Annotated in this window: 68 protein-coding genes (1 of these 68 cut by a window edge); 14 read left to right on the forward strand and 54 right to left on the reverse strand. The window is 45.5% G+C overall.

The genetic code is table 11. The features are described from left to right. From QZ371_RS08280 to QZ371_RS08445, 34 genes are all read right to left on the reverse strand, one after another. On the reverse strand, positions 1–511 hold a 511-nt coding region (locus QZ371_RS08280; protein WP_295211631.1), incomplete at its 3' end, for a hypothetical protein. Between the two features lie 14 nt (positions 512–525). Then, positions 526–894 carry a hypothetical protein gene (locus tag QZ371_RS08285; protein ID WP_022288104.1) on the reverse strand — a complete coding sequence of 123 codons (369 nt, stop codon included), beginning with the start codon at positions 892–894 and terminating at the stop codon, positions 526–528. A 12-nt stretch (positions 895–906) separates the two neighbouring features. Continuing rightward, a complete protein-coding gene (locus tag QZ371_RS08290) occupies positions 907–3,423 on the reverse strand; it encodes a hypothetical protein (RefSeq protein WP_295211632.1) in 2,517 nt (838 codons plus the stop codon). A gap of 2 nt (positions 3,424–3,425) precedes the next feature. Next, positions 3,426–3,998 (reverse strand): Gp15 family bacteriophage protein, encoded by a 573-nt coding sequence (locus QZ371_RS08295; protein WP_295211633.1) that lies wholly within the window; start codon positions 3,996–3,998, stop codon positions 3,426–3,428. Further along, positions 3,995–4,516: a hypothetical protein gene (locus QZ371_RS08300; RefSeq protein WP_295211634.1), complete on the reverse strand. Its 522-nt coding sequence runs from the start codon at positions 4,514–4,516 to the stop codon at positions 3,995–3,997. The genes QZ371_RS08295 and QZ371_RS08300 overlap by 4 nt, the downstream gene beginning before the upstream one ends. Positions 4,517–4,596: 80 nt before the next feature. Then, a complete protein-coding gene (locus tag QZ371_RS08305) occupies positions 4,597–5,112 on the reverse strand; it encodes a hypothetical protein (RefSeq protein WP_117865657.1) in 516 nt (171 codons plus the stop codon). Positions 5,113–5,126: 14 nt separating this feature from the next. Then, positions 5,127–5,570 carry a hypothetical protein gene (locus tag QZ371_RS08310; RefSeq protein ID WP_295211635.1) on the reverse strand — a complete coding sequence of 148 codons (444 nt, stop codon included), beginning with the start codon at positions 5,568–5,570 and terminating at the stop codon, positions 5,127–5,129. Then, a complete protein-coding gene (locus QZ371_RS08315) occupies positions 5,567–6,004 on the reverse strand; it encodes a minor capsid protein (protein ID WP_118123635.1) in 438 nt (145 codons plus the stop codon). Before QZ371_RS08315 ends, QZ371_RS08310 begins: the two co-directional genes overlap by 4 nt. Beyond that, positions 6,001–6,357, reverse strand: a complete 357-nt coding sequence (locus QZ371_RS08320; RefSeq protein WP_117865661.1) for a DUF6751 family protein — start codon at positions 6,355–6,357, stop codon at positions 6,001–6,003. The genes QZ371_RS08315 and QZ371_RS08320 overlap by 4 nt, the downstream gene beginning before the upstream one ends. Continuing rightward, positions 6,358–6,726, reverse strand: a complete 369-nt coding sequence (locus QZ371_RS08325; protein ID WP_295211639.1) for a hypothetical protein — start codon at positions 6,724–6,726, stop codon at positions 6,358–6,360. It lies immediately after the preceding gene. A gap of 14 nt (positions 6,727–6,740) precedes the next feature. Beyond that, entirely contained in the window at positions 6,741–7,811 is a 1,071-nt protein-coding gene (locus tag QZ371_RS08330; protein WP_295211640.1) for a N4-gp56 family major capsid protein, read from the reverse strand. 6 nt (positions 7,812–7,817) lie between these two features. Beyond that, entirely contained in the window at positions 7,818–8,429 is a 612-nt protein-coding gene (locus QZ371_RS08335) for a phage scaffolding protein (RefSeq protein ID WP_022288094.1), read from the reverse strand. Positions 8,430–8,600: 171 nt separating this feature from the next. Continuing rightward, entirely contained in the window at positions 8,601–8,834 is a 234-nt protein-coding gene (locus QZ371_RS08340) for a hypothetical protein (RefSeq protein WP_178185339.1), read from the reverse strand. A 1-nt stretch (position 8,835) separates the two neighbouring features. Then, positions 8,836–10,389, reverse strand: a complete 1,554-nt coding sequence (locus tag QZ371_RS08345; protein WP_295211643.1) for a phage minor capsid protein — start codon at positions 10,387–10,389, stop codon at positions 8,836–8,838. Beyond that, a complete protein-coding gene (locus tag QZ371_RS08350; protein WP_295211645.1) occupies positions 10,389–11,747 on the reverse strand; it encodes a phage capsid protein in 1,359 nt (452 codons plus the stop codon). Before QZ371_RS08350 ends, QZ371_RS08345 begins: the two co-directional genes overlap by 1 nt. Positions 11,748–11,750: 3 nt before the next feature. Then, positions 11,751–13,388: a PBSX family phage terminase large subunit gene (locus QZ371_RS08355; protein ID WP_295211646.1), complete on the reverse strand. Its 1,638-nt coding sequence runs from the start codon at positions 13,386–13,388 to the stop codon at positions 11,751–11,753. Positions 13,389–13,753: 365 nt separating this feature from the next. Then, positions 13,754–14,140, reverse strand: a complete 387-nt coding sequence (locus tag QZ371_RS08360) for a hypothetical protein (RefSeq protein WP_295211647.1) — start codon at positions 14,138–14,140, stop codon at positions 13,754–13,756. Then, positions 14,133–14,402: a hypothetical protein gene (locus tag QZ371_RS08365; RefSeq protein ID WP_295211649.1), complete on the reverse strand. Its 270-nt coding sequence runs from the start codon at positions 14,400–14,402 to the stop codon at positions 14,133–14,135. The genes QZ371_RS08360 and QZ371_RS08365 overlap by 8 nt, the downstream gene beginning before the upstream one ends. 2 nt (positions 14,403–14,404) lie before the next feature. After that, positions 14,405–14,623, reverse strand: coding sequence for a hypothetical protein (locus QZ371_RS08370; RefSeq protein ID WP_295211650.1), 219 nt, complete (start codon positions 14,621–14,623; stop codon positions 14,405–14,407). Further along, entirely contained in the window at positions 14,610–14,972 is a 363-nt protein-coding gene (locus tag QZ371_RS08375; protein WP_295211652.1) for a hypothetical protein, read from the reverse strand. The genes QZ371_RS08370 and QZ371_RS08375 overlap by 14 nt, the downstream gene beginning before the upstream one ends. Then, complete coding sequence (locus QZ371_RS08380; RefSeq protein WP_295211654.1) at positions 14,959–15,780, reverse strand: DUF4373 domain-containing protein; 822 nt, start codon at positions 15,778–15,780, stop codon at positions 14,959–14,961. The genes QZ371_RS08375 and QZ371_RS08380 overlap by 14 nt, the downstream gene beginning before the upstream one ends. A gap of 19 nt (positions 15,781–15,799) precedes the next feature. Continuing rightward, positions 15,800–16,270 carry a single-stranded DNA-binding protein gene (gene ssb / locus QZ371_RS08385; RefSeq protein WP_295211656.1) on the reverse strand — a complete coding sequence of 157 codons (471 nt, stop codon included), beginning with the start codon at positions 16,268–16,270 and terminating at the stop codon, positions 15,800–15,802. Then, the gene (locus QZ371_RS08390) at positions 16,242–16,433 is read right to left on the reverse strand and encodes a hypothetical protein (protein ID WP_295211657.1); all 192 of its coding nucleotides are present in this window, start codon (positions 16,431–16,433) and stop codon (positions 16,242–16,244) included. Before QZ371_RS08390 ends, ssb begins: the two co-directional genes overlap by 29 nt. Continuing rightward, positions 16,417–17,277 carry a recombinase RecT gene (locus tag QZ371_RS08395; protein WP_295211658.1) on the reverse strand — a complete coding sequence of 287 codons (861 nt, stop codon included), beginning with the start codon at positions 17,275–17,277 and terminating at the stop codon, positions 16,417–16,419. Before QZ371_RS08395 ends, QZ371_RS08390 begins: the two co-directional genes overlap by 17 nt. Before the next feature lie 14 nt (positions 17,278–17,291). After that, the gene (locus tag QZ371_RS08400; protein WP_295211660.1) at positions 17,292–18,104 is read right to left on the reverse strand and encodes a DUF1351 domain-containing protein; all 813 of its coding nucleotides are present in this window, start codon (positions 18,102–18,104) and stop codon (positions 17,292–17,294) included. 14 nt (positions 18,105–18,118) lie between these two features. Further along, complete coding sequence (locus tag QZ371_RS08405; RefSeq protein ID WP_295211662.1) at positions 18,119–18,781, reverse strand: YqaJ viral recombinase family protein; 663 nt, start codon at positions 18,779–18,781, stop codon at positions 18,119–18,121. Continuing rightward, positions 18,771–19,178 carry a hypothetical protein gene (locus QZ371_RS08410; protein ID WP_295211663.1) on the reverse strand — a complete coding sequence of 136 codons (408 nt, stop codon included), beginning with the start codon at positions 19,176–19,178 and terminating at the stop codon, positions 18,771–18,773. The genes QZ371_RS08405 and QZ371_RS08410 overlap by 11 nt, the downstream gene beginning before the upstream one ends. Continuing rightward, on the reverse strand, positions 19,147–19,749 hold the full coding sequence (locus QZ371_RS08415) for a hypothetical protein (RefSeq protein ID WP_295211664.1): 603 nt from the start codon (positions 19,747–19,749) through the stop codon (positions 19,147–19,149). Before QZ371_RS08415 ends, QZ371_RS08410 begins: the two co-directional genes overlap by 32 nt. Next, positions 19,742–20,050: a hypothetical protein gene (locus QZ371_RS08420; RefSeq protein ID WP_295211665.1), complete on the reverse strand. Its 309-nt coding sequence runs from the start codon at positions 20,048–20,050 to the stop codon at positions 19,742–19,744. The genes QZ371_RS08415 and QZ371_RS08420 overlap by 8 nt, the downstream gene beginning before the upstream one ends. Next, a complete protein-coding gene (locus QZ371_RS08425; RefSeq protein ID WP_295211666.1) occupies positions 20,025–20,756 on the reverse strand; it encodes a DNA cytosine methyltransferase in 732 nt (243 codons plus the stop codon). Before QZ371_RS08425 ends, QZ371_RS08420 begins: the two co-directional genes overlap by 26 nt. After that, positions 20,734–20,886, reverse strand: coding sequence for a hypothetical protein (locus tag QZ371_RS08430; protein WP_295211667.1), 153 nt, complete (start codon positions 20,884–20,886; stop codon positions 20,734–20,736). The genes QZ371_RS08425 and QZ371_RS08430 overlap by 23 nt, the downstream gene beginning before the upstream one ends. Then, positions 20,886–21,095, reverse strand: a complete 210-nt coding sequence (locus QZ371_RS08435; RefSeq protein WP_295211669.1) for a hypothetical protein — start codon at positions 21,093–21,095, stop codon at positions 20,886–20,888. The genes QZ371_RS08430 and QZ371_RS08435 overlap by 1 nt, the downstream gene beginning before the upstream one ends. A 34-nt stretch (positions 21,096–21,129) precedes the next feature. After that, on the reverse strand, positions 21,130–21,354 hold the full coding sequence (locus QZ371_RS08440) for a hypothetical protein (RefSeq protein WP_022288316.1): 225 nt from the start codon (positions 21,352–21,354) through the stop codon (positions 21,130–21,132). A gap of 48 nt (positions 21,355–21,402) precedes the next feature. Beyond that, the gene (locus QZ371_RS08445; RefSeq protein ID WP_295211671.1) at positions 21,403–21,546 is read right to left on the reverse strand and encodes a hypothetical protein; all 144 of its coding nucleotides are present in this window, start codon (positions 21,544–21,546) and stop codon (positions 21,403–21,405) included. Positions 21,547–21,617: 71 nt separating this feature from the next. On the opposite strand from QZ371_RS08445, the gene QZ371_RS08450 reads away from it, so the two are divergent. Together QZ371_RS08450 and QZ371_RS08455 are read left to right on the forward strand one after the other, a co-directional pair. After that, positions 21,618–22,121: a hypothetical protein gene (locus tag QZ371_RS08450; RefSeq protein ID WP_295211672.1), complete on the forward strand. Its 504-nt coding sequence runs from the start codon at positions 21,618–21,620 to the stop codon at positions 22,119–22,121. Positions 22,122–22,323: 202 nt separating this feature from the next. Further along, positions 22,324–22,638: a hypothetical protein gene (locus QZ371_RS08455; protein WP_256320309.1), complete on the forward strand. Its 315-nt coding sequence runs from the start codon at positions 22,324–22,326 to the stop codon at positions 22,636–22,638. Here the strand turns inward: QZ371_RS08455 and QZ371_RS08460 are convergent. Then, the gene (locus tag QZ371_RS08460) at positions 22,616–22,822 is read right to left on the reverse strand and encodes a hypothetical protein (protein WP_178185299.1); all 207 of its coding nucleotides are present in this window, start codon (positions 22,820–22,822) and stop codon (positions 22,616–22,618) included. The two genes, QZ371_RS08455 and QZ371_RS08460, sit on opposite strands and share 23 nt — an antisense overlap. Before the next feature lie 96 nt (positions 22,823–22,918). On the opposite strand from QZ371_RS08460, the gene QZ371_RS08465 reads away from it, so the two are divergent. Then, positions 22,919–23,269, forward strand: coding sequence for a hypothetical protein (locus tag QZ371_RS08465; RefSeq protein ID WP_295211675.1), 351 nt, complete (start codon positions 22,919–22,921; stop codon positions 23,267–23,269). Here the strand turns inward: QZ371_RS08465 and QZ371_RS08470 are convergent. Both QZ371_RS08470 and QZ371_RS08475 read right to left on the reverse strand, forming a co-directional pair. Beyond that, positions 23,266–23,454: a hypothetical protein gene (locus QZ371_RS08470; protein ID WP_295211676.1), complete on the reverse strand. Its 189-nt coding sequence runs from the start codon at positions 23,452–23,454 to the stop codon at positions 23,266–23,268. The two genes, QZ371_RS08465 and QZ371_RS08470, sit on opposite strands and share 4 nt — an antisense overlap. Before the next feature lie 48 nt (positions 23,455–23,502). After that, on the reverse strand, positions 23,503–23,709 hold the full coding sequence (locus QZ371_RS08475; protein ID WP_022288312.1) for a helix-turn-helix transcriptional regulator: 207 nt from the start codon (positions 23,707–23,709) through the stop codon (positions 23,503–23,505). A 173-nt stretch (positions 23,710–23,882) separates the two neighbouring features. Here QZ371_RS08475 and QZ371_RS08480 point away from each other — a divergent pair, with 173 nt between their 5' ends. From QZ371_RS08480 to QZ371_RS08495, 4 genes are all read left to right on the forward strand, one after another. Further along, the gene (locus tag QZ371_RS08480; RefSeq protein WP_215649196.1) at positions 23,883–24,548 is read left to right on the forward strand and encodes a LexA family transcriptional regulator; all 666 of its coding nucleotides are present in this window, start codon (positions 23,883–23,885) and stop codon (positions 24,546–24,548) included. Between the two features lie 155 nt (positions 24,549–24,703). Continuing rightward, positions 24,704–25,096 carry a TM2 domain-containing protein gene (locus tag QZ371_RS08485; protein WP_295211678.1) on the forward strand — a complete coding sequence of 131 codons (393 nt, stop codon included), beginning with the start codon at positions 24,704–24,706 and terminating at the stop codon, positions 25,094–25,096. Between the two features lie 166 nt (positions 25,097–25,262). After that, a complete protein-coding gene (locus QZ371_RS08490) occupies positions 25,263–26,720 on the forward strand; it encodes a recombinase family protein (protein ID WP_295211680.1) in 1,458 nt (485 codons plus the stop codon). A gap of 39 nt (positions 26,721–26,759) precedes the next feature. Further along, positions 26,760–27,278, forward strand: coding sequence for a manganese catalase family protein (locus QZ371_RS08495; RefSeq protein WP_295211682.1), 519 nt, complete (start codon positions 26,760–26,762; stop codon positions 27,276–27,278). Positions 27,279–27,339: 61 nt separating this feature from the next. Here the strand turns inward: QZ371_RS08495 and QZ371_RS08500 are convergent, their stop codons facing one another. Next, entirely contained in the window at positions 27,340–28,002 is a 663-nt protein-coding gene (locus tag QZ371_RS08500) for a VTT domain-containing protein (RefSeq protein WP_295211683.1), read from the reverse strand. Positions 28,003–28,377: 375 nt separating this feature from the next. Here QZ371_RS08500 and QZ371_RS08505 point away from each other — a divergent pair, with 375 nt between their 5' ends. Continuing rightward, positions 28,378–28,560, forward strand: a complete 183-nt coding sequence (locus tag QZ371_RS08505; protein ID WP_295211684.1) for a hypothetical protein — start codon at positions 28,378–28,380, stop codon at positions 28,558–28,560. Positions 28,561–28,658: 98 nt separating this feature from the next. Beyond that, on the forward strand, positions 28,659–29,108 hold the full coding sequence (locus tag QZ371_RS08510; protein ID WP_295211685.1) for a hypothetical protein: 450 nt from the start codon (positions 28,659–28,661) through the stop codon (positions 29,106–29,108). Between the two features lie 68 nt (positions 29,109–29,176). On the opposite strand, the gene QZ371_RS08515 is transcribed toward QZ371_RS08510, so the two are convergent. After that, positions 29,177–30,145, reverse strand: a complete 969-nt coding sequence (locus QZ371_RS08515) for a hypothetical protein (RefSeq protein ID WP_295211687.1) — start codon at positions 30,143–30,145, stop codon at positions 29,177–29,179. Positions 30,146–30,175: 30 nt separating this feature from the next. Then, entirely contained in the window at positions 30,176–31,024 is an 849-nt protein-coding gene (locus tag QZ371_RS08520; protein ID WP_295211688.1) for a putative RNA methyltransferase, read from the reverse strand. 136 nt (positions 31,025–31,160) lie between these two features. On the opposite strand from QZ371_RS08520, the gene QZ371_RS08525 reads away from it, so the two are divergent. Continuing rightward, a complete protein-coding gene (locus QZ371_RS08525; protein WP_295211689.1) occupies positions 31,161–32,405 on the forward strand; it encodes an adenosylhomocysteinase in 1,245 nt (414 codons plus the stop codon). Between the two features lie 72 nt (positions 32,406–32,477). Here the strand turns inward: QZ371_RS08525 and QZ371_RS08530 are convergent, their stop codons facing one another. The 9 genes from QZ371_RS08530 to QZ371_RS08570 form a co-directional block, all read right to left on the reverse strand. Further along, positions 32,478–33,098, reverse strand: a complete 621-nt coding sequence (locus QZ371_RS08530; RefSeq protein ID WP_295211690.1) for a sortase — start codon at positions 33,096–33,098, stop codon at positions 32,478–32,480. Between the two features lie 18 nt (positions 33,099–33,116). Then, a complete protein-coding gene (locus QZ371_RS08535) occupies positions 33,117–34,055 on the reverse strand; it encodes a Cna B-type domain-containing protein (protein WP_295211691.1) in 939 nt (312 codons plus the stop codon). 1 nt (position 34,056) lies between these two features. Next, positions 34,057–34,992 carry a class C sortase gene (locus QZ371_RS08540; protein WP_295211693.1) on the reverse strand — a complete coding sequence of 312 codons (936 nt, stop codon included), beginning with the start codon at positions 34,990–34,992 and terminating at the stop codon, positions 34,057–34,059. A gap of 67 nt (positions 34,993–35,059) precedes the next feature. Further along, positions 35,060–36,607 (reverse strand): isopeptide-forming domain-containing fimbrial protein, encoded by a 1,548-nt coding sequence (locus QZ371_RS08545; protein WP_295211694.1) that lies wholly within the window; start codon positions 36,605–36,607, stop codon positions 35,060–35,062. Positions 36,608–36,677: 70 nt separating this feature from the next. After that, positions 36,678–42,536 carry a Cna B-type domain-containing protein gene (locus QZ371_RS08550; RefSeq protein WP_295211695.1) on the reverse strand — a complete coding sequence of 1,953 codons (5,859 nt, stop codon included), beginning with the start codon at positions 42,534–42,536 and terminating at the stop codon, positions 36,678–36,680. A gap of 61 nt (positions 42,537–42,597) precedes the next feature. Then, complete coding sequence (gene lepB, locus QZ371_RS08555; protein WP_295211697.1) at positions 42,598–43,209, reverse strand: signal peptidase I; 612 nt, start codon at positions 43,207–43,209, stop codon at positions 42,598–42,600. After that, positions 43,199–43,432: a hypothetical protein gene (locus QZ371_RS08560; RefSeq protein ID WP_295211698.1), complete on the reverse strand. Its 234-nt coding sequence runs from the start codon at positions 43,430–43,432 to the stop codon at positions 43,199–43,201. Before QZ371_RS08560 ends, lepB begins: the two co-directional genes overlap by 11 nt. A gap of 554 nt (positions 43,433–43,986) precedes the next feature. Further along, on the reverse strand, positions 43,987–44,985 hold the full coding sequence (locus tag QZ371_RS08565) for a GGGtGRT protein (protein WP_022288287.1): 999 nt from the start codon (positions 44,983–44,985) through the stop codon (positions 43,987–43,989). Between the two features lie 15 nt (positions 44,986–45,000). Then, positions 45,001–45,693, reverse strand: a complete 693-nt coding sequence (locus QZ371_RS08570; protein WP_295211700.1) for a hypothetical protein — start codon at positions 45,691–45,693, stop codon at positions 45,001–45,003. Between the two features lie 522 nt (positions 45,694–46,215). Here QZ371_RS08570 and QZ371_RS08575 point away from each other — a divergent pair. After that, positions 46,216–47,934 carry a phospho-sugar mutase gene (locus tag QZ371_RS08575; RefSeq protein WP_295211701.1) on the forward strand — a complete coding sequence of 573 codons (1,719 nt, stop codon included), beginning with the start codon at positions 46,216–46,218 and terminating at the stop codon, positions 47,932–47,934. 209 nt (positions 47,935–48,143) lie between these two features. Here QZ371_RS08575 and QZ371_RS08580 read toward each other — a convergent pair whose 3' ends face one another. The 3 genes from QZ371_RS08580 to QZ371_RS08590 all read right to left on the reverse strand — a co-directional run bounded on the left by QZ371_RS08580 (position 48,144) and on the right by QZ371_RS08590 (position 50,481). Further along, a complete protein-coding gene (locus tag QZ371_RS08580) occupies positions 48,144–48,965 on the reverse strand; it encodes an AraC family transcriptional regulator (RefSeq protein WP_295211703.1) in 822 nt (273 codons plus the stop codon). Between the two features lie 148 nt (positions 48,966–49,113). Then, positions 49,114–49,470 (reverse strand): stage V sporulation protein AE, encoded by a 357-nt coding sequence (spoVAE, locus tag QZ371_RS08585; RefSeq protein WP_295211705.1) that lies wholly within the window; start codon positions 49,468–49,470, stop codon positions 49,114–49,116. Continuing rightward, positions 49,471–50,481: a stage V sporulation protein AD gene (locus QZ371_RS08590; RefSeq protein WP_295211706.1), complete on the reverse strand. Its 1,011-nt coding sequence runs from the start codon at positions 50,479–50,481 to the stop codon at positions 49,471–49,473. It lies immediately after the preceding gene. A gap of 288 nt (positions 50,482–50,769) precedes the next feature. Between QZ371_RS08590 and QZ371_RS08595 the strand changes: the two genes are divergently transcribed. The 3 genes from QZ371_RS08595 to QZ371_RS08605 all read left to right on the forward strand — a co-directional run bounded on the left by QZ371_RS08595 (position 50,770) and on the right by QZ371_RS08605 (position 53,463). Then, positions 50,770–52,035, forward strand: a complete 1,266-nt coding sequence (locus QZ371_RS08595; protein WP_295211707.1) for a DUF975 family protein — start codon at positions 50,770–50,772, stop codon at positions 52,033–52,035. Then, entirely contained in the window at positions 52,035–52,778 is a 744-nt protein-coding gene (locus tag QZ371_RS08600) for a putative ABC transporter permease (RefSeq protein WP_295211708.1), read from the forward strand. The genes QZ371_RS08595 and QZ371_RS08600 overlap by 1 nt, the downstream gene beginning before the upstream one ends. A gap of 340 nt (positions 52,779–53,118) precedes the next feature. Beyond that, positions 53,119–53,463 carry a type II toxin-antitoxin system PemK/MazF family toxin gene (locus QZ371_RS08605; protein ID WP_295211709.1) on the forward strand — a complete coding sequence of 115 codons (345 nt, stop codon included), beginning with the start codon at positions 53,119–53,121 and terminating at the stop codon, positions 53,461–53,463. 295 nt (positions 53,464–53,758) lie between these two features. Here the strand turns inward: QZ371_RS08605 and QZ371_RS08610 are convergent, their stop codons facing one another. Further along, complete coding sequence (locus QZ371_RS08610; protein ID WP_295211710.1) at positions 53,759–54,964, reverse strand: LL-diaminopimelate aminotransferase; 1,206 nt, start codon at positions 54,962–54,964, stop codon at positions 53,759–53,761. A 144-nt stretch (positions 54,965–55,108) separates the two neighbouring features. Next, positions 55,109–55,426, reverse strand: partial view of a carbamoyl-phosphate synthase large subunit gene (carB, locus tag QZ371_RS08615; RefSeq protein WP_295211711.1) — the final stretch only. It continues 3,738 nt past the right edge of the window; 318 of the gene's 4,056 nt are visible here — the last part of the coding sequence; the start codon falls outside the window, past its right edge; the stop codon is at positions 55,109–55,111.

A 55,426-nucleotide genomic window follows, 5' to 3' on the forward strand; every position in this document is an offset into this window, starting at 1 on the left:
CCTCAACAGCTTTTGACCACGCAGGTAGCTTGACCTTTGGCACATAGGTCTTGTCGGAGAAGTAAAGCCTATCCGCAAGAGTGACCTCAGTATTTCCGCCCGACTTTTTCGACTTGACACAAGTAAACCGCCCAAGGGGTATTCTCTCTCCGTCAAGCACCTCTCCAAGCTTGCTTATCTGCTCCACTGTCAGCTTTGAAAGCTCAGCGTAGGTGTAGGCTTCTAGGGTGGAGTAGGTGGTTTCGCTGGTAAAGTCCGCAAGGTACAAGGAAAGGTCATACTCGCTGCCGAGAAATTTCGTATCAACATCATTGATATTTATGTTCCACGATTGTGAGCATATCGCACCTAGTTCTATATCGTCGGAAATGCTTGTGGACTGCACCGTACTTGTGCCGGAAGTTATCCGATCTCCCATAATCACCTCGCCCTCTGCATTCTCTATCCACAGTCGCCAAGTACGGCAATAGCTCTCGATACGCTGAGCCACAAGCTCACTTGTTTGGTACAATTCGACTGCCCCCCTTACTGCATTATCAAGTCCACCGCAACGCCTTTGCAGAACTGTTTGTTCTCGTCCCAGCCGAAAACTTCATAAGTTGGGTCGCCTGCATAAACGTCAAAGGTGCTTTCCTGAAATGTCTCATCAAGGAGCGTGATACTGAAAAACGGACTGTCAACGTTGGAGATATACTCATTGAGCTTTGCCGTCTCCTCACCTGTGAGATGATACCATTTCAACGTGACAGTTTTCTTTATAGCTCTTATGTCGCCCACCATTTTACAGTTAGCCGTCCGCCCTGCATTGTTCGACCATATCTTGTTGTTTGTAAAGCTCACTTCCGCAGGTGTGGCGACCCTTTCGCTACCGAATATAAGTCCTCTGCTTTTCATTTTCTGCACCTCCTATGCCCTTATTGGTGACCTGCCGTTGCGCTTGATATAGTCGTTGATATCATCAATAACTATCTGTGTGATAGTCCTGCCATTGAGCGTAAGCGGTATGGTAACGCTTATCTTCTGATTTCCGCCCGCTCCGCCATAAGACACAAGAGCCTGCAAAACAGCCTGCGTGATAGTATCAAGCGGTGCCTCGATATTCGTGCCACGTTTCTGATCGCCCAGAACTGCAAGAAACTCAGAGTTCGGCGGTATTACTGCACCTTGGGCAAGTTTGGGTATTTCGGGGATATCAATTTGACTTAGGTCAAAGCCAAATGTCTGACCGCCAAGATCACCGGGAAGCCAATCAGGCGTCGTGAAGCTCAGCTCGTTTATGCCGTCGATTATCCAATTTATTGCGTCCTCTACTGCTCCTGTCAGACCATTTATAAGCCCGATTATCAAATTAATAGGTGTTTTTGCTATGTCAACAAGTGCGTCCCATACGCCTTTGAAAATCTTTTTTACACCCTGCCAAGCCTTTTTCCAATCACCGGTGAACACTCCCGCTATGAACAGTACAACACCTTTAAGTGCTGAAATAATGTTCTTCACGGCGTCAATTATATTGCTTATGACATTGCCCACTGTCTTTATTATCTTGCCAAGCACACTGCTGACTATCGGTCCGAGTATGCTCACAAGCCAGTTCACAACAGGTGCTATGGCTTTGTTGTAAATGCTCAGAACGCTTGTGATAAGTGTTCCCACAAAGTCGAGAAACTCATCAAGCAGAGGTTTCAAGTGCTCCGTCCAAACGCTGTCAGCCACGTCCATAAGCTTGTCAAACATAGGTTTCAAGACCGTTTCCCACAGATTAAGAAATACGTTCTTTGTGGTGGTTATGCCCTCGTTTATGCCGTCAAATATAGGCTGTCCCCACTCGTTCCAAAAGTCTGAAATGCTCTGCCAAGTATCGCACCACAGTGTTTTCAAGGCGTTCAACACAGGCTGTGCAACGCCGTTCCACAAGGTATCGAAGATCTCTTTTATGCTGTCAAACAGTACGCCTAGCGTGTTCCATGTCTGCGTGCCAAAATCCGCCATTAGGGGTAATCCTACAGTGAGAAAGTTTTGCAGTATAGGGAACACTGCCACATTCCAGATATCAGAAAACACCTTGTTGAAGCTGTCAAAAAGTCCTATGCCTATCTTGCCAAGCGTGCTGAAAGCGGTCTGCATAAGCGGTGTAAAATCGTTTATAAAATAAGCTTTGAGCGGTTCGGAAAGCGACTTTATATCGCTGAAAACTCCGCCGAGTATCTGAGCAAGTTCAATGCTCTCTCTTTCAAGTCCGCTCCATATATCAGCGAAAACAGGCTTAAAATTCTTATCAAGATAGTCTGCAAGCTTTTCAAACTGAGATCTTACTGATTTGAAAAAGTCAGACAGCTTTTTATCTGCCTTTCCCGTATCCACCTCAACGCTAGTCCCGGAAGGCTGCATTATCTCCCCAGCTCCGCTGACCCCAGTACTGTCTGACTTGCTCTCATCATTCAGCTTGTTCATCTGGTCAAAGCTTGCAAGAGATCCTTCCTGTGCCTCCTGAGTCTGTTGTGCATTGTCGGCTATATCGCTGTAATTATCCGCCGCCTGAGAGGTGCTTTTCACTATGCTTTGAGCCTCGTCTGCACTGTTGCTTAGTTCAAAACCGAACGCCTCTGAAAGTGCCCTCGCTGCCCCCTGTGCCAACGATATGAGCTGTGAAAGCAGACTGTTTATCGCCTTGACAGCAGGCAGAAGAACGTTCATCAGCACAGTGCCGATAGTCGCTCCGAACTCTTTCCATTGCTCAGAGAGTATTCTAGTTTGGTTCGCCCAGCTGTCAGAAGTCTTTGCAAAGTCCCCCTGTGCAAGAGCCGTTTGCGACATAACGTAGTTGTATCTCAGTTGAACTTTTTCAGCCTGCGACATATCGGCAGTTGACTTCATTATACCCTTTGAAAGCGCATACGCCTGCAAGTTGGCGTCCGTCATAACGATACCGAACTGTTTGAGGGTCTCAGTTTCGCCTGTAAAAATTGATTTCAGAGCCGTGCTTGCCACGTCCTGACCAACGTTATAAAACGAAGCCATATCCGCCGACAGCCCTGTAAGAGCCATAGCCATATCGCTTGCACTGTCATTGGCAAGCCCCATTCCTGCCGCCATTGCCATGAAGTTTGAGCCTGTCTGCTTTGCGGTGAGTTTTGAAATGCCGTAGGTCTTGACAGCCGTGTCAGCGAAGTCCTCCATTTTCTGCTTGGACTCTCCGAAAGCCGTATCAACAACATTTTGCACTTCCGCAAGGTCTGAGGCCGTTTCTATTGACTGCCTGCCGAAGTCCACAAGCTTCTTGACGGAGAACGCAGCTGTCACAGCCATTGCAAGGCTTTTAAGCTTTGGCTTGATATCCCCCACCATATCGGAAAGGCTTTTCAAGCCCTTTTCAAAGCCCTCGCTGTTTATGTTGGTGTCAAAATTCAAACACCCGTCAGCCATTGTCATTCACCTCCCGTCAGTTGTTTCAGAAACTCTTTGTCCTCGTTTTCAGCCCTCTGCTCTTCTGCTGAGAGCTTTCGTTTAAGGTCTATCATATTGCGGTGATTTCTGTAAAACTCCTGCTCATATTTTTCAAGCTTTTTGCCCTTGTTAAGCTTTTGCCGTATGCCTATAACAGACGAAAAAAGCCCCTCGCCTATCTCATTGAAATAGCCAAGAAAAGTCCACCAATGAAGATATTTTACCGTCCTCGTTTCAAAGCCTGCCGCCTTGTTCACCGCAGGAAAAATAATACTCTCGTCCTGCTCCCAATCAATAGTCTTTGCAGGCTGAACGCTTTCCTGCGGAACATCTCCACCGCCTACAAACCAATAAGCCTTGTTGACAGCCTCCTGCAAATGCTCTCGTGGGATATCCTCAGCGTAAAGGCATTTAAGACACACATAGCACTTTTCACGCTCGTCAAGTTCGGGGTCTGCAAAGGCTGAATAGATCCGCAGTATGACCCGAAAATCTGAGCGCATGGCATACTCTTTGCCGTCTATTTCAAGGGCTGTTGGCAAACTGCCTATCATTTCAGCAGCTCCCTGAGCAGAGCCTTTTTGTCTTCGTCAGAAAGCTCCGCCACATTGACCGCAGGCTGAGCAATATGTTGATGAGCGATAACAGGTGCGGTGTACTTCTCCACCTTTTCTTCGAGCTTTATCTGAGCTGCCGTCTGTGCTGACTTTATTTCCTGCACCACCACCGCAAGAAGCGCTTCAAGGAAGTTTACAAGCACAGGCTTGCCGTTTGAAGCCATAGAGAACACGTTCACGCTTCCGAGCGCCGCCGTACACACATTGCTTCCAAATATGTCATTGACCATTTCTCTTGCACGCTGGTCATACTCTTTGAGAAGCTGAGTTCTGTCCTCGTTCTTCTCACGTTCTGACACTTCTTCTGCGATATTGTCAGCCTTGCTCATAGCGTCCTGTATCCTGGTGATAATACCAACGTCTGACACGTTTATCCTTATCACTCTGTTCTCGTCGCCGTTTATAGCGTACTCTTTGTAATTGCCGCTGTTAAAATCTATTGACTGCATTGACATTTTTATCATCCTTTCTGTATTACGGCAAACAAAAAGCACTCCGCTCTTGACGAAGTGCTTTCATATGTTTGTCATATAGTTTATTCTTCCGTAGTCTTTGCAAACGTTGGCACGCCTGCCGCAAAGGTGACAGAGCCTTTCACTCTGTTTCCTGCAAAGGTGCAGTTGAACGGGATATTTACGCCACCCTGCGGTCCGCCATAAGACTGCGGCTTGACTATGACATCTTCCGTCCATGCGTCATACGCACCTGTGGTCTTGTCAACGATAACTTCAAGCACGCTTGTCTTGCAGGCGTCACCGGTAAGACGATTCATCATGATATCCTTGAGCTTTTCGTAAAGTGCGTCACCGGGCTTTGCATAGAATGTGTCAAGGTCGAACTCAGGCTCATAACCGTTGTCCTCAACTGTGGTTTCATCAAGGATATTCTTCTTTGTGGAAGTGTCAGGGTTGAGTGCCACGCTTGCGTCCTCAACGTCCTTACCGAGAAGATACCAGCTTGGTGATGAAGCGACCGCTGCGAATGTAGTGTCAAGATAATGCAGAAGATGACTTCTGTTGAGCTTTCCGCTCTTGTATGAATAATCAGGCATATGTTTTCCTCCTTTTATATCTGATACTGTGCCGCTATCTGTAACTGATACTGCACAGTATCGTTTGTGTTTTCGTTTGGTATTGCATATATCATTCCGTTTGCACAGGTGAGCTTTTCAAGAACGCCTGTCCTTTCCTCGTCCTCTGTTATGGTAGTGAACGTGGTATCTCGGTGCTTGTCTGCATAGCTTTCAAGCCACATCTGCAATTCAAGCAGTACGCCGCTGTTTGACATTCGGTCAAAGTCGCTCATAGACTGATACACCGCATAGAGAATGAAGTTATGCTGTCTTGTCTGACCGCCCAAAATATCAGAACTTATAAGGCTGTCGCCTGTTGAGGACAAGCCATAATTGGTGGGCGTATCGTCGGTAAAGTCGATATGGATATCGTTGCAGACCTCCGATATTTTCGGAAACTGCTGCAAAATATCTTTCACAAGCTTGATTATGTTCATTTCACTTTGCCTCCCATTATCGCCGCCGCTCCTCTGAGTATCTGCTTTTTCTTGTCGGCTTTCATTCGCTCAAACCAAAGCTTGCCTGCAAGTGGCTCTTTAAAAGTGCTGTAAACAAGGTCTTTGTCCGTCAGCACTTTCTTTTCTCCATGTCGGGCGTAAGACGAGCCTGTAACAGAGGATACCATAAGCTTGCCGTAATACTGATAGCGTGCGTAAGGTGCAAGATACTGTATCTTGCCGCTGCCTATTTTTGTGCCTCTCGTGGCAGACTTTCTCAGATTCGTGCTGAGGGTAGGTGTATACTTCACCATATGCCTTATGCACTCGGCGTCAATGAACTTTTGAGCCTTATCAAAGCGTTCTGAATACTTGCCTGCAAAGGACTTATCCCAAGTGATAGCCCTGCTGTCCATAGGCTGACCTATCTTCATTTCACGCTCACCTCCATATGTGGCAGACCGCCGAACATATAATCATCAATGCTCATTACCGTAACAAAGTCATACTCCGCACGGAAGATTTTCATGCTCTCAGATATGCTCTGCGGCGTTTGATTATCGAACTCAAACTCGCATTTTCCTCTCACAAGCATATCCTTTGCAGGGGTTTTCGGTGCATTATCATCATAGAAATACACCCTTGTGCTGTCTGAGGTCTGCATACCGCTTTTCACGATACTTCCCGACTTATTCTCACACCAGTAAACTTTCTCTGCATACTTCCGCACAAATCCCTCCGTCTGCTTGTCGAAAAGATACACCGTGCAATCGCTGTTTGCAAGCATTTATCTCACCCCTCTGTAAAGCAGCCCTGTTCCGCTGAGCCATTTGTACACGATATCGTGAACGGCTCTGTCAGCATTCTGCCTGCGGATATCTGAGCTTTCATATGACTTTGACCAGCCCCCAACGCTTTCGGAAGATACCCCCTGAGTGCCGCCCTCCTGCTCTGCTTTGAAGATATTCTCCGCAAGCTCGCAGCAGCACATTTTCACTTCTTCGGGTATATCGTTCTCGTCAACGTTGTCAAGGGTATATCGCTTCATAAGGCTTGTGGCTTGCATTGCATAGAAGTCAAAAGCGGCAGATATGTCAGGCTCTTTGCCGCAAAGATAAACGCCTATATAATAGCTCTCGCTCGCATATGCTTTCATACTGCCGCACCTCTTTACTTCTTGAATCTTGCAAGCACTACCTTTGACTGATCTGAGATAGCCACAGTGTAATGCTTGTCAGCAGATATATCTGTGCAGCGCTTTGTACTCTTTCTTTCGGTCTCAACGTTTGTATCACGCTTGAGGTAGATAGTCAGAGCTGATGTTTCGTCCTCTGTTTCAGTATCAGCGTTGAGCTTGATGATAGGGCATGTGTAGAAAGTGCCAGCCTTGACAGCGGCGTTCTTTACAACATAGTCACCCACCTTTGGAGTGTAGCCATCTGCACAAGGCGTTACTGAGCCGAGCTTTATCTGTGAAGCAGTTGTCGAAGCTGTGCTGTCCGCAACAACTTCCTTTGCACCCTCTGCATCGCTGTCAACTCTCACATACTGTTCCGGGATAGCCTCGTTAAGTGAAACTTTCTTTGACGGAACGATACGGCAGTTCGCTATTTTGCCTATCTCGCCTGTCATGACCACATTGCCGTCATACTTATCTGCTGAAATGAAGTTCGGGTCCTTTCTAAGCTGTGAGTTCTGATGAGGGTTAATAAACATAGCCTTTTCGGTGTTCAGCTCCTCATTGAACTTGTCAACAGCGTCAACAATGCCGCTGTAAGAGATAGCAGAAGCCGAGCCGTCATAGATGAGCTGAGCTTTCATAAGTGCGTCCATGCTGTCTGCATCCACCTTAGAAGCGATAGACATTGCAAGCTGTGAAGTCGCCTGACCTGCAGGGTTGCCATAGCCGCTGAGAAGAGCCTCGTCGGTTATCTCCACCGCTTTCATGGCTTTCTTTACCTTAGCCTGAGTGGAGTCTGTTTCAAGCTTGACAGTTTCGGCTTCAACGCCCTCTGCAACATCAACTGCGTCGCCGATATACTTATACTGTGGCACTGTGATAGTGTCGCCAGGCACGCCAACAAGCGTTCTGTCTATCTTCGCAAAGGGAGATACAGTTATCTTAGACTCTATCTTTGCGTCGATCATATCACTCATTACCTCAGGATCGATAAGGTCGGTGATCTTTGTCTGCTCTGCGAAATACTGCATAGAAATTCTAATGCCATTTGTCATTTTCATAATATCCTATCCTTTCAACTGTTCGTATTTTTCGGGGTCTGTTCGTTTAAGTTCCAACCTCTGCATATACCCCATTTTCGCAAAGGTTTCCTTGCTCACTTCACCTGCGGCAGGCGTCCCTGTGGGAGCGACCGGGTTCTTGATAGGCTCGGAACTTTCAAAAAGATAATCGTTATCTTTCTTCACGTTCTCGATAGCCGTCTTGATATCCTCAGCCTGATTTTTGGAAGCTTTGAGAGTTTCCACATCAAGCAAAGCTTTAAGAGCCTTGACGTTTCTTGCCTTGCTTGCCGAGATAGCGTTATCAAGGGTAGCGTCAAACTCCATATCAGATATCTTCGCCTGATACTCGGTATCTTTCTTAGCAAGGTCAGCGGTGAGCTGTGCGACTTTGCCGTTAAGCTCCTTGACGTCCACGCCCTCAAATTCTTTGAGAGAGTTCTGTGCGGTATCAAGGCTGTCCTTATAGTTATCACGCTCCACCTCAAGGCGGCTTTTCACCTTTTCAAACTCAGCCACAGTCTTATAATTTTCTGCCACCTGTTTTGTGATGTCCTGTTTCTTGTCCTCAGGGATAACGATACCCAGAGCGGCAAGGATCTCAAAAATGTTTTTCATATGTTTGTCCTTTCTACATAGCTTATATACCGCTCTGTCTGCGGTGTGAAAGTCTGACAGTTTAACGTCATATCAAGGACGAAATGGTATGAAAAAAGCACCCGTTAAGGTGCTTAGTTCCGATATTTGGGTATAAAAATACCGCCCAACATTAGTCAAGCGGTAAAATTATCATTTGAAATACTCTGTAAGTTCAACTTCTGAATCAACATAAACTGAACCAATATAATAGCTGTTATGAACAGATATCTTTTTGCCGTTTAAAGTATAAATCTGTGTTTCAGAACCGTCAACATCTTCTAACAAGTCCTTTTTCAACAAGTGTGGAATGTGTTTTTCAAGTGCTGCACATTGCTTATTGAAGATTTCTTTATCGGGCACTGTACATATACTGTAATGAAACATATTATCCCTCCACTCCTAAAACATCATTAACTGATTTCCTCGTTTTTGTTGCTGTTTTCATTATATCTTCAACGGCCTGATCATATGTCATGTTCTTATCTTCCATTTTATGCTTTATAAGGTCGTCAAAAGATTTTATCGGATCATCTATATCAAGTTTTTTGCGTTCTTCTTGGTTTGCCATAAGCTCTCTTGCTTGAAACCTATGCTTGTTTCTTAACTCGCAAGCCTGCATTGCTTGCACTTCTATTGGCTGGGTCGTGTCGATCATATCAGGAATCATTTTGTTATGCACCACATACCATTTACGCACGTCTCTATCCGACATCTTACCTTTCATATCAATTATATCACTATAATCTTTTTGCGTCAAGTCTATCTTGGTTTTTCCCACCCCCATATTCCCAAGTCCGTCGGCGTTCACACGCTCTCGCTGCTGAGGCAGACCCATTGATTTTGAAAACCTTGTATACTCCTGGGAAGTGCCACGATATCGGCAGCGTGCGTTGATGATATCCTCCTCACCTGCACCTGCCTCTTCAAGAAGATGTATTTTCTGTCGCTGAGCTCTCATTGCAGTTTCAAGCTTTCTTTGCCGCTGTAAAGCTTCATACTTTGTGTACTCTTTATCACCGTACTTAACAGGCTTGTTCTCCTCTGCATTCATCTGCGCAAGCTCCTCATCTGTATAGGAACGCTCAGATATGCCGGGGATAAAGGGGTAATAATCGTGATAGCAATTCGCTCCGCACAGACCCGTCACAGTACCAAGACCGCAGATAGTTTCAAGCTCTTTTTTGCTGTAGACTTTGCCCTGCCATTCTTGATGAGAAGGTCTTGCTCCGCTGTGCCAAGTGACTTCAAAATAGTCTGTGCCAAGCTCTTTTGCGTTGTCCTCATTCATTTTTGCGGTTAGCTGTGAAAGCCCTGTCATTACCGAACGCCTTGCGGCTACGTCTGCCCTGTTGCTCCAGCCTGTGGCATAGTCCACAGTACGCAGACCTGAGTTCGTCATATCCGAAATGACTTTCTTTATGACCGTATTGTAATCGAACGCTCCGCTTGCTATGCCCATTATGGCGTTGTCAAGGCTCTGCTGATAGAAGTCAGCCGCCTGCGTGAATTTAAGCTTGCCGTCAGGCTGTTTTACTGCAAATCCGAGTGACTGAGATATGTTTTTAAGCTCCCCCGAAGTCTGCTCCGATACAGCCGACAGCAGCCTTTGCAGGCCCTCATTTTCTTCAAGGGGTATCCGTGCCTTGCCTTTGGTCTTGTATATGCTATCGTCCCATTCATAGCCTTTTTGCAGGATATCATTGTACAGCTCTTTTATCTCGTCTTTGGATAGGTCAAGGTTATCGGCTATGGCTTTCTTTATCTCACGCTTGCTCATTCCAAGCTCGTGAAGCCTGTATATCTGCCAATCCGCCGAACGTGTTATCTCACCGTTTATCTTTATCCTGCGGACAATATCCTCCATTATCTGCATTTCAAGGTCACGCAGTGGCTTGTCAAGCACCCTTGAAACTCGCTCTATCTCGCTTGCTTTGAGCATTATTCTATCACCTCTGCGGTGCTGTCGGAGGTCATTTTCTTAGCCGTTTCCTCGTCCTCACCATACCATTTCATTCGGTATTCCCACAGTGGCATAATGCCCATAGAAACGTCCTGACGATCGCTTGCACGCTTTGTTTCATCATCTGCAAGGATGCTGTCCTCAAAGTTCACAGACAGCTCATAACCGCTTTGAGTAAGCCCATTATAGAACGCCAGCGAATAGCACAGGTCTTCAAGGCAGACACGGAGGTTATTCTGTATTGCCGTGACAGTATCGAACTTTCTCTGCTTTGAGGACTTTATCTCCGTTGCCGTCTTGTCAACTGTCTGAGGGTTTGAGATATCCCCATAGGACAGCCCCACAGCAAACTCTATCTCACGCTTGTATTCTTCAAGTCCTGCGATAAAATCAGCCTGTCTTAACTGCGGTGAGAACTCGTGATAAAAGTCACCGCTCGTGCCAGCTGACACGTTTACCCCTCTGAAAAGCCGTTCATTGAGCTTTGGCATTTCTGCACGCTTCTTACCTGTGAACGGGTCTGTCACAGGTCTTAACACAGCCTCGTCAACGTCTATGGCACGCTCCCCGGATTCAAACTCCCAATCGAGCCTGCCGAATTGGATATCAGCTTTTCTTATGACTTTTTCTGCCCCTGAGAACACTGATACGCCTGAATGTGAACCGTCAACTGTATTGTCGATAGGGTTGACATAATAGCCGAAAGAGGGTCGCAGCATAAGGGGATAGGATATCTGAGGAATAAGCTCTGCCCACTCAGATACAGTGGCAAGAGGTATCTCTGCCCCCAAAGACAAGCCGTCATTGGAACGAAAAGCCCTGTTTGTGATAGTCAGCCCTTTTTCATAGTCCAGAGCGTGATATTCAAGCCTTATGCGGTAATCATTATCGCCCATGCGTTTTATCTCAGGGAAAATGACCTTTATAAGCCTGCCGTTCACGTCATACTCCACAGGAATGAACTGCGACTGCGGAACATACTGCACCTTATCAGCACCCAGCGGCTTTATTATCATTGCTCCTGTTGCAAGACCTCTTTGCAGATTTTTGTTGAGGTTTTCAAGGGCGTTTTTCATTATGGCATCAAGCTTATCGTTGGAAACTTTCAGGGTCATTTCATTGATAGCCGTGTTTGCAAACTCCCTCACAACAGCGTGTTCAAGTCGCAGAGAGTGAACTCCCTTGGGTGCTGAATTACCTGCATACATTCTGTCCCACTTGTCAATAGCTCTTATCATACTGTCCGTCACGGCGATATCAATACCGTAAACGCCCTTTATATCTGACTTTGAAAGCATTCTGCTTATCCACTCCCTTATTTTTGAAATAATGCCCATAGCTTACTGACCCCGCCTTTTCCATACTCTTTCCATTGCATACCGAACGGCGTCGATAACGTGGTCATTGCCGTCGGGATATCCGCTTATAACGTTGCCCTCTTTATCTCTGTCATACTCGCAGTTGATGAACTCCTCGCAAGCCACAGGACAACGCTTATTATCTATTACGATACTTCGCAGAGATTGCAGCCACTTATATGAATACTCCCTGCTGTTAGGACCTTTCTCTGCGCCTCTCGCAAGCAAGCCGTATGCTCTGTAATCTTCAACGGACTTATTTTCTGCACTGTCACAGGTGATAAGGTCATTTGCCGTGATACCAAGCTCCAGCAAATGCTTTGCGGTATCAACATTCTTTGTTTTGTTGCAGGTGTACTCCTGCCATATGAACAGTGTGTGCTGAGCAGGGGCATAATGCACTCTGACAAAAGCGTAAAGGTCGGGATACCAGCCCCAGTCAACGCCGTTATAGATGTTATCGAACTGCGCTATCTCGTCGTCGGTTATCTCTCTTATTAGGACGTTATCGAAAACATTGCCACCAGTGCCGTTTGCAACGCCCATATACTCGTTCTCATAGGCAGTGGGATTGGTTTCTTTGAGAAATTCGGCGTCATCAAGAAAAGGCTTGCCAAGCCACTTTTTCGGCACAGTAAGATAAGTGCTTTCGGTAACGAGTCTGTCCGTTCTCGGCACTTTGATGTACTTGTTCGCCCAGTTCTGAGCCGACTTTGGAGGGTTAAAAGACTTGAACTTATATGCTCTCTCGCCGCCTCTTATAACAGACTGTTCTATCGTTCGCACAGCTTCTTCACCGCCGAACTGGTCAAGCTCCTCAAACCACACGATGCCGATATAGCCAAAAGGCGGCTTGATAGACTTTATCTTGTGCGGGTCATCAGCACCACGAAAGTATATTTTCTGCCCTGTTGAAATGCGTGTGATCTCAAGGGGCGACTTTGTGCAGGCAAACTCATCATCAAGACCAAGTGCAGATATTGCCCAGAGTATCTGAGAATAAACGCTGTCTTTAAGAGTATTCGCCACAGCACGCAGAACGCAGACGTGCATATTCTCGTTCTTCATCAGCAGGTCGATAACGTTCAGACCGCAGAATGAAGATTTAGTCGAGCCACGTCCACCGGGGAAAACATACTCGGAATGTTCCTGCTCTGCAATATCGAACAGGACGGGCGAGAACGTAGGAGCGACAAGGCTCGCAGGGATACCGCTGTACACCTTATCAGGCATAGAAACAGGCTCAAGCTTTTGTTTTTCAAGCCTGAGCCTTGCGTTATCGTATTTTATCTTATGTTTGAGCATATCGTCATCACGGATAATGTCACGCAGCTCTTTCACCGCCGCAACGTCCCCTTGCTTAGCCCTTGCCATAAGAGCCGCATTCACAAGAAGCATATTATTTATGAAGTCTGGGTCAAGGCTGTTAAGGTCAATGCCCTGCTCAACGAGGAACTCATAGTCCGCTCTGGTATTGGCAGGCTGTTCAAGCAGGAAGTCCATTACCTGCTTCATAGTCTTTTTACGCCTGCGGACTTCGCCTGATTTTTTACCGCCTTTTGCACCGTTTTTTCGAGCTTCACTCGAGCTTGGAACTATTAAATTCTGTTCATTCGGCATTCACCTCACCTCTCTTTTGACATCTCCCTCAACGCAAAAGGCACCCCGTTTGGAGTGCCTCTTGTGAAAATATTATAAGGAGTTTTGTAAATGTTGGAGCAGATGTTGAGCTGGCTCGCTCTCGACCTGCATACACCGCCCGAAGCTCGAAAGCTTGGCGGCGGTTCAAATATTATGTGCTGGCTTTGTCGGGAAACCAACTGACCGTATGGGCAGACCGCAAGCTCATGCGCTCACGTTCTGCATAGCCCCTTACGGGGCTTAGAAAATTGGAGGTGACTTCAATGAAAGTACAAGTCTGAGGTACATCTACACTTTCCTCAGTTTAAATTATAACATAGGTAAAACGAACAGAGCGAACAAGTTTAAGCATTTTGCAAAAATCTTTTGACCGCCATTCTACAGCCGTCCGCTGTACCTCCGACCTTGTGTCCTATCTGTATCCAAGTCAATCCCTTTACAAACCTGAGTACAAATATCTTCCTCATTTGTCTATCCTCTATCCCCTTGATAAACTCCTCCACAGCCCTCTGCTCACGCTCTAGCCGTGCCTGTTCGCACAGTAGTGAAAGTGTATCACCGCTTGGCAGAAAGCCATCTATGCGTGTGCTGTGTGGTGTGTAGGACGGCGGAGTGCATACGCTGATACTGTCGGCAACGTACTTGCCTGAAAGCTCTGCCTTGATGTCCTCAATGGCTGAGGCGTTCCTGCGGTAGGCTTTCAGGCGTGGCATGGTCATTGGGTCAGCCATTAGCAACACCGTCCATTCTTGCACCACAGTTAGGGCAGTAATTTATCTCACCGTATGGATACTGAGCTATAAAGTGAATGATTTCACAATTACTGCATCTAAGCTGATTAGGTGTGTTTGTATTCTCCCATGTTCCACGCTTCACAGGCTGCACGTCTGCGGTAGGCACTGCTGCCATTACATCTAACAGTTCAGACAGTGTAATGCCTAGTTTAACGCTTATAATTTCTGCTGCATTAACAGCTTCGATGTATCTTGCCATTGTTATACCTCCTCAAACTCAGGACACTCCGTCACAGTATACGAGTGTATCATACCGCCCTTTTGAGCTTCATACAGTCTGTGCTGACACGTCCTCCAACCCTCAACAGGTCTGTGGTATATGGACCATGCACAGCCTGTGAGGTATTCTCCTGTTATCTTATCCTTTGTCGGTACTGCGTGGCGACAGTACCAGCAGAGGGTGTGGTCAGTGTGTTTCACTCTCAATAATGACCTCCACCCCCTCGCCCCCGTCATAAACGAACTCGTCCCTAAACCCCGCAATGAAGTTGTTATTATCGTTCTTCAACCGTCCCGACTTCTGCAAAGCGTCAAGAATAAACTTCTTTGCAAATGCCACATTGTCCTTATCACGCCGACTGTTTGGTTCATGCCAGATAAATGTTATGTGTACAGGCGATGTTATCAAGAAATGCTGTGCATTTAAAATGATCATGATGTCACGTTCAACAGATTTCTTAAAATTCGCTCCCCCGTATCGGTTGCCCCTGCACTTGTCTATGTACTCATTAAGTGACGGCAGCCTGAACGGTATCTTAATGCTTATCATTTTTCAGCACCTCGCTCAGATCATAGTGCATAGCAAATTCTTCATAATCGTCAAGATCATATGAGTTCTCTTGGTCCGCTGAAACACCATTCAGCTTTCCGTCCTTCTCTGCCCACTCTTGGATAGTCTTGAATGGATCTCTGCAAAGCTTTCCGCTTCTCTGCTGCCAATCAATGATCTTATCTATATATTTGTCAACAGACGCAGACGAAGACATTTCGCAAAGCTCTGAATACTGTTCCTGTGATAAGCCAAGGGGCTTTTTTGATACCTGTGCAGTCGACATATATTCAGTTAAGTTATGTTTAGTTAAGTTCTGTTCTGTTGTGTCATTTTTGCTTACACTTTTATGGTTTTTGTTTGCATTTTTGCCGTTTTTGCTTACAGTTTCTGAATTTTGGGCACAGTTTATCAAAAGGTAAGCGTTTTCGATTTTTGCATTGGTACGTCTTTTCATATAATCCGCCCAGCTTTGCTGTATCCATTCAGAGGTCAGGATACCGTACCTCTGATACAGATCAGCATCGAAAACATTTTCCTTTATCAATCGGTTCACTATTTCAAAGACAAACCCTTTACCTGCCCCTATCTTCTTGGCAAACAAAGAACCCACCTTATCATCCCAACGGCAGTAATATCCCTCGTTACCGCCGAATATCTTTTGCCACAGCTTTATCACCACAGCAAAGCCCTTGAGTCCATAATCAGCCTCAATAAGTTCAAGACTGTCACAGACCTCATCAGAAAAATACTTGTGATATGAATCACTCGTAGGAAGCAAAAATGCAGGCATACATTTTGCTTTCATATATCTCTCCCTTTAGTTTCTAAAACGGTATACCGTCATCGCTTAGTACATCTTCAAAATCGGAAAGGTCACCGATAGATAATGCGTCTGCCGCAGGAGCGGTGTTTCTGTTGTTCTGCTGATGACTACCTTTTGAATGGTTATCTGGATAGCTGTCTGTACCCTGTTGTTTGGGTTCACCTGTGAATGATACATTGTCAACATTAACATCTGTCGTATAATGCTTCACGCCGTTCTTATCTTCATAAGAGCCTGTCCTCAGCTGTCCCTCAAGAGCTATCATTCTGCCCTTTGAGAAGTACTTGCCGATAAATTCAGCGGTCTGTCGCCAGACAACGCAGGTGATAAAATCGGTCTGTCTTTCCTCGCCCTGCTTAGCGTATCCTCTGTCAACAGCTATGCTGAAACGCAGTACGCTCACGCCGCTTTGGGTCTGCTCAATTTCAAGATCATGGGTTATCCTACCCATTAAAACAACTCTGTTGAGCATCGTTTGCCTCCTCTGTTATCTTTTTCAGCCTTTGCACCTGAGCACACAGGCGGCGTTTGAAATTGTCGCTTGGCTCGCCGCCGTTTGCTCTAAGCTCAAGAGCGGTATCCCGCATAAGCTTGATAACGCCCTTGATGTTGTCAGCCTCAGTTCTCAGATCCATTTTCGCCGCCCATTATTGCCTCGAAATCATCTTCGGGAACATTTGAGGTCGCCGTGTCAATGGGGTCTTCCGTCACCTGCGTTGCCCCTGTGGGTGCATCAACATAATCAACAGAACCGTCCTGACTGATAACACCCATATCGTTTGTAACTGCTGTCTGAAGGTCAATGCTCATTATGCCCCACTTGCTGATAAGCTGTCTGAGCATAGTCTTGCAAGCCATTGCGTCAAAGTCCTTTTCCCAGAAGGTGTAACCCTTGTGTGCCTTGTAACCCATTGAATACTTTTCAGCGTGGCTCACCATTTTCTGCTTGCTCCAGTAGATAGCCTTCTTAAAGCCGTTTGTGTACTCGAACATTGCATAGTAACCGATAGTTTCGGCACTTTCTCTTACTGCCTCATCATCTATGAGTCTGACCTCTATCTCCTCATCAAGAGGGTCAAAGCTGATAAGCTCTCCTTCTTTGATAGGCAGAACGTTGAGCTTTTTGTACTGTCCAGAACGTATGGCAAGCTGTATGTATCCCTTGTAACCTAGCTGGAACTGTGCCACCTTTCTGCCGATCTTGTGGTCGTTGAAAGGCACAAGATAATACTGTCCAAGCTGAGGGGAAGGCGAAAGGTCCAGCCCCTCGCCCAGCAGACCTGCCGACACCACTGTGCTTGCGTCACACTCCTGCAAAGCAGGATTATTGCTTACGGCTGATGTTATTGCTGTCACGAACCTTGCAGCCTTTTTCGGGTCGCCAAGGGTGTTGTTTATCATACGCTTATAGCCGTCCGAATTTATCACCGCCGTAAATTTCGGTTTCTGTGCTTTTGTCAAGCTGTTTGCTACTGCCATTTTGATTACCTCCGTTATTTTACTGTTTCAAATCTGATGTTCGCAGCTATCATATAGTCTCTCAGAGCGATAAGCTCGCTGCGTGTGCAAGTCACTCTGAATGTTCCTGTGAGCATAGGTTCTTCCTGTGGCATAGGGTGAGTTACTTTGACGTTCACGCTGTCAAGTGCCGCCTGCTTTTCTACCCTGTGCTTGTCCTCACGCCTTTCCTGCTCCCTTCGTTCAAGCATTGCGGCATAAGCAAGAGTGTGTGCCTTATCCTTAGTTTCTTTGAAATGCTGTTCGATAGCCGTATATACCGCAGAGCTTTCATAGAGCTTTTTTATCTCTGCGTAATCATCAACTATTCTTTGCACATTGCCTGCGATCTCGTCTTTCAGGTTATCGGCTTTCATCGTAGCGTTGCCCCACTTGGGATTTAATACGTCCTCAAACTTGACAAAATCAAGAGTATTGACCTTGCCGAAGAACTCTTTCAGCTCCTCATATTTCTTTTGCTTTTTCACCTCATCAAAAGCCTTTATCTGCTTGTCTATGGCAAGTATCGGGGCATCTATAAGGAAAACAAGCTCCTTGCACTGTTTTTCGAGAGGATTGTAAAGTCCAAGCACCTGCTTTTTTATCTCTTTTCTCCTGTCCTCAACAGCTGTTTTGAGCTTGTTGAGCTTTGCCTTATCGGATTTTGCGTCCTTAATGCTGTCCTCTGTCACAACAAGGCTGTTGTAATAGTCAAGCTTTGGTGCAAGCTCGGTTTTGAGCTGCTCAAGGTTCTCTATCTGCTGAGGGATAGTCACCTGAACGTCTTTCAAGATAAGTTCCATTGACATTGTTTTTACTCCTTTCATATTTCCGGCAATATCTGCGGCGGACGTTTATCCTGCCGCACACATTCCATAAACCGCTGTTCTTCGCTGATAAGAAAAGCTATATCGTCCTTTACCTCTTCACGCTCGATGAAATAGTGCCTTATGGCAGCTCTCAGAACACCGTCACGGTAGTAACGTATATACACTTTAAGCACGGCAAAGTCCCACCCTGTGGCTGCAAGCTGGTGGAGCAGCTGCGTATAATAGCTTTCGGGGAGCTTAGGCTCGTGGTCAGCTGTTTCCCAGTCGTCCCATTGGTTTGGGTTCTGAATGGTCGTGGTCTTTATTTCAAGTATCCCACGTCTGCCTTTTTCGTCTGTAAGCTCACCGTCAAGGGTCGCAAAGATGAAAGGGCAGATGTCATTGCAATACATATAGAACTCGTGATAGTCCACCTTGTACTGCGGATAGTCCTGCTTGAAAAGCTCTCTGAGAGGTCCTTCGGCGAACTTGCCGAACTTCACCGCAGGCTTGTCCGAAATATCTTCGGTTATGTACCGACCTGTCTTTTCCTCCCACAGCTGAACGTTGGACTTATACTTGTTGACGCCCAAAACGCAGCCTGCCTCACTTCCACCGATACCCTGCTTTTGGCGGAGCTTGAGCCATTCCTCTCGGCTTGTTGGTTTAAGTATCATTCCCCTCACCGCCTTTCCCTAACCTCGCAAGCTCCTTTTTCACCTCAAGCATTACCCGATATGACTGCCCCAGGTCAAAAGCCTTTTGCTCGTTATCATCCATACGTTCGTAAATTTCCAGTATCAGCTCGCAAGCCTTGTAAGCTCTTTGAGACTCTTGACAAATCTGCTCTTTTGTGCTATCATCAAGGTGTGTTGAATTGGTATCTTTTGATACCACCTCCGAGCTTGTGCCTGTTGCAGCAGGTGCAAGCTCGTTTTCTTTTATGTAGCGTGCAAGATATCCGCCGCATCTATAGATTTTTTTGCTAAGCGGACATTGTCCACAGTTCATATCTGCACTAGTGCAAATCTCTACCACCTTTTCAAACTCCTCTTTTGTCATCATCGGTATCATCTTTATCCTCCTTTTCGAAATGTATCTTTATAACATCTACCATTGCAAGGTATTCTTTGGCATATTTACTATCGCCGTGTGTGCTTTTTACTTTTTCCGTAAACTCATCAAGGTTGCCTTTAAAGCAACCACACACAACGCCAATACCGCCATTTTTGCACTTAAAAAATGTGGTATTTCGCCAGCAAGAGCCAAGTCCTTTAGTGCAAACATAATCAGCATTGCCGCAGACCCTAGCATTGCCGCAGACCTCAGCATCGCCGCAGACCCTAGCATTGCCGTAGACCCTAGCATTGCCGTAGACCCAAGCATTGCCGTAGACCCTAGCATTGCCGCAGACCTCAGCATTGCCGCAGACCCTAGCATTGCCGTAGACCTCAGCATCGCCGTAGACCCTAGCATTGCCGTAGACCCAAGCATCGCCGTCCTGACTGAGGTTTTTTTCGCTTTCTACGTATCCACCTAGCTCACCAACTTCAACATTTCCAAACGATATCAAAGCTTTTATGCGGAACAACTTTTTGCCAAAGTGTATTATGGTATCCGTTGTCAGTTCATATTTCTTATCCATCATTATCCTCCTTTATCTTTATCGGCTGTACGCTCATATACTGCCTGCCGTCATAGTCCATCTTCTTCACAGGTTCAAGCCCCTTATCCCTCAGCGACCTTGCGGCATCGCCAAGCCCTCTGTCGAAGTCCTCACGGGTCTTGTAGAATGCACATCTGCGGCAGTAATCTCTCGTTGGCGTTACTGTCAGCGCACCACACTCGTCAGACTTGACATTTGAATGGAACACGCAAAGGCTTACCGCTCCACTGCCGTTGTCAAGGGGCTTGTCCCTCTTAAAAACCTCTCTCATCACTATCATCGTTATCCTCCTTAATATTTCCCCATTGTTCAGCCATTGCAAAAGCAATACCTTTAAACGTTTTGCTCCTTACCTTAGCACGATCTTTGCCAGAATGACGTGTTTCTTCCCATGTGCGTGATTTACCATTAGAATATCGTCCAAACAGCTTGCCATTATCAGGCTTGTCCCCTGTATATGTTGGTCGTAGGACAGGCAGCCCCTTTAGCCATAAACACGTCGCCTTTGTGACAAACTGTTCTGAGTCTTCCGGTCCGTTTGAAAACATATATGGGTGAATTATTTGATCTGCCTTTCTGAATACAGTATTCATACGCCCTATAGGGTTTTCCACTGCAATTTTCGGTGCGTTCGCCGACACAATCTGCATAAAAAATACTATTGATTCTTCACGGTGTTTCATACGCTCGACCACCTTTTCAGCAGGTGTGCATTTCAAACTATAGTGGCGTGTAGCCACGTTGGTCAGGTATGTACACGGTGGGTGTGCGATAATCATATCCCATGTTTCAACAGTATGCTGCTTGCCGTCACAGGTGAAGAAATCGGTATTGCCATTGATAATATCCAAAACATCATTGCAAATATGCCATTCAGGGTGACCGCCTGAACACATCTGAATATCGCAGCTGTACGCTTCGTGTCCTTTCGCACGGAACGCTTTGCAGACCTCTTGAGATTCCTCACAGGCTATCAGAACTTTCATCGTCTTCGTCCTCCTCGTTTTCAAAACGTTTCTCCCAGTGCTTTTCAATGGCACCAAGTGCTATGTACATCACTACATCTATCCCTGCAAGCGCAGCTATTGTTATCAGCAGTATTCCTACAATGTTCATTACCACTTTCCTTTCATTTCAACTTCGACCTTGACCACAGGTCTTGCAGTTTCCTTCATTGCCTTCTCCAGTTCCTCACGGATTGCGGTTTCGGCTGTCTCTTTGATATTGCGATACAGCCCGTAGACCGCCAGTGCAACCAGTGCCACACACAGTGCTATGGCTGACACATATCTGATGATCTCCAGCGTTGTTATCAGGTTGTTCATTTTCTCACGTCCTTTCATTTTAACGTCCTGTGTTTTAAGCTATCCACTCAGGGTGTTCAGTTCTTGCCGTTTCACAAAGCTTATCCCAGAGCGATGGGTCACGCCCGACCATATCCTGCAAAGCTCCTGCAAGCTTGCGTCCGATACTGTCCGCAGCCGCCTGCCGCTCCTGCTCCGTGCAATCGTCCCAAAGCTTGTAACTCTTGCCGCCGTCGAACGAAACGTGCCTTATGACCTTTAAAGGCGGATATTTCGGCATTTTTATCACCTCCTACTCAATTCTATTGGATATCGGGGTTGTACTATGCTAGACAAGCTCCTCAATAACGGCAATATTCTCGCCCTCTGAGCGGTCAACAAGGTCCATAGCCTCGCCTGCCGTCTTTGCCGTGACTGTTACCAGCCTTACGCTGCTGAACGTGTCTGTCAGCTTAATTTTGTAGTGTTTCATTTTTGTACCTCCTTGAAAAATCTAACTTCTTGTGGTATAATGTAGAAAATCATACGAAAGGATTTTCTTTAATGCACGAAACCATAATCTCAGCTATCATTACAAGTATTACCTCTATCATCACAGCAACAATAACTTCATTATTGACCCTCAAATTAAGCAATAAAAAGAATGATGACAAACTCAATTCGTTATCGGATAAGCGACTTTTTAAATCAAGACAACTTAGCGATTTCTACATACCCTTTTATAGACTATACGTTCAAAACGTTTTCCCTGAAAGCGATGTAACTAAAATGCTTCCGGAAACTGCAACTACATTTTTAAAGCTTTTTGAAAAGCACGTTGACCTTATGGAGCATGGCTCTCAAGAACTTGTTAAGCCGTTTCAAATTGCCTATTATGGTTGGAAGAAGTACGACTATGATCGCACACTTTCTTTTGATTTTGGAAAATCATTCTTATTACTTACGGATCAACTTTTTGAAGAATACTCCCAGCTTTGTACTGAATTAGAATTGCCATTACCCGCAAAGGCAAATTATCTCTATAAAGAGAGTGATGATGATCAATAGCTGAACGAATATGATAAATTCAAAAAATCTGAATTTTTTGCTTACTTTTGCATAAAGAAATATGCAACATATTGCTGTAAAAAACAATATGCAATTCATAAAGATTACTTTTATTCTCCTCACCCCCTCTTCAATCATTTGTTGCATTTTCTCCTCAGTTGTGATATAATGGCTATATCTTACAAAGAAAGGAGGCAAACTTATGAATATTACAAAGGATTCTGAAAAGGTCATTTGTTACATATACAAAATGTACCTTGAACGCCGTAAAAATGGTGAATCAAAGGCTGAATCACGTCGTTTTGAAATTGACTTTTATAAAAGCGATAAAGACTTATCAAAATGGTATGACAGCGACATTTCAGATTGCATATTGGAACTCGCAAGAAATGGATACATCAAAGTTTACATTGGCGGAGATTTTGATATTCTCGATCAGACCATTGTGTATATGGAAAACCGATTTAAAAACGGTCTTTCCGATGTACTTGACCTTATTTCAAAATTTGTCCCTTGATCTTATCACCTGAATTTTCAGGTGATCTTTTTTTGCCATTGACGTAAAAGTCCTCAGATATAGTCAATGACCAAGCACCATTAAATTCAAGCTTAAAGTACGATACATCTGACATATCTTTTCCGTTGACTTTTAATTCTCCTTTTTCAACGTCTAAACTGAGTGTTGAAAGATTTTCGTTCATTCTTATCACCCCCCTCTTTTTCTGTCCGTTTTATCGTTGAAATCTCCGTTTCTGTGTGATATAATTGGAATATCAAACAGGAAAGGAGGAATACTTATGACTTATGGGGAATTAACGAATTTTACATATGGTGAACTGGAATGTCTAACTTATGAAGAATTGTCTATGCCGATGAAAGATTTACTGCATAAGCTTGTTGATGAAAACAGACCTATTCCTGTAAGCTTTTATAACAAGCTGTGCGATTTGTGTGACGAAATTAATGGTGGCACTATTGAAGTACCGGTTCAAAATGCCAATATAACTTCGCAAATCAAAAAGCCTATTAATTTAGGTAAATCTTTCATAAAAGTGTTTATTGAGATTGCAACACTATGGCAATGTATCGACTTCGTTTCCAAAAAGTTTCAAGATTTATATGAATTGTTTTCAGATTATTTGAATTAAGACAATTCTAAGACAAGACAAATAATGATCAGCACACACGCTGTGAATGTTATTCCGTTTTCAAAAGCCCTGAGTATCTCTTTAACTTTGGGCTTTTCTTTTGCTATCATGATCATTGCAAGCCACGAAAGACTTATTGACAATACAACAACAAATATTATACTGAAAGTAATTGTGGCTATCATCCACACTTCCCCTCACCCCCTCCTTAATCACTTGTTGCATTATGCAACTCACTGAGTAAAAAAATATTTGCCGAACTCTCCAGCATCAATGTGGAGCAAGTGTGACAGTTTCTCAGCCTCGTCCAGGTCAAACGGACGAACATTGTTTATTTTCTGATTAGCTGTAGGTTGAGCTATGTTTAAACAATGTGCAACGTCAGCTTGGGTCAGTTCAAGCTCCTTCATTCTACCCTTGATCTTATTCGTGTTTACCATATGCCAGCCTCCTTTCTTGTTGCATTATGCAACTTACTGCATTATCATAATAGCACATAACTTTTCACTTGTCAATAGCATTTTGCAACATTTTTTTATTTTTTTCAAAAAAGCTATTGCATTATGCAATTTAATGTGATATAATCATTATAACGAAAGCAGGTGAGCAAGATTTGAATACCGTAGAAATTGGAAATAGAATAAAAGCTGCAAGAGAAGAAAAAGGACTTACACAAGAAGAACTTGGTATCCGTCTTGGATTGAACAAATCAACTATCCAAAGATATGAGGCAGGAAAAATTCTCAGAATAAAATTACCTGTTCTTGAATCAATCGCTATTGAGTTGAATGTTAATCCTGAATATCTTGCATTAAAAACTGATGATCCTAGCCCTAAACATTCTTCTCATATTATAGACTCCAACGCAACCATACTCCCGCAAGACAACGTACATATAATACCTATATATGAGAGCGTGTCGGCTGGTTTTGGTGCTTATGCTGACGATTATGTTGTAGGCTATATGCCGCTTTATATCGTCAGCGAGGAAGAAGCTAAGAATACAATGTGCATTGTCGTTTCGGGGGACAGTATGTATCCGAAGATAGAGAACGGCGACAAGATACAAGTATTAAGGCAGGACTGGGCTGAGGACGGACAGGTAGTTGTTGCCCTTATCGACGGCGAAAACGGCGTCGTGAAGAAAATCAAGTATTCTGATGACAAGATAACCCTTGTATCATTCAATCCCGAATATCAGCCGAGAGAGTTTGTCGGTGCAGAAAGAGACCGCATAAGAATACTCGGCATTGTAAAAACAGTTATAAAATCCTTATAATAAAAAAAATCCCCGTCAGCACCGCAAATACTGACAGGGATAGCACACAGAATTTTCTCCTGCATGATTACAAATACATTATATCACCAATTTAAGGCATTGTAAATGATTTCAATAAATTGTTTACAAATGTCGATTTATAGGGAGGAAAAATTATGACTTGTCCAAATTGTAAAGGTGAAAACGCACCAGGCGTGGCAGTATGTGAATATTGTGGTCACGAACTTCCGCAGCCACAGAAAATTGATAACCACGTTGAGCATAACAGCAATATCGTTCAAAATATTACATACGTTACAAATGTCCGACAGGTAACGCCAAGAGCTCCTGAAAAACGATACAGCCCAAAAAGCAAAAGAACAGCCACCATACTATGCTTACTGACCTTTTTAGGCTTTGGCGGTTTGAATAGATTCTATGTTGGAAAAATCGGTACAGGAATATTATATTTACTCACGATCGGTGGTTTCTTTATCGGAACAATATTCGACCTTGTAAAACTCTCAAAAGGTACATTCACCGATTCAAAAGGACTGGTATTAAAATAAAAAAATCTCGCCCCCAAGTGCTACCAACACTCAGAGGCGAGCAGAGCGGATACTACCAATATCAGCTCAGAACGAACAAAACCCAATCACCACAAAAGGGCTTATTCTGCCCTTTTATTATACTGCATATTATTAAATATGTCAAGAAAATAGGAGGAAAAAATCAATGAAGATCGCAGCGGCTTACGTTCGTGTTTCGACTGAAGAGCAAACAGAGCTGTCCCCTGACAGCCAGGTCAAGCTCATTCGTGAATACGCCAAGAAAAACGGCTATATCGTGCCGAAAGAATTTATCTTCCACGATGACGGCATTTCGGGACGTTCCACCGCCAAGCGGCAGGGTTTTAATCAGATGATCGGCACAGCAAAGCTCAAGCCAAAACCCTTTGACGCTATACTGCTGTGGAAATTCAGTCGTTTTGCCCGCAATCGTGAAGACAGTATCGTCTATAAATCAATGCTCCGCAAACTTGGTATCGACGTCATTTCTATCTCCGAGAATGTAGGTGACGACAAAATGTCCGTGCTTATCGAGGCTATGATAGAAGCAATGGACGAGTATTACAGCATTAACCTTGCCGAAGAAGTCAAGCGTGGTATGACAGAGAAGTTCGGGCGTGGTCTGAAAGTTTCGGGGCCACCGCTGGGCTATGATATGAAGAACGGCGAATTTGTGGTCAATGAGCAGGGGGCCGAGATCGTCCGCCGCATTTTCGATATGTACGTCAACCAAGATATGGGCTACCTCAATATCGCCCGTGAGCTGAACGCTGAGGGCATACGCACCCTGCATGGCAATGATTTTGAGACCCGCACTATCGCTTACATCATCAAAAATCCCGTCTATATCGGTATGCAGCGTTGGACGCCCGGAGGAGGTGGCTCAAAGGGTCACTACCGCTCTGTTGCAGCCGAGAACGTTGTTGTAACGCAAGCTCACCACCCTGCCATTATCGACAAGGAGCTTTTTGAAAAGGCTCAACAGAAAGCCGCAAAGGCTCGCAGACCATACGAACGCAGTGGCTCCACCAAGCACGAGTATATGCTCAGAGGCTTACTGAAATGCAGTTCCTGTGGCTCAAACCTCACAATGGGGTCGATCAAAAGCGGCACTCTGCAATGCTATCAGTACGCTCACGGGCGGTGTAAGGAGTCCCATGCTATTACTATCGGTAAGATAGACAAGGCGGTCATAGAGGACATACAGGGGCTTGTGGACGGCACAGCGACCGATTACAAGCTTGTTGACCAGTCCCCTGTCAAGCCGAAGAAAGACACATCCAAGTTTGAGACACAGCTTGAACGAGAGCGAATGAAGCTTGAACGAGTGAAGGCGGCATATGCAGACGGCATTGACACGCTGGAGGAATACAAACGCAACAAGTCGGAAGTCCTCGCCAGCATTGCAGAGCTGGAAAGCAAGCTCCGCCAAGCAAAGCCGCCCAAGCCACAGCCCACAGCCGACCGCCTGCCTGATCTGAAAGTCATGGCACAGGAAGTCCTCAAGGTCATAACCTCGCCTAATGCCACACCTGTGGAAAAGAACAACGCCCTTCGGAGTATTGTTGACAAAGTTGTCTTTGACCGCAAAACGTCAAGCATTGAAATGTATTACCTGTGTTGAAACGGCGTATTTAGGCGGTTTTAGACTGGGTATAACTTTTTGAAGTCTGGTGGCCCCGATGGCGAACTAGGCGCAGCCCTGCGCTATCTCAACCAGCGTTATACCGCCCCCTGCCGTGAAGTCCAGGCAATACTCAACGATATCGGCACCGAGGAACTCGCCCATATGGAAATGATCGGCACGATAATCTACCAGCTGACCAGAAATCTCTCGATGAAAGAGATCAAGGAAAGCGGCTTTGATACCTATTTCGCCGACCATACCACAGGCGTCTACCCTATCGCAGCCTCGGGCGTGCCCTTCACCGCCGAGACCTTCCAATGCACAGGCGACGCTATCGCCGATATCCACGAGGATCTCGCCGCCGAGCAGAAAGCTCGCCTCACCTATGACAATATCCTCCGCCTTGCCGATGACCCCGACGTCCGTGACCCGATAAAATTTCTCCGTGAGCGTGAGATCGTCCATTACCAGCGCTTCGGCGAAGGTCTGCGGCTTATCCAAGATATGCTCGACAGCAAAAATTTCTATGCCTTCAACCCCAGCTTCGATAAATAATAACAAAAGCGGATCGCAATTTTGCAGTCCGCTTTTTTGTACATATTAAAAATCTTCCTTATCAAGCTCCTTGCCGCTCTTGCTGACCTTTTTTGTTCAGCAGCAGCGAGAACGCCAGCGTCGCCACGATCAGCGCAACCATTACTATCACCGACTTGACCGTCAAATGCTTTAGCTGCGCACCGATGTACGTCTGCACCAGCATTTCAGGCATAACGCCCAGCAGCGAACCCAGCAGATACGGCCTGTATGGCATTCTCAGCGCCCCGTGTATCATCGAGACCACGTCCCCTGGCACGACCACCACTGCCCTTGAAATGTATGAAGCGAACAAGTTGTTGTCGTGACCATAATTGACCATTTTCTGCACTTTCGGATACCGCCGCTCGACCACCCTTATAAGATCGCCGCCCGATATCCTGCCCACAAGGTACGGTATCGTGAAACACACCGCAAGCCCTGCAATGTTCAGCACAACCGCCACGCCGAATGGATATATCGCACCGATGGACACGAACAGCGCCGTCAGCGGAAACACCACCGATAGCGACTTCAACGCATAAAACCCAAGAAAGACCAGCGCCGCAAGCCACAAATTGTCAGGACAATAGCTGAGGATATCGCTGAAATCGTGCTCTTTCAGAAAGAAAATACAGCAAATTATTATCACGATCGTCAGCAGAAACGGCACGAACCGCCCGTATTTTCGCACAAATCTGTTCATATCCACCGCAGCACCACCCTTCCAAGCGTTTTTGTTACTGATATTATAACATAAACGCCACCAAAAATCAATTAAGATTAAATGAAAACTCTGTTAGTGCCTTGTCACTTTGCACTAAAATACGACCCACTCCTCCAAAGCCAGCGCAAATATGCGCTTTCAGATACATAAATCCGTACAATATAGTGCACAACTGCTGATGTTCAAAGTCGAAATTCGATGAATTTTGTATAAAGTGCCGTCAATTATTGTATAAATATTTAATATTTATGCTGAATATATTTAATAGATTTAATTTGTGTATAATTACTATTGCAATGTTTTCATAAAAATGGTATAATAATGCTATAAACTACAAAATAAGGGGTAATTTTTATGAGGTATTCGGTTTACAACAAAAAAATGCGCAAACTCGTCTTTGAAACTGACAGCCTTGACGAGGCGGAAAAATACGCCAGACGTGAAATAACCAAGTCAAGGCGCCACGCCATTTACGACTGCGACCTTAAAACGTTCGATATGAAAGAGATACGAAAGGCGGCGAGATCGCCGAAATAATTCCCATAAAATTTTTTTCGCCAGCGGTTTTAATTCGCTCGTTTCTGTGCATTTTAATAGTATAAATACAAATATTGAAAAAGATCGGCGGTGAAAATGTGGCGCAAAAGGCTTACAATTTACTTAAAATACTTACGCTCTTCTCTGTTGGCGCAATTTGCTATGGCTTTATGGAAATTTTAAATAGAGGCTATTCCCACATAACAATGGGTGTGCTAGGTGGCGCTTCCCTGCTGGTGATACACATTCTCAATGGTGAGCGCAAAAAAGGCCTGCGGCTGTGGCTCGTGCTGGGGATATCCGCACTTTTCATTACGTCTATCGAGTTCCTTTCAGGGGAATATCTCAACCGCTTTCTCGGTCTCGGCATATGGAGCTATGAGGAAATGCCGCTGAATTTCGACGGGCAGATATGCCTGCCCTTTGCTTTTTTGTGGTTCGGGCTATCCTATATCGGCGTTCTTGCGGACAATTTTCTGCGCAGGCGCATTTTCAAAGAGCAGAGCATTAAGACAATCAAACAAGATAAGCTCCCAGCCGCAGTATAAATACAATAGTACAATAAAACGGACTGACTGTCATCATAACAGCAGTCCGTTTTTTTTACAATTTAATCTTAGTCTTTTGTGTACCACTTTTTCAGCACTTGCTCGCCAAGCTTGCCATATACCGTGAAATCACGGTTTTCCTTTGCCTTTTCGATAGGCGGCAAAATAGCCTTCCAATCCCACCAGAAATATCCGCAGAACCAGTCGATATCCCAAGTGGCTTCCATTGCCGAGTCATAGAAGTCAGCCTGCTCCTGCTCGTCAAGGGGTTTGTCAAGTCTGTCGTGGAAATCCCAAGGGTACTGGGTGCAGCCCTCTTCATTTCGCACGCCGATCTCGGCGAACATCAGCGGCTTGCCGAAATGCTGATGCGCCTTTTCAAGAGACTTTACCACCTCAGCCCAACGGCTGCGCATTGCGTCTTTGCCCCTGTTTACGCCGTCTGTAACTGGATAGTAGCCCGAAATGCCGATAACGTCAACATCGCCCAGCCAGTCAAAACGCTCCTCATCGCCGTGATTTATGTTGTGCATAACAATGCCGCTGTAAACCTTTCTCACCTCGGCGATAAGCGCCTTGCACCTCTTTGACTGCTTGTCCATTCCTGCCATTTCGCAGCCCGTGCATATCATTTCACAGCCCAGCTTTTCCGCCAGCTTTGCGTAATGTATCATAAACGCCGTGTACGACCTGAACCACTTGTCCCAATATTCAGGGTTCTCAGGCGGAAAATCAATTCTCGCTCTCCAAGAATGGTCAAGGCAATCCACCATTGGCTTTAGGCAGACTTTCAGTCCCAATGACTTCGCCTTCTTCACAGCGCAAGCGATATCCTCGTCCGACTGCGTTCTCTCGTAATCACCGAAAACTCTCGTGCTTGCAAAGCTCTCCTGCCAAGCATTCGCAGGAATACATATCCAGTTCAGCCCGTTTGAAGCCAGTCGCTCCATTGACTTTTCAGCCGCCTCAGTCTGAAAATCCCCTCTCTTTGAGAAAAATCCCCAAGTGTAACCCTTGCAGCAAATATCTTTATTCATTAAAAAACCTCTCTTCTATGTGTGGCGCATTTAAACACCTTTATTTGTAAATACCCTTATGGAAAATCCGCAGGTCAGCTCCAGCCTGTCAACATTTTCAAGCCGTTTCACCGCTTGCTCAGGCGTTTTGTAAAAATAGGGCGTCATCGCAAACAGGTTCATAATATCCTCGTTGCTCTCCAGCGTGACGGGATATTCAAACACGATCTCCTCGCCCTCGTCGAATTTATTCAGTCCGTATACATTCGGCTTGTTCTCATAAGGCTGATCGTAAAGCACTTCCTTCAGCTCAAAAAGGTGCCTCGACGACGGAGATACCACTACGAGCTTTCCACCTGCTTTCAAAACTCTCGCATACTCGTCGTTAGATACAGGCGCAAATGTGCACACCACAAGATCAGCAAAACCGTCGATAAAAGGCAGCTCAAAAGACGAAGCCACCGCAAAATCGCAGTTTTCCACCCCAGCTGTGTGAACTCTCGTCATACAATGTGCAACAGCCGCCTTTGAAATATCTATCCCGTAAAAATGCGCCGAGCCGATCGTCTTAGCATAGTTCACAGTAAAAAACCCCTCGCCGCAGCCGCTGTCGATAATATTCGGCGCTTTTACACCCTCGACAAGCTGTGCCATAACCTCAGCAATCTTTTGCGCCAAAGGCAGATAATAATTCCTGTCGAGAAAATCCGTCCTCGCCTTCACCATTTCAGCGTTATCACCGGCGTTTTTAGGATTACGCCCCCTTGTGGTCAAAAGGTTCACATAGCCCTTTCTCGCAACGTCAAAGCTATGCCCATTCTGACAATGCCAGACGTTATCAAGCCTTTTCAATCTCTTTTTGCATATCGGACAAACATACATATAAATCACCTTGAACATTATAACACCTTGGTATGTTTTTTACAATGGATAATTTATTAATTTGCCCCTTTTGCGCCTATCCCCCTTGTCAAAATTGCGGAAATAGGTTATAATATAAAGGTAACTGAAAATTAAACCGAAAGGAATTGATAAAATGAGCGAGATTAGAGACGAAAGCCTTTGGGAAAGCGGCAAAAGAAAGATTGACTGGGTAAGACAGAACATGTCATTGCTCAGAAGCGTTGAGGAGGATTTCAAGAGAGATCAGCCTTTCAAGGGTCTGAAAGTTGCCCTTTCTATCCATTTGGAAGCTAAGACCGCATACCTTTGCAAGGTGCTTGCAGCAGGCGGCGCTGAAATGTACATCACAGGCAGCAATCCGCTTTCAACGCAGGACGACGTTGCCGCAGGCCTTGTCCACGACGGTCTGAACGTTTACGCTTGGCACGGCGCAACTGAGGAAGAGTACCACAGACACATTTCAGAAGTAGTAAAAGTCGGCCCGAACATCATAATCGACGACGGCGGCGACCTTGTGAACCTTATCCACAACGAGTACCCCGAGCTTATCCCTAACGTTATCGGCGGCTGCGAAGAGACCACCACAGGCATTATCCGCCTTATCGCAATGAATAAGGACGGCCAACTCAAATTTCCTATGATGCTTGTAAACAACGCAAAGTGCAAGTACCTTTTCGATAACAGATACGGCACAGGCCAGTCGGTTTGGGACGGCATAAACAGAACAACTAACCTTATCGTTGCAGGCAAGAACGTTGTTGTGGCCGGTTACGGCTGGTGCGGCAAGGGCGTTGCGATGAGAGCCAAAGGTCTCGGCGCAAGCGTTATCGTCTGCGAAGTTGACCCTATAAAGGCAATGGAAGCTGTTATGGACGGCTTCAAAGTTATGAAAATGGTCGACGCCGCAAAGGTGGGCGACTTCTTTGTAACAGTTACAGGCTGCAAGGACGTTATCACAGAAAAGGCGTTTATGAATATGAAGGACGGCGCTATTCTTTGCAACGCTGGCCATTTTGACTGCGAAGTTGACGTTGCAGGTCTTAAAAAGCTGGCTGTTGAAAGCAAGCTGGCAAGAAATAACATCGACGGCTACAAGCTTCCAAACGGCAACTGGCTCTATGTTATCGGCGAGGGCAGACTGGTAAATCTTGCCGCAGGCGACGGCCACCCAGCCGAAATTATGGATATGTCCTTTGCAATCCAAGCGCTTTCCGCCGCATATCTTGTCAAGAACAAGGGCAAGCTCACGGAAAATATCGTGTATGTTCCCGACGAGATCGACAAGGAAGTTGCAAACAGAAAGCTCAAGTTCTGGAATTTGGAGATCGACAAGCTCACTCCAGATCAGGAAAAATACCTCAACAGCTGGCAGGTATAATTATCACGACCCATATAAAATCAAAGCGGACGGTGTAAAAGCCGTCCGCTTTTTTGTACTCTTTAATCTTTGTTAAGCCCTTACGCAGCGCACAGTCACACGGCTGTAACCGCTCCAAGTGCAGGAAAACAGCGTCAAATCCCAATCTTCCGCCGCCCCACGATACATTGAAGCCGTGTCCCAGCCGCCAATAAGCTCGCTGTATGACACCTCGTAGTTGAATTTTCTGCCGTAAATGTCCGTGAAAATAACCTCGTCGCCAGCATTCAGCTTATCGAGTTTGTCAAAAAACCCCTTATAATTGTGGGCGCAGATTATAAGGTCACGACCGCTCCTGCTGCCGTCATAACGACAGGGCGCAACGTTCATATCGGGATAGCTCCAGTTTTTTATGACAGGAAATTCCTGCCCGAGACTTGGCAAACTGATGGTGCCGATATAAATTTTCCCGTCCAGCTCCACGCCATTGTCGTCAACGACTTGGCTCTCCGACCCATTGTCGTTATCGTCAATGGCACTCGAAGTGATCTCGCTCTCATCGCCGATAGCCTCCTTGAGCACCGCCAGCGCACTATCCATATTGCTGACGCTCTGCTTGGCGTGAAACCAGTTATAATAGTTTAAGGACAATGCCGCCGCCAGCAGCATTGCCCCGATAATAATAAGCAAACGTCCAACGTTTTTTTTATTCATTCGCTCTCTCCAAACAGCTTATTTGCTCTTTCTGCTTATCCTCCAGCCAACTGCGATGAACACGATACCGCAGCCCGCAAGCACAGGAACAGGCCAATTGAGCGCACCTGTCTGCGGCAGCTTTTCGGGCACAGAGTCAGTTTTCTGACTGTTGTCGCCGCTTGAACCTTTGTACGAGTTCGTAATGCTGAACTCGCCGCCGCTGTTTTTCGTCACAACAGTAAAGCTCTCAGGCACGTTGATCTCCTTCACAGCCCATTCGGACTTTCCATCGCCCTTCCAAGCGTATTCCCACTTGTTTGAAGCGTCCAGCGTAACAGTCTCCTTGACCTCGCCGTCGCAATAGATCTCCACCTTAACGCTCTTCGGGATTTCCTTTTCGTCGTTATTCGGAACGACCCAAGTCTTTTTCACGCTGAAATCAGCTTCCTTGGTTATCTCCTCGATAGTGTATTTGGCATAAACAGTCATTTCGCCTTCGTCAAGCACCTTGTCGTCAACTTCAACGAACATTGCCGACGGAGTGAACTTCTGCGTTTCGCTGTCAAAGCTCTTGCCCGTCACAAGATAAAGTCCTGCGCCGTCAACAGTCAACGAAGCAATGCCCTGCTCGTCAGTCACCGCCGTTGAAGCAGCCGTCAAGCTGTCAGTTTTTGTATAATCTTCAAGAGTGTCAGCGATATCCTGCATTTGCGAAGTCTCGGTAACGCCAGAAAGATCCACGGGATATTCAGCAAAATCGCCCACCAGAGTGTATTCGCCATCTTCATTTTTTTCGGCAGCCTTAAAGATAGACCACTCAGCGCCTGCAACGGGCTTGTCCTCACGATTGCAGACAACGTTGACACGGCAGCCCTCCGCCGCATAAGCAGGCTGAGCAGCCAAGCCACACGCCGATACCGCCACGACAGCGGCACAAAGCAGCGCCTTGCCCAACTTTGTGATCCTCATATCCATATCACTTGCCCTCCTTTTTATCTGATCTGTCTATTGTTTCTTCATTATTTTCTTTTTCTTCCATTTCGTCCTTGTCAATCTTTAAAAGCGACATCGGGTCGTCATAAGGAAAACGCTTCTTTTTAGCGTCCATAACCCACAAAACCAGCAGCAAAACGAACATTGGTATCGCCACGAACGGCACGACCACCAGCGAATCTAGCTGAACAGCCTCCGCCGATATTTTCGAGGACGCCGTGCCCTCGGACTTTGTCTCAATGCGCTTTGCACGCACAAGCAGTCTGTGTGAATTGACGCCATAAGGCGTGCAGGTCGTCAGCGTAACGTGATCCTCACCTGGGATTATGTTAAGCTTTTCCATTTGATCCGGCAGCACAATGTAAATATCCTCCACCTCATAGGTGTAGACCTCTTTGAGCACCGTAATAGTGAACTCGTCACCCTCGGCAAGCTTGTCAAGATTGCTGAACAGCGTCGCCGATGGCAGACCCCTGTGCGCCGAAATAACAGCGTGAGTGCTCTCGCCGCCAACAGGCAAACTTGAACCTTGCAAATGTCCCACGGCAATGTTGAGCACACCCTCGCTCGTTCCGTGATAAATAGGCAGCTCCACCCTTATCTGCGGAATGGAAACATAACCCATTATTCCCGTGCCCGTGATATCGAGAATATCGTCATAGCCCTTGACCTTGTCATAGTCAACAAATGGAAAATCAAGCTTAGCGATCTCCTCATTATATTCCCTTGCACGCTCGATTATCGCCGCCTCTTCCTCGTCGGAAAGGTCATTTGCAGCCTGCTGATAAGCAGCCACCGCACGGCTTTGAGTTTTGGAGTTCCACCAATCGCTGACAATAGGATAAAACATTACGGAGAGCCCCACGAGCAACAGCAGGATCAGAAAAAATGTAGAAAATTTACCGCTTTTTTTACTCATAGAGTCCTCCCTAATGTCTGCCGACGGCGAACCGCCGACAGAACCAAAGGTAAAAAAATTGAATTAATTAGTCTTTCTTAGCTCTCTTCTTAGCGATGAGCAGCACGCCAGCGCCAAGAGCGATAGTCGCACCTGTGCCGTAGAAGATCTTTGTGCCGATAGAACCTGTTGTTGGGAGTGAAGCACCCTTCTTATTGATGACCTCAGTTGTCAATGTTCCATTATTTGCATCAACGGTAAAATCAGCCTTTGTGCTTGTAGCCTCAAGCTTTGTAAGCTTAGGGGCGTCAGCTGTGACATCGTGTTCAGCTGTAACTGTGAAGTAGATATCATCTATCTTGTTATACTCATCAGAAGGTGTCTTTGTCTCAACGAGTTTGTACTCGCCAGCGTCAATACCCTTAAACTCAAATTTTGATGTATTTGCTGTGATCTTTGTTACCGATTCATAGATACCAGCAGAATTTTTCTTGAACAACTCAAAGTTTGCACCTTCAAGAGGATTCTTTGCACCATCAACCTTGTTAACGATAGCCTCATATGTAAATACGATTACTGTATCGTCTGGAGTATCGCCAGTATTCTTCTCTCCCCCCTGTCCGATATTAGGGTTATTCGAATATGTAAGCTTAGCCGTGTTAGGGTTACCAGCTGAACCGATCTTAGCCTTATCTGTAAGCTTAGCCTTGTAAGTGACTACGACTTTATCAGAAGTTGTAAGTGCACTATTCGCAATTTTAAGGTTTCTGATCTCAAGTGTAAAGCCATTTCCTGTCTCTGTAACAGTATAGTCAGTACTTGCCAGTTCGTTTGAACCAGCCATTACTTTGAACGTTGTTTTGTCAAGTTTAAGACCATCAGTAAAGGTATCTGTAAACTTATAGTAATATGAATCATAAGCTGCATAATCTGCTGGAAGTGTACCAGTAAGCTGGAACTCTACCAAATCGCCGATATCCATATCAGCTGAATCCTGCCAGTCTGTTTGTGTTCCCGCAGTATCGTCAACATCAATAACTTTCTTTTCAAGCGTTGGCGCGTCCTGCTTGAGTGTGATAGCAGTACTGCCCTCAACCTGGAGAATTGATCTGCTTATAGAATCACCAGTTGTTATTGTCTCAATAGAATCAGTTATAAGATAGTAACCATTTTCAACATCAGCAAACTGGCCATTATTTGCCTTTGCGCCCTTTGTTTTATCAACAACGCCCTCGATAACGCTTGCAAGAATATTAGCCTCTGTATTAGCACCTGTCTTTAAAGTATTGCTGCTGATCTTAGAGAAAGCTTCAGCAAAATCAGCTGCTGTTGAAGAGTCAGTCAAAGCTGCAATTTCCGAAATACCTTTAAGTGTTGTGTTTGCCTGAAGTGCTGTTCTAAGTGCAACGCCATTATCTGTAATAGCTGAACCCCACTCAACACTTGTGAGCACATCGTTTGCATATGTACCCGTAAAGATTTGATAAGCAGTATAAGAATGATTTTTCTTAGCCTCAGTTACCGTAATTGTGTTAGCATCAGCTGCAAAAGCGCTGAAGCTTGCAGTAGCAACTACTGTTGAAACCGACATCACCGTTGCCGCAGCTATAGCTGCAAATCTCTTCATTGTTTTCATAATAACATTTCCTTTCACAAAAAAATTAAAATTACATTGATCTGTCCCTAATCACATTCTATCATCATTATCAGCGCTCTTTGCGCCTGCGTTTTGCGATCAGCAGAGCCGCCGCCGTCGCTGACAGCGCACCGCCTGCAACAACAAACCCTGCAACGCCTCTGCCGCCCGTGGTCGGGAGCTTTCCAGTCCTGCGTACAAATTTGTTGTATACCTGTATCGACTGACCCGTCTTTGTCAGATCAATACAGCTGTCCGTCGTGCCGTTGTATCGGTAATACGGAATGTAGTTCGTCTTGGAGATATCTGTTTCGCCAAGCTTGACTTCCTCGAACCAGTAGTAATAAGTCTGACCTCTGTTGTTAGTCTTTTCAAGCTCGATATCAGCCGACCAGTTGTCGGTTGCTGTAACTGTAACAGTCTTCCACAAGAACTTATTGCCATCGTCCGCACCGCTGTATGGGTTATCATTGTCCTTTGGCGTTATATTACCGCCGCTGACAGTCTGATTTGCGGTAAGACTGTACTTTGAACTTGAATCTCCCTGAAATTCAGCCTTAACAGTTATATCATCAGAAATATTTGAAAGTTTCAAAGTAACAACCGAGCCACTACTATTCTCAGAATATCCAACTGACATATACTTACTTGTCTTATCCCAAGTAAGATCATTACCATTCTTACTAGTGCATTTTATCTCGTCAATTACATCGCCGTTCGACTTTACAAGTTTTATAGCTCCGCAATTGCCCGTAATCCAAGCATTGCTTAAACCAAATGTGAAATTTCCGTCGCCACCGCTAGTTATCAAATAGCTGTCAGAAATATTTCCATCGTTTGCCATTGTACCGGTCTTTCCATTCTGGTTGTAGTTTACTTCAAACTTCACATTCTGTGTAACATCACCCGTAAAGCTGTTGAAGTTGCTAGGCACATCGTTCTTATCCAGCGACCTGTAAACATTGAACGTAAGCGTGTCGCCCGAGTGTCCACTGTCTCCATCAGACCACACCTTTTTGAGCTTAACATTCACCTTGTCAACATCAACAGTCGCAATGCTGTTTGTGATCGTCGCCGTGCCAATGCTTTGGGCATTGTTTGCGTAAGTGTATGTAACGCCGAAGCCCTTCGGAACTGACTGTTCAAGCACATAATAGTAATATGTGTTGCCTGCACCATCATCCTTTAGCAGATTGTCAATAACTGTCTTCCAATTCTTAGCCTTTTCAAGCTTTACAGTATTTACCTTCTTGCAATCCGTCGGCAATCCATTGTCACCATTGACCCTTGTAGGGCTGTTAGGCGCAACCGTTGACTGATAAATGTCAACGTCTATGGAATCCTGCCGAATCTCGTTCTCAGCAAGAGCGTTTCCGTTCTCGTCCTTCCAGTTCTTTATAATGGTCAGACCAGTCATATTCGTGACTTTGATCGTGCCGCTCTTTCTCGCCGCATTGCCCTCATAAACAGCCGTGTAAGTCTTTTGTGTAGTTGAATCTGTGCGAGTCTCTTCAATGTAATAATACAACTGCTTGTAAGTATTACCTACCTTCTCACAACCGCTTAATGACGGCCAAGTGTAAGACCATTTGCCATCTGAAAGCTCAACAGGATTTGTAATTCTATCGCCTTTACTATCCCTATCGACCTTCACAGCGTCCGTTGGCAAACCGCTGGATATTTTGGTCGTGGACTTCCAAAGCTTAAACTCGACCTTATCGCTGGTGTGGTTTTCGCTTCCGTCGCTCCAAACCTTGTCCGCCTCGATCGTCACCTTGTCAACAAGGTTCGTGATCTTGAATACGTCGCCGTTCTGAACGAACTGATAATCACTCGTCTTGATATTGTTAGGCAGCTTTTCAGGCGCTACCCTGTAAGCAAAGTATATTGGCGTATCATCAAGCTGATAACCGTCCTGCGCCTTTGTCTCGACCAGCTTGTAAAGATAACCCGTCTGAGTTTGACCTGTCTGAATAGGCGGTTCAAGCTGCAATGCGCAGTCCTCTGTGGACTTGACCTCAAATTCTTCTGCGAGTTCTTGGGATGTGTCATCATCTGTGCCCCATACTACGACCTTTCTGTTATTAACAGGATTTAACGTAAATTTAGTCGCAGGCAGCCAGCCGTAGGTTGCGTTCTCGCCCTCACCGATCTTTGCATACTTCCAAAGCTTGAAGCTTGCATTAAGCTTGAGGCTGTAATCTCCGCCGTCGACCTTTTCGATCTCGAACGGCTCAACTGTGCTTGAAGTACCCTTTGACTGGTCAAGCAACTCAAATGAATTGTTTGCGCTGTCGTTGTCTGTGGTAGCAGCCAAATCTGTGTCGAATGAAATATTGTTTATAGCGTCAACAACAAAAGACTCGTTCTTTGCGTCCTCTGCATTTGCAGGGTGACCCGAGTAAGTGTACTCGATCTTTAGATACTTTGAATCCGGAACAGTAAGCTCCATTTTCTTAGCATACTCACGATGCACCTTATTGAATACAGGGTTCGTTTTAACAAAATCTGTTATAGTTCCCGTAATATCAGGTGAAGCGTTGGTAAGATCAAGTTGTACTTGAAAGCACATCTGATCAGCGCCTTCAATATACTTGTTTGAAACATCTAAAGGAATTGTGACCTGTTTTGCATTCAAACCATAATTAGAATTAACACCGGAAATAGTTTTGAAATATCCACCCGACATATATCCACACGCAACATAGTAGTGATTTATCACACCGTCACCAGCTGAACTTGGCAGTTCTACTGTTATCTCACTTGAAGAACCTTCCGCACCGCTCTGAGGTGTTACATAAAATGCCACCTGGTCTTTGCTGCAAGATATAAGCTTCGAAGTGCTCGTATACTGAACCGACTTAGGCGCATCCTCAGCAAGTGTGTAGCTGTATTCGTCAGTAGTAAGCACATTGCCTGTGCTCATATCGGTGATCTTGATGTTCTTGAGCTGTATATCCGCAGCAGAATTGCCGTCGATATAAATGGTATCTGTTACTAAATGTCTATTGTTACTTTCGCCTTGATAATATTTTCTCGTTGCAGTATTACCGCACTTGATAAGGTCAGTCAGCGTGATCGTATCACCAATTGCAAGGTCAAGTGCCTTTGGATTTACCTCAACTGTGTACCTGATCTCACAACCATCTTTCGCAGCATTAGACTCTTTCGCTATATTCTTTTCCTTAACAGTCTGCGTCTGCGATATCTCCGAATAACCATTATTGATATCTTGGAGCTTGTTATTGAAATCAATGTAGCCCTTAGTGTTGATAGCGTTTCTTACATCCTCGACCTTTGCGATCGTACTGTAAAAGATCTCCCACTTGTATGTTTTATTTGCTATGATCTTAAAATGTACTTTGCCATCAGCATAGCTATAACTTCCGTACCATTTGCTCTTATTGGTATCAAGATAACTTATATTGCGATCTGCGTCTTCAGGTCCGCCATTGAACTTGAGGTAATCAGCATTTTCATAAAGTATCATACCATCAGGCAAAGTATCAACAAGATCGATAGTATCTTTGTCAGTATACTTAGCCGACTCATTGACCACGATCTTCCAATCGAACCTGTAATACTTCACGCCGTCAATAGTCACAGTCGGCAGAGACTTCAGATCCTTCACGGAATTGTCAGCCGAACCCGTCTCAGCGTCAAGCTTCTGATAAGGAGTGTCACCTTTGTCCTTGATGTCAAAAGTGCCGTCCTTCTCGATAGCCTTATTATTATAGTGAGCCGTGTTCTTGAAACTTATCTTAGTTCCCTGCTCAACGGCCTTAACATCTATCTTGCCCTCATATGTGACCCTGATATTGCAAACATTGTCAAGCGCATCAATATCAGCAAATTTTATCGCATAAGACTTTTCGTCAGGCTCAACCGTCAGTGTATACCAGTTGTTAGGAACTTCCTTGTAATTATAATCGTTTTTATCATTATAAAACAGCTTGAAAGTATCCTTAGAGATCGTCTGATAAAGAGTCTTGCCATCCTTGTCAGCCGCAGTCATCTCATCGGTGATAGTGTTGTTTCTGAAATTGCCCTTAGTATGCTTGAGCTCAACAGTCCAAGGCACCTTGACATACTCGCCGTCCTGCGTTACATTATCGAACCACTTGTTGTCGCTGTCAGTCGGCTCATATGTAACTGTCTTTGTATCAGTAAGTCCGCCAAAGTCGACCTTATTCTCATAATCCTTCTTCACGCTGATACCAGCATTATTCTCAATATCCGTGACCTTAGTCACATATTCGATATTGACCCTAGTCGCATCGCCAACGTCCGGCAAAATTATTTTGCCATTCGCAGCGTCAACTTTAACATCAATAGTCTTACCGTCAGCCGTAACTTTAAGTGTTCCGTCCTTGATATGCTTGAACATTTCATCCGTAACAGGCATATCCTTGAATGTGACCTTTTCGTCAAACTTATCAATAGTGATAGACCACTTGATCTCGCCGTTAACGCCGTCAGAAGTCGAACCGTCCTTCTTTACTGCGAACTTAGTGCTCTTAACAGTAGCAGAAGCGTACTTGCCATCGTAGTCATTAGTAGTTCCAGGCGGCTGCAGTCTGACTTCATTCTTGTTGTCGACCTGTGTCTTATCAAGCGGTGTCTTGTAAGTCAAAGTCAGCTTGCTGTCCTTTGTGCTTCCAAGTGTAAGCTTGTTGCCATCTCGGGTGAATGTAACATTTTGACTGTTGCTGTCAACCAGTTTGATATCCGTCGTATCATTTTTAGCAAACGCACTATCTCTCAGAATATATCCATTAAGATCAGCACCAAGCCTGTTGTCAACAGTTATCGTCCATTCAACTGTGTTATTATTGTAATCAGCCTTGCCCGACTTCTTGACGGAATCATAATCGCCGATCCAAGTTCTGCCCTCAACGGTTGCGTTCTTGTCACCATCATATTTAAGCTTTGCACTGTTAGTAACATTCGTGCCATAACCTAAAACGAGGTCAGAGCTATCAGGATAAGGCGTTGTGTAAGTGATCGTTACTTCTTTTTCCTTACAGCCCTCAGCAAAAACGAACTTTCCGGCTTCATTGACCGAACCGGCTTCCGCAGGAACAACAGTAATAATTGAAGCCTTTGCAAACTGTTCGTCCTCGATCTCGTTAAGAACACCGCTTATCGGGTTCGTGACCGTTATCTTCCAAGTTATCGTCTTACTGTCAGCATTATTCGTACCGGTCTTCTCAAGACCCATCGTCAGCGGTTTAAAGCCTTTAACTTCAACCTTTTTGTTACCAAAAAAAACGTCAGATTTGTTGTCAAGTTCATTATCTTTACGTTTGAGTGTTGCATCAAATTCGACTTTACCAGTTATCGCCGAACTCTTGTTCTTCTCCGCATAATCGGGAATAAACTCAATAAAAATGTACTTTTCACCTTTGATCTCAATGATCTTATAGTGACCCGAAACATTCTCTTCACCCAAATCAGCGTCTGGATTTGAGTAACTGTCATCCTTGATAGTTCCCCAACCATTAGCAGGCAAACCGCCCTCTGGTATCTTGACATTTCCGTCTACCTTGCAGAAAACAAATCTGTCTTTCAAAGCACCTTGAGCAAAGTTAAAATCGACCCTGAATGATACATCTCTCGTTTCATCAGCGCCTGTACCGGTACCAGAATAGTTCTTATCATTACCTGCATTATCCTTGGCTATCGAAGCATCTGATGGATCGAATATATCAAAGCTTTGCTCCTTACCATTCATATCGGTAAAAGTAACTTTGCTGTCATTCGCCAGCACCACAACATCATCTTTCGTCGCACTAATGGCAGGCATTATCAAGCTCGATACCACCGATATCACAACGACTACCGAGAGCACAAGACCGCATAACCTGCTGCGCCGCTTTCTGGTGCCGCTGTCAGCGTATTCTTGGAGCTTCATTCCAAAATTCTGCAAAACAGCTTCCTCCCTTCTGATCTTATTCCTATGATCTTGCTATCCATTCTCTCCGCCTCCGTCAATCAACTCCGCCGACTTTTTTCAGCGGTGCGATCCTGAAAGCAACCTTTCCAATGACCGCCTCTTCGGCAATGCAGCCTATCCTCTTTGTACGGCTGTCTACCGAAGTGGCTCTGTGGTCACCCATAACGAAGATCCTTTCGTCCGGCACTTGATAAGGCATTTCTATATCGCACTCACCCAGCGCCTTTTCATCTATATAAGGCTCGTCCAGCACCTTGCCGTTTACATAGACCGTGCCGTCGTCCTTGATATCAACTGTATCCCCTGCCACAGCGATAACACGCTTTAGCAGTATCTTATTATTATAATAGAACGCAACAATATCGCCCTTGTCGAACTTTCCTCTCTTGCGGCATACCACAAGCTCGTCATTTTCAAGCGTAGGCGTCATACTCGTTCCCGTAACTCTCAGCACAGGCAGAAAGAGCATTGATATTATAACAGCCAGTGCCGCCACCACAAGCAGCGAAGCTATCGTGCTGCGAAGCACCCTCTGATATTCCCTGCGGCTGCGCCTCTTTGTAACAACAGCCTCAAGCACTTCCACATCGGGCATTTCAAGCTGGCTGACCGCCCCGTTCTCAGAGCCGTTCACACTAACTTTCACCCTCAGCTACCTCCGCCTCAGTCTGTATGTTATCGTTTTCACATCGTCCGTTTGACACCGCCCGCTCGATCCTTTCCAGCCGCTCAACGATATCTTCCTTATTAATAAGGAGCTCTTTGAGCCGCTCATTCTCTTTCACAAGCGAGTCATATTCCTTTCTGAGACTGAACATCAACTCCAGCAGTTCGCCCTTAGAAAGTCTGTTCAATTCTTTCTCAGTCATTATATTCTCCTGTTCATATATTAAGGCAATTTTGCCTTCTATTTATACATATTATAACATTACGTTTTTCTCTTGTCAATCCCATAAAACCGCAGAAGACCTGTTCACTGGCTTTACTTTATTTAAAATTTTCTAACACTTTTATTGTTATTTTCGCTTGAGAATTTCCAATTTCAAATTACACACATAAGCCCATCATATGATCCCCATCTTAAAAACCGCCTGTTTTAATATACTTTTTCATCTATCCCTACCGCCCTGCTATGAATACCTTTGTCCCGTTTTCGTAAACCCAATGTTCAAATTTTTATATCAAACTATACCTCATCACTATTTATTAATATTTTCTGAATATTGCCGCATTTTATTAATTGCACTTAACATATTTACATGTATAAACTTTGCTGTACAAATTATCGCCCACTATTTTCTGACAAGTTTATACGCTTTACACATCAAATCCGCAAAACAGCGCAAAAAATGACCCCTCAGAGAATCCTCCAAGGGGTCAGATATATGCAATTAAATTATGCAGAAAAAGCTGTCAAGTAAAATTACTTCATAGCCTCTTCAACTGCAACTGCACAAGCAACAGTAGCGCCTACCATTGGGTTGTTACCCATACCGATAAGACCCATCATCTCAACGTGTGCAGGAACTGAAGAAGAACCGGCAAACTGAGCGTCGCTGTGCATTCTTCCCATTGTATCAGTCATACCATAAGAAGCAGGACCGGCAGCCATATTATCTGGGTGCAGAGTTCTACCTGTTCCTCCGCCGGAAGCAACTGAGAAGTACTTCTTGCCCTTCTCAAGTCTTTCCTTCTTGTATGTACCTGCAACTGGGTGCTGGAATCTTGTTGGGTTAGTTGAGTTACCTGTGATAGATACGTCAACATTTTCCTTCCACATAATAGCAACGCCTTCTGTAACGTCGTTAGCACCGTAGCAGTTAACCTTAGCTCTCAGACCGTCGGAATAAGCCTTGCGGAATACTTCCTTAACTTCGCCTGTGTAGTAATCCATCTCTGTCTCAACATATGTGAAGCCGTTGATCCTTGCGATGATCTGTGCAGCGTCCTTGCCAAGACCGTTAAGAATAACTCTCAGAGGCTTTGTTCTAACCTTGTTTGCCTTCTCAGCGATACCGATAGCACCCTCAGCAGCAGCGAATGACTCGTGACCTGCAAGGAATGCGAAGCACTCTGTATCCTCTTCAAGAAGCATCTTGCCGAGGTTACCGTGACCAAGACCAACCTTTCTCTGGTCAGCAACAGAACCAGGGATACAGAAAGCCTGAAGACCTTCACCGATAGCAGCAGCAGCGTCAGCAGCTCTTGTGCAGCCCTTCTTGATAGCGATAGCGCAGCCTACTGTGTAAGCCCACTTAGCGTTCTCAAAGCAGATAGGCTGAATGCCTTCAACAAGCTTGTAAATGTCAAGACCCTTAGCCTTGCAAACATCAGCGCACTCTTCAATAGTGTTGATGCCGTACTGATTGATAACAGCAAGGATCTGTTTTTCTCTTCTCTCGTATGATTCAAATAAAGCCATTGTTACAAATCCTCCTTATTCTTTTCTTGGGTCAACGATCTTAACTGCATCAGCAACTCTGCCGTACTGACCCTGAGCCTTCTCGAACGCTGTGTTAGCGTCGTCGCCGGCCTTGATGAAGTCCATCATCTTGCCGAAGTTTACAAACTTGTAGCCGATGATCTCATCATCTTCATTAAGTGCAAGACCTGTAACATAACCGTCTGTCATTTCAAGGTATCTAGGACCCTTAGCAAGTGTACCATACATAGTACCGACCTGTGAACGGAGACCCTTACCGAGATCTTCAAGACCAGCGCCTACTACAAGACCGCCCTCAGAGAACGCACTCTGTGAACGACCGTAAACGATCTGGAGGAAGAGCTCTCTCATAGCTGTGTTGATAGCGTCGCAAACGAGGTCTGTGTTAAGAGCCTCGAGAACAGTTCTGCCTGGGAGGATCTCAGATGCCATAGCAGCTGAGTGTGTCATACCGGAACATCCGATAGTCTCAACGAGACATTCCTGGATAACGCCTTCCTTAACATTAAGTGTAAGCTTGCAGCAGCCCTGCTGTGGTGCACACCAGCCGATACCGTGAGTAAAGCCGGAGATATCCTTAACTTCCTTAGCCTTTACCCATTTAGCCTCCTCTGGTATTGGAGCAGCGCCGTGAGCAACGCCCTGAGCGATAGGGCACATTGTTTCAACTTCGTGAGAATAAACCATTATTTACATAACTCCTCTCAAATAATTTTGGTGTAAATGATGTATTTTACATACACCTACATTATACCTCATATTTTATCATTTTTCAAGTCGTTTTTCACATTTTTAATATTTTTTACACAATATCCGCCATTCATAATTGAATAAAGCACCGCACAATACTATTATAAGTGTCCAAAAGCATAGATAAATGGGCTGTCGGGGACGCCAGCCCCTACACATACATTTGATCGTCAAATAGATTTATGAATGTAGGGGACGGCAAGGTCGTCCCCTTGGATGGCGTCCTCGACGTCCCACCTGCTCTCTGCCTAATGTGTAAATGCTCTTTCTGTCGATAATCCACATTGTCAACACACCGTAAGTTAACATTTTCCCAAAACGTCTAATTTCATTGAAATTTTACCCATTAAGATTTGTTAAAAAACTGTTACACCTATTGATAAATTTTCAAAATGTGTTATAATGTAAGGTATAGAATTGTGCATTTAGTAAAAAAATATTTTATGAGGTGATTTGACAATGACAGAAATGGAATTATATAAGCTTTGGTGCGAAAAGGCCGTTGACGACCCTGACCTTCAGACAGAGCTTAAATCTATCGAAGGCGACGAAGCCGCTATTCAGGACAGATTTTACAGAGACCTTGAATTCGGTACAGGCGGACTCAGAGGCGTTATCGGCGCAGGCGCTTACAGACTCAACGTTTATACTATCAGACGTGCTACACAGGGTCTTGCCGACTATGTGAACGGCGCATTTGAAAACGGCAGCGTTGCTATCGCTTACGACAGCCGTATCAAGTCCGACAAGTTCGCTAAGGAAGCTGCCGCAGTTTTGGCTGCAAACGGTATCAAGGTATATATCTATTCAGAGCTTATGCCAACTCCAATGCTTTCTTGGGCTGTTAGAGAGCTCAAGTGTCAGGCAGGTATAGTTATCACAGCTTCACATAACCCTGCAAAGTACAATGGTTATAAAGTATACGGCGAGGACGGCTGCCAGATCACTCTCGACGTTGCAAATACAGTTATCGGCAAGATCAACGCTGTTGAAATGTTCGGCGGCGCTAAGGTCATCGACTTTGAGGACGGTATCAAGTCCGGCAAGATCGAATATATCAAGCAGGAAGTTATCGACAAATACCTCGATAAGGTGGCTCAGCAGGGCGTACATACTGACCTCGTTGCTGACAGCGGCCTCAAGGTAGTTTATACTCCTCTTAACGGTACAGGTAATAAGCCTGTAAGAGCTATCCTCAAGAAGATCGGTATCAAGGAAGTTACAGTCGTTCCTGAGCAGGAAAACCCAGACGGAAACTTCCCAACTTGCCCATTCCCTAACCCTGAGATCAAGGAAGCTCTTGCAAAGGGACTCGAGCTCTGCAAGACTGTTAAGCCTGACCTCCTACTCGCAACAGACCCAGACTGCGACAGAGTTGGTATCGCTGTTCCTGATCCGGACGGTAATTACGTTCTCTTCAGCGGTAACGAAGTAGGCGCAATGCTCCTCAAGTATATCTGTCAGGAAAGAACAGCCCTCGGCACAATACCAAAGAACCCTGTTGCCGTAAAGACTATCGTTACAACAGATATCTGTAAAAAGATCGCTGCCGAGTACGGCGTTGAGCTTAGAGAAGTCCTCACAGGCTTCAAGTTCATCGGCGAGCAGATCGGCTTCCTCGAGAAGGACGGTGAGGACAGCAGATATATCTTCGGCTTTGAAGAGAGCTACGGCTACCTCGCAGGCTCATATGTAAGAGATAAGGACGCCGTTGTAGGTTCAATGCTCATCTGCGAAATGGCTGCATTCTACCGCACAAAGGGTATCTCACTCCTCCAGGCAAGAGAAGATATGTATAAGAAGTACGGCAATTACCGCCACAGCCAGAAGTCATTCCAGTGCGAAGGCGCAAGCGGTATGGAGAGAATGAAGGAAATAATGGCCAACCTCAGAACAAACCCACCAAAGGCTATCGGCGGCCTCAAGGTAGTTGACATCGCCGACTACCTCGCTTCCGAGGAAACAAACCTCGAAACAGGCACTAAGACAGTTCTCACTCTGCCAAAGTCCGACGTTATCGCATTCAAGCTCGAGCAGGGCGCAAGCGTAATAATCAGACCTTCCGGCACAGAGCCAAAGATCAAGGCATATTACACAACTATCGGTGAAACAAGAGCCGACGCAGAAGCACAGGAAGAAAAGCTCGTTGAAGACTTCAAGGGCATTCTCGGCTTCTAATAAATAAAAGATAAAACGCAAAAGCGTAACATAAAGAGCAGACATTTTTGTTGTCTGCTCTTTTTTGTTTTTGCAAAAAACAAAGGCGACCCAAACGAGCCGCCCATAAAAACTATAATAATAGACAAAGCGAAAGCAAGTCAAGCGAACGAAGTTCGCAACGAAAAATATCATCGCCGCAGGCGATCCCTTCATTCCTCATTCCTCACTTATACTTTGATTTTCCTATACTCTCCCGGCGTCATATTCTCATACCGCTTGAATACCACAGAGAAATAAGACCCGTCCTGAAAACCCACCTCGTCCGATATCTCGCCAATGGTCTTGTCGGAGTAAACAAGCAGATCCTTTGCGTGCTGGACCCTCACCTGCGCAAGATATTCCATCGGCCGAAGCTGGAAATTCTTCTTGAAAAGCCTGCATAAATGCTGCTCCGATACCCCTGCGATCGCCGCAAGATCACAAAGCTTTATCTGCTCCGCATAGTGCTCCTCAATATATTGCAAAACCTCCGCCAAAGCCACAGACTGCGCCGTGTAAAATGACGAAAGCCTGTTGTCTGCGATTTTTCGGTATTCGATAAGCAAGTCGTAAAGCTGCGCCGACGCATAATGATTGCCGTAAAGCTTGTCGCTTTTTATGGTGTAATACATCTTCGTCATTATCCGCCGTAACCTGTCCGTGTCGCAGTTTGGAATGTGGGTGAACTTGTTGAGCTTCCACTTGTCAAAAAGCACAGCCACTTGATCGCCCGAAAACGCTATCCAGTCAAGATACCAGCCGCCATCGCCAACTGCGTGATATTCGTGAGGACAGTACGCAGGTATGAAAAACATCGAGTTTTCGCCGATCTTCGTGACCTCGCCATTTATTATAACTTCACCCTCACCTGAGCGTGAAAGAAATATCTGCGGATATTCGTAACCCTCCGCCCTCTTTATCGGAAACTGCCAGCTCTCCAGCCCCAGCCCCACAACATAAAAAGGCAGCCCTTTTTCATCGCCGATGACCGGATAGATCTGCTTGAACATCAGCCTTCCCCCCTTGTCTATTTTACCATTCAAATTAATGATAACACCCCAAGGATAATTTGTCAAGTGAACGAAACAAATCCCACAAACCAACTACCCTTTTTGTGAATTATGTCAAATATCCGCACACATTTTCTATATTATTGCCTTATTCTTTAGAGCTACTTCTGAAGAATAAAGACACAATAAACGCAAACAGCATAGCCGCCGTGATACCCGCCGCTGAAGCAGTCAAGCCGCCCGTGAATATGCCGAGAAAACCTATCTTGTCCACCTGATCACGCACCCCGTCATAAAGCAGATATCCAAATCCGGTCAATGGCACGCTTGCTCCACAGCCTGCAAAGTCAAGAAGCGGCTTGTAAAGCCCCAGAGCCCCGAGGATAACACCGCCCACAACATATGCCACAAGTATCCTCGCAGGGGTCAGCTTCGTGAAATCTATCAGCACCTGTCCGATTGCGCAGAAAACTCCTCCGATGATAAAAGCCCAAATATAGTCCATTTAATCACTTCCTTTCTCGCTGGATATCCATACCAAATGTGATATGGAAGGTATGCTCTCCCCCTGCTGGTTCACCGTCGGCGACATAAGCGCACCCGTCGCCGCAAAGAGAATGTTCTTTATCTCCCCTGCCCTTATCTTCGGCAGAAAATATCCGCACAAAACGCTTCCGGCGCAGCCACAGCCGCTACCCCCTGCGTGTATATCCTGCTCCTCAAAATCGTATAGCATCATTCCGCAGTCCTTGTGATTGTCCCTGATGTTTATATCCTCACGCTCAAAAAGCTCGCAAAGTATCCTGCTTCCCACCTTGCCAAGATCGCCCGTGACGATGTAATCAAAATCGCAAGGCTTCATTCCCGTGTCCGTGAAAAATGTGCTGATAGTGGAAAACGCCGCAGGCGCCATTGCCGCACCCATATTGTTTGCGTCGCTCACGCCCATATCCACGATCTTTCCAATGGTACAGGCTCGGATATACGGCGGCTTGTCCGAGGGGGCAACCACCAGCGCTCCCGAAGCCGTGGCAGTCCATTGGGAAGTGGGCGTGCGCTGTCCGCCGTAATTGAGGGGAAAGCGGTATTGCCGCTCAGCGGTGCAAAAGTGCGACGACGTCACAGCCATTGCTCTGTCCGCCACCTCCCTGTCAACAAAAAGTGAAGCCAGCAAAAGCCCCTCCGCCATTGTTGAACACGCCCCGTATATGCCAAGAAACGGCATTTCAAACGCCCTAATGCCATACGTCGTACCAACGCATTGATTCAGAAGATCGCCGCCAAAAAGCACGTCAATGTCCTGCGGCTCCAGGCCAGCCTTGTCAAGTGCGTGAAGCACCGCCTGCTTTTGAAGCTGGCTCTCACCCTTTTCAAAAGTGTCCGTAGTAAAATAAGGATCCTCGTTTATCTTGTCAAAATAATCGCCCAGCGGACCCTCTTTCTCCATTTTTCCGCCTATCGCCGCCGAAGTTATCACCGAAGGGCAGCTTTTTGTGAATTTTGTCGCCTTTGCCATATATAAACATTCCTTTCATTCAAATTTATCACTTTTATTTTCCGCACATATAATGATATTATGCACGCCAAGCATTTTTTCGCAAAAAACATACCAAGAAAAATATTATTAATTTCTTAAACAGTTCTTAAACCGAAATCATTTTAATTGACAAACGCCTTAAAATAAGGTATACTTTAATATGTCGTATTGTTTCTGATTATGTTAAATTATGCGAAAATTTATTTTTTATGAAGAATAATATATAACGATAGTTAAGTAAGAATTTAAGAATGGAGAAAAAACTATATGAAGAATACCCAAGAGCCTACCGAGCCACGGCAAAAGCCCACGCCCGTGAAACTTTCAAGAAAAGAGCTTAAAAAAGGCGCAAAAGTCCGCCTAAAGCGCAATTATATCGCCTGTATCGCCGTATGTTTTATTATGGTGTTCGTCGCAGGCGAGTATGGTTCCACCACCCAAAATGTTTCGAGCTACGATAACACCCACGTTGCCGACCTCAAATATGACGCCGAGGACAAGGAAGAGATCATCAAGGATATGATGACCAACCACCTCACCGCCCAAGAAGTCAGCGACAAATGGCAGATCGACAACCCCGATGCAGTCACAAAATGGCTCCACGCCTATAAGGAATACGGCGTTGACGGCCTTAATTCAAAGGAAGTCACCTTTTTCGGCTCGTCAAGCGATACCTCGAACCTTGAAGCCCTTGCGGACGCATTTTCATTCAGCCGCAACGCCAAGGACAAAGCGCAGGACTATCTTAACAAGCGTCTCAACAATTTCACCACCTCGGCGTCAGTCTATTTCGACAGCGCCACAAAATCAAATTCCTACCAGTTCTCTCTTCTGACCGCAATCACAAACATCCTCAGCAAGAAAGCTGCTTGGGATACGATAGTGTCGTTTCTCTACTTCCTGTTCAATCTGCTTTTTACAATATTTATCATAAATATCCTGTTAGTCTGTGAGCGTAGATTTTTCCTTGAAAACCATACCTACAAAAAGACAAAAATAGGCAGACTGGGCTTTCTCTTCCGTGAGCGAACCCTCCACCCTGCCAAAACAATGTTCGTCACCAGCATTTTTCAGACCCTCTGGGCGTTCACGATCATCGGCTACCCTATCAAGTATTATTCCTATTCAATGGTGCCATTCATCTGCGCCGAGAACCCAAATATCAAAACACGCAAGGCAATAAAGCTTTCCACAGCAATGACCCGTGGCTATAAATGGCAGCTTTTCAAGCTCGACCTTTCAATGATCGGCTGGTCGCTGCTTTCAAGCATAACATTCGGCGCCGTGGGCGTTTTCTGGTCAAACCCATACACAACAGCTATCGACGCCGAAGTCTACCTAAAGCTCCGCCGTGAAGCTATCAAAAACAAGCTTCCAAATTATGAAGAGCTCGACGACGATCTCCTCGACCTTGATTTCTATGAAGAACGCCTCGCCGAGGAAGCAAAAGCCAATGGCGAAAACCCCGATATCGTCAGAAATATCCCCGTCTATACCCTAAAGACCCAGCAGCCCGAAGGAGGTGAAGCATAATGGAAATGGAAAGAGCCTTGACCCTTGACGATCTCCGAGAGTTCGACCAATACCCCGGCCTTGAAGTCAACAAGACCTCACATTTCAGCCGCTTCGCCAACAAAACGATCATTCATCGTGACTATCATCGTGACTACACGCTGATGACATATATCCTGCTTTTCTTCATCTTCGCCCTTATCGGCTGGCTTTGGGAAGTCGGTATCCATATCGTTGAGGACGGCGTTTTCGTCAATCGTGGCACAATGTTCGGCCCTTGGCTGCCGATATACGGCTTCGGCGGCGTCTGCGGAGTAATAATCCTCAAACGCTTCATCGACCACCACGTCCTCACATTTTTCCTTGTCGTGACCCTCTGCTCAGTTGTGGAATATTTCACCAGCTGGTATCTCGAGACCTTCAAGCATATGAAATATTGGGATTACACAGGCTATTTCTGCAACCTCAACGGCAGGATATGCCTTGAAGGAGCTTTGATATTCGGCTTCGCAGGCTGCGCAGGAATATATATAATGGCGCCGTTCTTTGACGATCTGCTGAAAAAGATACCGTTCAAAGCAAGGCTAGCCGCCTGCATAATTCTCGTGACACTTTTCTGCTGCGACGCCGTATATTCCAAAGCCCACCCAAATCAGGGCAAAGGCATAACAGATTACGCCTATAACACTACAGGCTTTTTCATCTGCGAAGTCCGCAAAGACCGCCCCGACGATCTCGGCTCGCACCTTTATCACATATTGTAAACTGACAATTGCGCAGAACATTGCCGACAATACAAATGTTGATACGCAATATAACAACGCAGCAAACCCAAGGGCGAACGATGTTCGCCCCTACAATAAAAACGGACAGATATTCAATAATCTATCCGTTTTTTTGTACCCTAAATCGTTTCTGACCTGTTCACACAAATCCGCACCAGTACAAAATTCAGTACAATTAACCATACCGCCCCTCCCTGCATAAAATAAAACAGCTCTGCGAAAACCCGCACAAATGATTATAACCAGAATTTGTGGTAATAATAACCTTAGCAGGCGATCTGCAACAAAGGCAAAAGCCAAAAGAATAGGAGTGTTTCAAGTGACAGTACACAGGGGCGATATATATTATGCAGACCTCAGCCCGGTAGTGGGCTCAGAGCAGGGCGGAATGAGACCTGTGCTCATCGTGCAGAACGACGTCGGCAACAAACATTCGCCGACAGTCATAGCCGCAGCAATAACCAGCCGACAGGACAAAGCCAAGCTGCCGACCCACATAGAAGTCAACGGCGGCACCTGCGGCCTATCCAAGGACTCCGTTGTCCTTCTCGAGCAAATTCGTACATTGGACAAAAAGCGCCTAAAAGAAAAAATGGGCTCATTAGACGGAAACTCAATGACCGCCGTAAATTCCGCACTATCCATTAGCTTTGGTCTTTTTTAATTCGCATAGGGCTGGACTGCGGGCAAGTTACGACTCAACCCGAGGAGCAGACAGACTTTAAACCGTACACAGCATTAAACCGTACAGAGTGCGGTTGGTGCTGTTCATAAACATTGTTATTAAACCTGTCAAACGTAGGGGCGAACATCGTTCGCCCTTTTTTATGCTTATATTCTCTTTTATAACCTACAAAAAAAGAGGCGACACAAAGGTCGCCCCTACATAAATAATCTCTCAAACTATTAGAGAACCCACGAGCGGAGCGAGCAATTCCTCACTCCTCACTCCTAACTCCTCACTTAGAGAGCAATTTCTTAATTCTCTCCATAGCCTCAACAGTCCTGTCCTTGTCGCCGAAAGCAGTCAATCTGAACCAGCCCTCGCCGTTCTTGCCGAAGCCAGCACCGGGAGTACCAACAACATTTGCGTTCTCGAGGAGATAATCAAAGAACTCCCACGAGCCCATATCATTAGGGCACTTGAGCCAAATGTATGGCGAGTTCTTTCCGCCTGTGTACTTGATACCAAGCTCGTCAAGGGTGGAAGCCATAACCTTTGCGTTGTTCTGATAGTATTCAATGTTCGCTCTCGTCTGCTTGAGACCTTCCTCAGAGAATACCGCAGCAGCAGCGCATTGTACAGGGTAAGATACACCGTTGAACTTTGAACCCTCACGTCTGCCCCAAAGCTGTGAAATTGAAACTTCGCTGCCGTCAGAAGCCTTAACAACAAGCTCGTGAGGTATAACTGTGTAACCGCATCTCATACCTGTGAAGCCGGCTGTCTTTGAAAGTGAGCACATCTCGATAGCGCATTCCTTTGCGCCCTCAACTGCGAAAATGCTTCTTGGAACGTCCTCTTCTGTGATAAATGCCTCGTATGCTGAATCGTAAATGATGATCGCATTGTTCTTCTTTGCGTAATCTATCCAAACCTTCAGCTGCTCCTTTGTGTATACAGAACCCGTCGGATTGTTAGGCGAGCAAAGATAAATAAGATCGCACTTAACGTTCTCGTCCGGCATAGCCGCAAAGTTGTTCTCCTCGTTTGAGTCAGCATAAATTACCTTTCTGCCGCTCATAAGGTTTGTGTCTACATATACAGGATATGCAGGGTCTGTGATAAGTACAACATTGTCATTGCCGAAAATATCCACAATGTTGCCGCAGTCAGACTTCGCACCGTCGTTGATCCTGATATCGTCCGCAGGAATGTCAACGCCGAAGCTCTTGTAATAACCTGCAACAGCTTCCTTGAGGAAGTCATATCCTGCACCGCTGTCCTCGTAACCCTTGAATGTCTCCTTGACGCCCATTTCGTCAGCGCCCTTCTTCATTGCATCAACAACGCACTTCGCGATAGGCTGTGTAACGTCGCCGATACCCATTCTGATAATGTCAGCCTCAGGGTGAGCCTCTGTGAAAGCCTTTACCTTCTTTGCAATGTTTATAAAAAGATAATTTTTTTCAAGCTTGAGAAAATTTTCGTTGATAGTTGGCATAATTCTAGCTCCTTTTCATTCTTTTGCCGAGTTAAATTTCAAAAGTTTGTCGGCTCAAACTTATAAAACGCATACAGCCGCAAAGCTTTGTTAAAAACGCTCTGCGGCTGCCGCTCTATACCCGCAGAAACCTACGAGCTGTTTTTACATTATAATGTGACCCGAGAATACAGTAACAGCGTCGCCTGTAAGATATACAGCCTCGTCTGTGTATCTGATCTTCAGCGTGCCGCCCTTGAGGATAACAGATATCTCCTCGTCCTTCTTGCAGTATCCGTTGAGAACTGCCGCAACAGCCGCAGCGCAAGCACCTGTTCCACAAGCCCAGGTCTCGCCCGAACCTCTCTCCCAAACTCTCATCTTGAGTGTGTGATCGTCAATCACCTTGATAAATTCCGCATTGACTCTCTCTGGGAATATCTTGTCGTGCTCGAAAGCATAACCTACTGTGTCGATGTCAAG

The sequence above is a fragment of the Ruminococcus sp. genome (genome assembly GCF_019423705.1).
Lineage (GTDB): Bacteria > Bacillota > Clostridia > Oscillospirales > Ruminococcaceae > Hominimerdicola.

Coding starts and splice junctions, on each gene's coding strand:
- spoVAE (WP_295211705.1), bottom strand. CDS start 49,470: ATGGACTATATTTGGGCTTTTATCATCGGAGGAGTTTTCTGCGCAATC.
- QZ371_RS08330 (WP_295211640.1), bottom strand. CDS start 7,811: ATGAAAATGACAAATGGCATTAGAATTTCTATGCAGTATTTCGCAGAG.
- QZ371_RS08520 (WP_295211688.1), bottom strand. CDS start 31,024: ATGTTCAAGGTGATTTATATGTATGTTTGTCCGATATGCAAAAAGAGA.
- QZ371_RS08365 (WP_295211649.1), bottom strand. CDS start 14,402: ATGGCAAGATACATCGAAGCTGTTAATGCAGCAGAAATTATAAGCGTT.
- QZ371_RS08390 (WP_295211657.1), bottom strand. CDS start 16,433: ATGGATCTGAGAACTGAGGCTGACAACATCAAGGGCGTTATCAAGCTT.
- QZ371_RS08455 (WP_256320309.1), top strand. CDS start 22,324: ATGAATATTACAAAGGATTCTGAAAAGGTCATTTGTTACATATACAAA.
- QZ371_RS08440 (WP_022288316.1), bottom strand. CDS start 21,354: ATGCCGAAATATCCGCCTTTAAAGGTCATAAGGCACGTTTCGTTCGAC.
- QZ371_RS08430 (WP_295211667.1), bottom strand. CDS start 20,886: ATGAACATTGTAGGAATACTGCTGATAACAATAGCTGCGCTTGCAGGG.
- QZ371_RS08465 (WP_295211675.1), top strand. CDS start 22,919: ATGACTTATGGGGAATTAACGAATTTTACATATGGTGAACTGGAATGT.
- QZ371_RS08610 (WP_295211710.1), bottom strand. CDS start 54,964: ATGCCAACTATCAACGAAAATTTTCTCAAGCTTGAAAAAAATTATCTT.
- QZ371_RS08320 (WP_117865661.1), bottom strand. CDS start 6,357: ATGCTTGCAAACAGCGATTGCACGGTGTATCTTTTCGACAAGCAGACG.
- QZ371_RS08545 (WP_295211694.1), bottom strand. CDS start 36,607: ATGAAAACAATGAAGAGATTTGCAGCTATAGCTGCGGCAACGGTGATG.
- QZ371_RS08355 (WP_295211646.1), bottom strand. CDS start 13,388: ATGCCGAATGAACAGAATTTAATAGTTCCAAGCTCGAGTGAAGCTCGA.
- QZ371_RS08340 (WP_178185339.1), bottom strand. CDS start 8,834: ATGTTTCATTACAGTATATGTACAGTGCCCGATAAAGAAATCTTCAAT.
- QZ371_RS08350 (WP_295211645.1), bottom strand. CDS start 11,747: ATGGGCATTATTTCAAAAATAAGGGAGTGGATAAGCAGAATGCTTTCA.
- QZ371_RS08335 (WP_022288094.1), bottom strand. CDS start 8,429: ATGAAAAACATTTTTGAGATCCTTGCCGCTCTGGGTATCGTTATCCCT.
- QZ371_RS08485 (WP_295211678.1), top strand. CDS start 24,704: ATGACTTGTCCAAATTGTAAAGGTGAAAACGCACCAGGCGTGGCAGTA.
- ssb (WP_295211656.1), bottom strand. CDS start 16,270: ATGCTCAACAGAGTTGTTTTAATGGGTAGGATAACCCATGATCTTGAA.
- QZ371_RS08530 (WP_295211690.1), bottom strand. CDS start 33,098: ATGAATAAAAAAAACGTTGGACGTTTGCTTATTATTATCGGGGCAATG.
- QZ371_RS08595 (WP_295211707.1), top strand. CDS start 50,770: ATGAAGAATACCCAAGAGCCTACCGAGCCACGGCAAAAGCCCACGCCC.
- QZ371_RS08420 (WP_295211665.1), bottom strand. CDS start 20,050: ATGATAGTGATGAGAGAGGTTTTTAAGAGGGACAAGCCCCTTGACAAC.
- QZ371_RS08405 (WP_295211662.1), bottom strand. CDS start 18,781: ATGATACTTAAACCAACAAGCCGAGAGGAATGGCTCAAGCTCCGCCAA.
- QZ371_RS08475 (WP_022288312.1), bottom strand. CDS start 23,709: ATGGTAAACACGAATAAGATCAAGGGTAGAATGAAGGAGCTTGAACTG.
- QZ371_RS08425 (WP_295211666.1), bottom strand. CDS start 20,756: ATGAAAGTTCTGATAGCCTGTGAGGAATCTCAAGAGGTCTGCAAAGCG.
- QZ371_RS08535 (WP_295211691.1), bottom strand. CDS start 34,055: ATGGATATGAGGATCACAAAGTTGGGCAAGGCGCTGCTTTGTGCCGCT.
- QZ371_RS08285 (WP_022288104.1), bottom strand. CDS start 894: ATGAAAAGCAGAGGACTTATATTCGGTAGCGAAAGGGTCGCCACACCT.
- QZ371_RS08295 (WP_295211633.1), bottom strand. CDS start 3,998: ATGATAGGCAGTTTGCCAACAGCCCTTGAAATAGACGGCAAAGAGTAT.
- QZ371_RS08415 (WP_295211664.1), bottom strand. CDS start 19,749: ATGGATAAGAAATATGAACTGACAACGGATACCATAATACACTTTGGC.
- QZ371_RS08360 (WP_295211647.1), bottom strand. CDS start 14,140: ATGGCTGACCCAATGACCATGCCACGCCTGAAAGCCTACCGCAGGAAC.
- QZ371_RS08435 (WP_295211669.1), bottom strand. CDS start 21,095: ATGAACAACCTGATAACAACGCTGGAGATCATCAGATATGTGTCAGCC.
- QZ371_RS08395 (WP_295211658.1), bottom strand. CDS start 17,277: ATGGCAGTAGCAAACAGCTTGACAAAAGCACAGAAACCGAAATTTACG.
- QZ371_RS08490 (WP_295211680.1), top strand. CDS start 25,263: ATGAAGATCGCAGCGGCTTACGTTCGTGTTTCGACTGAAGAGCAAACA.
- QZ371_RS08560 (WP_295211698.1), bottom strand. CDS start 43,432: ATGACTGAGAAAGAATTGAACAGACTTTCTAAGGGCGAACTGCTGGAG.
- QZ371_RS08470 (WP_295211676.1), bottom strand. CDS start 23,454: ATGATAGCCACAATTACTTTCAGTATAATATTTGTTGTTGTATTGTCA.
- QZ371_RS08305 (WP_117865657.1), bottom strand. CDS start 5,112: ATGCCTGATTATTCATACAAGAGCGGAAAGCTCAACAGAAGTCATCTT.
- QZ371_RS08290 (WP_295211632.1), bottom strand. CDS start 3,423: ATGGCTGACGGGTGTTTGAATTTTGACACCAACATAAACAGCGAGGGC.
- QZ371_RS08325 (WP_295211639.1), bottom strand. CDS start 6,726: ATGAAAGCATATGCGAGCGAGAGCTATTATATAGGCGTTTATCTTTGC.
- QZ371_RS08505 (WP_295211684.1), top strand. CDS start 28,378: ATGAGGTATTCGGTTTACAACAAAAAAATGCGCAAACTCGTCTTTGAA.
- QZ371_RS08565 (WP_022288287.1), bottom strand. CDS start 44,985: ATGGCTTTATTTGAATCATACGAGAGAAGAGAAAAACAGATCCTTGCT.
- QZ371_RS08300 (WP_295211634.1), bottom strand. CDS start 4,516: ATGTCAATGCAGTCAATAGATTTTAACAGCGGCAATTACAAAGAGTAC.
- QZ371_RS08445 (WP_295211671.1), bottom strand. CDS start 21,546: ATGAAACACTACAAAATTAAGCTGACAGACACGTTCAGCAGCGTAAGG.
- QZ371_RS08380 (WP_295211654.1), bottom strand. CDS start 15,780: ATGAAAGCAAAATGTATGCCTGCATTTTTGCTTCCTACGAGTGATTCA.
- QZ371_RS08375 (WP_295211652.1), bottom strand. CDS start 14,972: ATGATAAGCATTAAGATACCGTTCAGGCTGCCGTCACTTAATGAGTAC.
- QZ371_RS08410 (WP_295211663.1), bottom strand. CDS start 19,178: ATGATACCGATGATGACAAAAGAGGAGTTTGAAAAGGTGGTAGAGATT.
- QZ371_RS08525 (WP_295211689.1), top strand. CDS start 31,161: ATGAGCGAGATTAGAGACGAAAGCCTTTGGGAAAGCGGCAAAAGAAAG.
- QZ371_RS08570 (WP_295211700.1), bottom strand. CDS start 45,693: ATGGTTTATTCTCACGAAGTTGAAACAATGTGCCCTATCGCTCAGGGC.
- QZ371_RS08540 (WP_295211693.1), bottom strand. CDS start 34,992: ATGAGTAAAAAAAGCGGTAAATTTTCTACATTTTTTCTGATCCTGCTG.
- QZ371_RS08575 (WP_295211701.1), top strand. CDS start 46,216: ATGACAGAAATGGAATTATATAAGCTTTGGTGCGAAAAGGCCGTTGAC.
- QZ371_RS08460 (WP_178185299.1), bottom strand. CDS start 22,822: ATGAACGAAAATCTTTCAACACTCAGTTTAGACGTTGAAAAAGGAGAA.
- QZ371_RS08345 (WP_295211643.1), bottom strand. CDS start 10,389: ATGCTCAAAGCAAGCGAGATAGAGCGAGTTTCAAGGGTGCTTGACAAG.
- QZ371_RS08590 (WP_295211706.1), bottom strand. CDS start 50,481: ATGGCAAAGGCGACAAAATTCACAAAAAGCTGCCCTTCGGTGATAACT.
- QZ371_RS08400 (WP_295211660.1), bottom strand. CDS start 18,104: ATGTCAATGGAACTTATCTTGAAAGACGTTCAGGTGACTATCCCTCAG.
- QZ371_RS08450 (WP_295211672.1), top strand. CDS start 21,618: ATGCACGAAACCATAATCTCAGCTATCATTACAAGTATTACCTCTATC.
- QZ371_RS08580 (WP_295211703.1), bottom strand. CDS start 48,965: ATGTTCAAGCAGATCTATCCGGTCATCGGCGATGAAAAAGGGCTGCCT.
- QZ371_RS08515 (WP_295211687.1), bottom strand. CDS start 30,145: ATGAATAAAGATATTTGCTGCAAGGGTTACACTTGGGGATTTTTCTCA.
- QZ371_RS08315 (WP_118123635.1), bottom strand. CDS start 6,004: ATGAAGATAGGTCAGCCTATGGACAGCAGGGCTATCACTTGGGATAAG.
- QZ371_RS08310 (WP_295211635.1), bottom strand. CDS start 5,570: ATGAACATAATCAAGCTTGTGAAAGATATTTTGCAGCAGTTTCCGAAA.
- QZ371_RS08600 (WP_295211708.1), top strand. CDS start 52,035: ATGGAAATGGAAAGAGCCTTGACCCTTGACGATCTCCGAGAGTTCGAC.
- QZ371_RS08500 (WP_295211683.1), bottom strand. CDS start 28,002: ATGAACAGATTTGTGCGAAAATACGGGCGGTTCGTGCCGTTTCTGCTG.